Origin of the sequence: Caulobacter sp., assembly GCF_017744445.1 — a bacterium.
Taxonomy (GTDB): Bacteria; Pseudomonadota; Alphaproteobacteria; order Caulobacterales; family Caulobacteraceae; genus Caulobacter.
The window spans coordinates 111,109-168,779 of the sequence record NZ_JAGIBH010000003.1; the positions used below are offsets into that span (position 1 = coordinate 111,109).

General features: G+C 67.2%; 47 protein-coding genes and 3 pseudogenes (2 of these 50 only partly in view). 26 read left to right on the forward strand and 24 right to left on the reverse strand.

The features are described 5' to 3' along the window. Nucleotides 1-1,662 carry the 5' portion of an ABC transporter ATP-binding protein gene (locus J7528_RS05665; RefSeq protein WP_291872166.1) on the reverse strand. 144 nt of this gene lie to the left of the window's left edge, so 1,662 of the gene's 1,806 nt are visible here — the first part of the coding sequence; the start codon lies at nt 1,660-1,662; its stop codon lies off the left edge, out of view. A gap of 144 nt (nt 1,663-1,806) precedes the next feature. Here J7528_RS05665 and J7528_RS05670 point away from each other — a divergent pair, with 144 nt between their 5' ends. Continuing rightward, complete coding sequence (locus J7528_RS05670; protein ID WP_291871968.1) at nt 1,807-2,472, forward strand: tyrosine-protein phosphatase; 666 nt, start codon at nt 1,807-1,809, stop codon at nt 2,470-2,472. A 141-nt stretch (nt 2,473-2,613) separates the two neighbouring features. Here the strand turns inward: J7528_RS05670 and J7528_RS05675 are convergent, their stop codons facing one another. The 9 genes from J7528_RS05675 to obgE form a co-directional block, all read right to left on the reverse strand. Further along, nucleotides 2,614-2,850, reverse strand: a complete 237-nt coding sequence (locus J7528_RS05675) for a DUF4170 domain-containing protein (protein ID WP_291871969.1) — start codon at nt 2,848-2,850, stop codon at nt 2,614-2,616. A gap of 20 nt (nt 2,851-2,870) precedes the next feature. Next, nucleotides 2,871-3,650, reverse strand: coding sequence for a 3'(2'),5'-bisphosphate nucleotidase CysQ (locus tag J7528_RS05680; RefSeq protein WP_291871970.1), 780 nt, complete (start codon nt 3,648-3,650; stop codon nt 2,871-2,873). Then, on the reverse strand, nt 3,647-4,978 hold the full coding sequence (locus J7528_RS05685) for a TldD/PmbA family protein (protein WP_291871971.1): 1,332 nt from the start codon (nt 4,976-4,978) through the stop codon (nt 3,647-3,649). Before J7528_RS05685 ends, J7528_RS05680 begins: the two co-directional genes overlap by 4 nt. 38 nt (nt 4,979-5,016) lie before the next feature. After that, nucleotides 5,017-5,418 (reverse strand): MAPEG family protein, encoded by a 402-nt coding sequence (locus tag J7528_RS05690; RefSeq protein WP_291871972.1) that lies wholly within the window; start codon nt 5,416-5,418, stop codon nt 5,017-5,019. 87 nt (nt 5,419-5,505) lie between these two features. After that, a complete protein-coding gene (locus J7528_RS05695) occupies nt 5,506-7,287 on the reverse strand; it encodes a M14 family metallopeptidase (RefSeq protein WP_291871973.1) in 1,782 nt (593 codons plus the stop codon). Between the two features lie 84 nt (nt 7,288-7,371). Beyond that, on the reverse strand, nt 7,372-7,938 hold the full coding sequence (locus J7528_RS05700) for a hypothetical protein (protein ID WP_291871974.1): 567 nt from the start codon (nt 7,936-7,938) through the stop codon (nt 7,372-7,374). 28 nt (nt 7,939-7,966) lie between these two features. Beyond that, on the reverse strand, nt 7,967-9,496 hold the full coding sequence (locus J7528_RS05705; protein WP_291871975.1) for a UbiD family decarboxylase: 1,530 nt from the start codon (nt 9,494-9,496) through the stop codon (nt 7,967-7,969). Between the two features lie 209 nt (nt 9,497-9,705). Beyond that, the gene (gene proB / locus J7528_RS05710; RefSeq protein WP_291871976.1) at nt 9,706-10,836 is read right to left on the reverse strand and encodes a glutamate 5-kinase; all 1,131 of its coding nucleotides are present in this window, start codon (nt 10,834-10,836) and stop codon (nt 9,706-9,708) included. Continuing rightward, nucleotides 10,833-11,897, reverse strand: coding sequence for a GTPase ObgE (gene obgE, locus J7528_RS05715; RefSeq protein ID WP_291871977.1), 1,065 nt, complete (start codon nt 11,895-11,897; stop codon nt 10,833-10,835). Before obgE ends, proB begins: the two co-directional genes overlap by 4 nt. Before the next feature lie 217 nt (nt 11,898-12,114). Here obgE and J7528_RS05720 point away from each other — a divergent pair, with 217 nt between their 5' ends. Continuing rightward, nucleotides 12,115-13,074: a hypothetical protein gene (locus tag J7528_RS05720; RefSeq protein WP_291871978.1), complete on the forward strand. Its 960-nt coding sequence runs from the start codon at nt 12,115-12,117 to the stop codon at nt 13,072-13,074. 13 nt (nt 13,075-13,087) lie between these two features. Here J7528_RS05720 and J7528_RS05725 read toward each other — a convergent pair whose 3' ends face one another. The 3 genes from J7528_RS05725 to rplU all read right to left on the reverse strand — a co-directional run bounded on the left by J7528_RS05725 (nt 13,088) and on the right by rplU (nt 14,688). After that, nucleotides 13,088-13,621, reverse strand: coding sequence for a GNAT family N-acetyltransferase (locus tag J7528_RS05725; RefSeq protein ID WP_291871979.1), 534 nt, complete (start codon nt 13,619-13,621; stop codon nt 13,088-13,090). Between the two features lie 191 nt (nt 13,622-13,812). Beyond that, nucleotides 13,813-14,082 (reverse strand): 50S ribosomal protein L27, encoded by a 270-nt coding sequence (gene rpmA, locus J7528_RS05730; RefSeq protein WP_291871980.1) that lies wholly within the window; start codon nt 14,080-14,082, stop codon nt 13,813-13,815. A 30-nt stretch (nt 14,083-14,112) separates the two neighbouring features. Further along, complete coding sequence (rplU, locus tag J7528_RS05735) at nt 14,113-14,688, reverse strand: 50S ribosomal protein L21 (RefSeq protein WP_291871981.1); 576 nt, start codon at nt 14,686-14,688, stop codon at nt 14,113-14,115. 204 nt (nt 14,689-14,892) lie between these two features. Between rplU and J7528_RS05740 the strand changes: the two genes are divergently transcribed. Beyond that, on the forward strand, nt 14,893-15,522 hold the full coding sequence (locus tag J7528_RS05740; RefSeq protein WP_291871982.1) for a hypothetical protein: 630 nt from the start codon (nt 14,893-14,895) through the stop codon (nt 15,520-15,522). A 39-nt stretch (nt 15,523-15,561) separates the two neighbouring features. Beyond that, nucleotides 15,562-16,614: a GTP-binding protein gene (locus J7528_RS05745; protein WP_291871983.1), complete on the forward strand. Its 1,053-nt coding sequence runs from the start codon at nt 15,562-15,564 to the stop codon at nt 16,612-16,614. 176 nt (nt 16,615-16,790) lie between these two features. Here the strand turns inward: J7528_RS05745 and J7528_RS05750 are convergent, their stop codons facing one another. Together J7528_RS05750 and J7528_RS05755 are read right to left on the reverse strand one after the other, a co-directional pair. After that, nucleotides 16,791-17,225: a biopolymer transporter ExbD gene (locus tag J7528_RS05750; protein ID WP_291871984.1), complete on the reverse strand. Its 435-nt coding sequence runs from the start codon at nt 17,223-17,225 to the stop codon at nt 16,791-16,793. A gap of 140 nt (nt 17,226-17,365) precedes the next feature. Then, entirely contained in the window at nt 17,366-17,812 is a 447-nt protein-coding gene (locus J7528_RS05755; RefSeq protein ID WP_291871985.1) for a biopolymer transporter ExbD, read from the reverse strand. Between the two features lie 262 nt (nt 17,813-18,074). Here J7528_RS05755 and J7528_RS05760 point away from each other — a divergent pair, with 262 nt between their 5' ends. Further along, nucleotides 18,075-19,106, forward strand: coding sequence for a WD40 repeat domain-containing protein (locus tag J7528_RS05760; RefSeq protein ID WP_291871986.1), 1,032 nt, complete (start codon nt 18,075-18,077; stop codon nt 19,104-19,106). Between the two features lie 146 nt (nt 19,107-19,252). Here J7528_RS05760 and J7528_RS05765 read toward each other — a convergent pair whose 3' ends face one another. Beyond that, nucleotides 19,253-19,915, reverse strand: coding sequence for a nitroreductase (locus tag J7528_RS05765; protein ID WP_291871987.1), 663 nt, complete (start codon nt 19,913-19,915; stop codon nt 19,253-19,255). Nucleotides 19,916-20,022: 107 nt separating this feature from the next. On the opposite strand from J7528_RS05765, the gene mtgA reads away from it, so the two are divergent. Next, nucleotides 20,023-20,700, forward strand: coding sequence for a monofunctional biosynthetic peptidoglycan transglycosylase (mtgA, locus tag J7528_RS05770; RefSeq protein WP_291871988.1), 678 nt, complete (start codon nt 20,023-20,025; stop codon nt 20,698-20,700). Here mtgA and J7528_RS05775 read toward each other — a convergent pair. After that, nucleotides 20,697-21,443: a VOC family protein gene (locus J7528_RS05775; RefSeq protein ID WP_291871989.1), complete on the reverse strand. Its 747-nt coding sequence runs from the start codon at nt 21,441-21,443 to the stop codon at nt 20,697-20,699. The genes mtgA and J7528_RS05775 overlap by 4 nt on opposite strands. A 62-nt stretch (nt 21,444-21,505) precedes the next feature. After that, nucleotides 21,506-22,237, reverse strand: a complete 732-nt coding sequence (locus J7528_RS05780) for a thioredoxin family protein (RefSeq protein WP_291871990.1) — start codon at nt 22,235-22,237, stop codon at nt 21,506-21,508. Between the two features lie 65 nt (nt 22,238-22,302). On the opposite strand from J7528_RS05780, the gene J7528_RS05785 reads away from it, so the two are divergent. Continuing rightward, nucleotides 22,303-22,764, forward strand: coding sequence for a MarR family transcriptional regulator (locus tag J7528_RS05785; RefSeq protein WP_291871991.1), 462 nt, complete (start codon nt 22,303-22,305; stop codon nt 22,762-22,764). A gap of 52 nt (nt 22,765-22,816) precedes the next feature. Here J7528_RS05785 and J7528_RS05790 read toward each other — a convergent pair whose 3' ends face one another. After that, complete coding sequence (locus J7528_RS05790; protein WP_291871992.1) at nt 22,817-24,250, reverse strand: FAD-dependent oxidoreductase; 1,434 nt, start codon at nt 24,248-24,250, stop codon at nt 22,817-22,819. A gap of 100 nt (nt 24,251-24,350) precedes the next feature. On the opposite strand from J7528_RS05790, the gene J7528_RS05795 reads away from it, so the two are divergent. Then, nucleotides 24,351-24,800: a MarR family transcriptional regulator gene (locus J7528_RS05795; protein ID WP_291871993.1), complete on the forward strand. Its 450-nt coding sequence runs from the start codon at nt 24,351-24,353 to the stop codon at nt 24,798-24,800. Here the strand turns inward: J7528_RS05795 and J7528_RS05800 are convergent. After that, nucleotides 24,797-25,573: a TOBE domain-containing protein gene (locus J7528_RS05800; protein ID WP_291871994.1), complete on the reverse strand. Its 777-nt coding sequence runs from the start codon at nt 25,571-25,573 to the stop codon at nt 24,797-24,799. The genes J7528_RS05795 and J7528_RS05800 overlap by 4 nt on opposite strands. Before the next feature lie 39 nt (nt 25,574-25,612). On the opposite strand from J7528_RS05800, the gene modA reads away from it, so the two are divergent. After that, nucleotides 25,613-26,362 carry a molybdate ABC transporter substrate-binding protein gene (modA, locus tag J7528_RS05805; RefSeq protein ID WP_291871995.1) on the forward strand — a complete coding sequence of 250 codons (750 nt, stop codon included), beginning with the start codon at nt 25,613-25,615 and terminating at the stop codon, nt 26,360-26,362. A gap of 2 nt (nt 26,363-26,364) precedes the next feature. Continuing rightward, nucleotides 26,365-27,039 (forward strand): molybdate ABC transporter permease subunit, encoded by a 675-nt coding sequence (gene modB / locus J7528_RS05810; RefSeq protein WP_291871996.1) that lies wholly within the window; start codon nt 26,365-26,367, stop codon nt 27,037-27,039. A gap of 54 nt (nt 27,040-27,093) precedes the next feature. Here modB and J7528_RS05815 read toward each other — a convergent pair whose 3' ends face one another. Together J7528_RS05815 and J7528_RS05820 are read right to left on the reverse strand one after the other, a co-directional pair. Beyond that, nucleotides 27,094-29,520, reverse strand: a complete 2,427-nt coding sequence (locus J7528_RS05815) for a TonB-dependent receptor (RefSeq protein ID WP_291871997.1) — start codon at nt 29,518-29,520, stop codon at nt 27,094-27,096. Nucleotides 29,521-29,627: 107 nt separating this feature from the next. After that, nucleotides 29,628-30,812, reverse strand: coding sequence for an acyl-CoA dehydrogenase family protein (locus J7528_RS05820; RefSeq protein ID WP_291871998.1), 1,185 nt, complete (start codon nt 30,810-30,812; stop codon nt 29,628-29,630). Nucleotides 30,813-30,903: 91 nt separating this feature from the next. Between J7528_RS05820 and J7528_RS05825 the strand changes: the two genes are divergently transcribed. Continuing rightward, nucleotides 30,904-31,650 (forward strand): LuxR family transcriptional regulator, encoded by a 747-nt coding sequence (locus tag J7528_RS05825; protein WP_291871999.1) that lies wholly within the window; start codon nt 30,904-30,906, stop codon nt 31,648-31,650. 150 nt (nt 31,651-31,800) lie between these two features. On the opposite strand, the gene J7528_RS05830 is transcribed toward J7528_RS05825, so the two are convergent. Then, the gene (locus tag J7528_RS05830) at nt 31,801-32,445 is read right to left on the reverse strand and encodes a TetR/AcrR family transcriptional regulator (RefSeq protein WP_291872000.1); all 645 of its coding nucleotides are present in this window, start codon (nt 32,443-32,445) and stop codon (nt 31,801-31,803) included. Between the two features lie 386 nt (nt 32,446-32,831). Here J7528_RS05830 and J7528_RS05835 point away from each other — a divergent pair, with 386 nt between their 5' ends. The 6 genes and pseudogenes from J7528_RS05835 to J7528_RS05860 all read left to right on the forward strand — a co-directional run. Further along, nucleotides 32,832-34,013: an efflux RND transporter periplasmic adaptor subunit gene (locus J7528_RS05835; RefSeq protein ID WP_291872001.1), complete on the forward strand. Its 1,182-nt coding sequence runs from the start codon at nt 32,832-32,834 to the stop codon at nt 34,011-34,013. A gap of 157 nt (nt 34,014-34,170) precedes the next feature. After that, nucleotides 34,171-37,347, forward strand: a pseudogene (locus J7528_RS05840) (efflux RND transporter permease subunit). Then, a complete protein-coding gene (locus tag J7528_RS05845) occupies nt 37,347-38,756 on the forward strand; it encodes an efflux transporter outer membrane subunit (RefSeq protein WP_291872002.1) in 1,410 nt (469 codons plus the stop codon). Before J7528_RS05840 ends, J7528_RS05845 begins: the two are co-directional and overlap by 1 nt. Nucleotides 38,757-38,871: 115 nt before the next feature. Then, nucleotides 38,872-41,025 (forward strand): M10 family metallopeptidase C-terminal domain-containing protein, encoded by a 2,154-nt coding sequence (locus J7528_RS05850; protein WP_291872003.1) that lies wholly within the window; start codon nt 38,872-38,874, stop codon nt 41,023-41,025. Nucleotides 41,026-41,272: 247 nt separating this feature from the next. Continuing rightward, nucleotides 41,273-42,025 (forward strand): annotated as a pseudogene (locus tag J7528_RS05855) (Tar ligand binding domain-containing protein); the annotation flags it as partial. A 393-nt stretch (nt 42,026-42,418) separates the two neighbouring features. Beyond that, a pseudogene (locus J7528_RS05860) lies at nt 42,419-43,045 on the forward strand (methyl-accepting chemotaxis protein); the annotation flags it as partial. A 35-nt stretch (nt 43,046-43,080) separates the two neighbouring features. On the opposite strand, the gene J7528_RS05865 reads toward J7528_RS05860, so the two are convergent. Next, the gene (locus J7528_RS05865) at nt 43,081-43,908 is read right to left on the reverse strand and encodes a LytTR family DNA-binding domain-containing protein (RefSeq protein ID WP_291872004.1); all 828 of its coding nucleotides are present in this window, start codon (nt 43,906-43,908) and stop codon (nt 43,081-43,083) included. Between the two features lie 61 nt (nt 43,909-43,969). On the opposite strand from J7528_RS05865, the gene J7528_RS05870 reads away from it, so the two are divergent. From J7528_RS05870 to J7528_RS05910, 9 genes are all read left to right on the forward strand, one after another. Further along, nucleotides 43,970-44,455: a DUF2306 domain-containing protein gene (locus J7528_RS05870; protein WP_291872005.1), complete on the forward strand. Its 486-nt coding sequence runs from the start codon at nt 43,970-43,972 to the stop codon at nt 44,453-44,455. A gap of 88 nt (nt 44,456-44,543) precedes the next feature. Then, on the forward strand, nt 44,544-45,254 hold the full coding sequence (locus J7528_RS05875) for a TetR/AcrR family transcriptional regulator (protein ID WP_291872006.1): 711 nt from the start codon (nt 44,544-44,546) through the stop codon (nt 45,252-45,254). A gap of 293 nt (nt 45,255-45,547) precedes the next feature. Further along, nucleotides 45,548-47,788 carry a TonB-dependent receptor gene (locus J7528_RS05880; protein ID WP_291872007.1) on the forward strand — a complete coding sequence of 747 codons (2,241 nt, stop codon included), beginning with the start codon at nt 45,548-45,550 and terminating at the stop codon, nt 47,786-47,788. A gap of 87 nt (nt 47,789-47,875) precedes the next feature. Continuing rightward, the gene (locus J7528_RS05885; RefSeq protein ID WP_291872008.1) at nt 47,876-49,198 is read left to right on the forward strand and encodes an MFS transporter; all 1,323 of its coding nucleotides are present in this window, start codon (nt 47,876-47,878) and stop codon (nt 49,196-49,198) included. A gap of 87 nt (nt 49,199-49,285) precedes the next feature. After that, nucleotides 49,286-52,654, forward strand: a complete 3,369-nt coding sequence (locus J7528_RS05890; protein ID WP_291872009.1) for a glycosyltransferase — start codon at nt 49,286-49,288, stop codon at nt 52,652-52,654. Nucleotides 52,655-52,718: 64 nt separating this feature from the next. Then, on the forward strand, nt 52,719-53,432 hold the full coding sequence (locus tag J7528_RS05895) for a hypothetical protein (RefSeq protein ID WP_291872010.1): 714 nt from the start codon (nt 52,719-52,721) through the stop codon (nt 53,430-53,432). Between the two features lie 226 nt (nt 53,433-53,658). Further along, the gene (gene sucC, locus J7528_RS05900; RefSeq protein ID WP_291872011.1) at nt 53,659-54,858 is read left to right on the forward strand and encodes an ADP-forming succinate--CoA ligase subunit beta; all 1,200 of its coding nucleotides are present in this window, start codon (nt 53,659-53,661) and stop codon (nt 54,856-54,858) included. After that, nucleotides 54,858-55,742: a succinate--CoA ligase subunit alpha gene (gene sucD, locus J7528_RS05905; protein ID WP_291872012.1), complete on the forward strand. Its 885-nt coding sequence runs from the start codon at nt 54,858-54,860 to the stop codon at nt 55,740-55,742. The genes sucC and sucD overlap by 1 nt, the downstream gene beginning before the upstream one ends. A 178-nt stretch (nt 55,743-55,920) precedes the next feature. Further along, a protein-coding gene (locus tag J7528_RS05910) for a 2-oxoglutarate dehydrogenase E1 component (protein WP_291872013.1) crosses the window boundary here: on the forward strand, nt 55,921-57,671 show its 5' portion. Its footprint extends 1,213 nt past the window's final position; the window shows 1,751 of its 2,964 coding nt (coding positions 1-1,751); its start codon is at nt 55,921-55,923; its stop codon lies off the right edge, out of view.

Here is a 57,671-nt window from a genome sequence, read left to right on the forward strand (position 1 = left end):
CACGGTCGACAGGCGGTGGGCGATCAGGATCGTCGTCCGGCCGGCCATCAGCCGCTCCAGGGCCGCCTGGACCTGGGCCTCGCTCTCGGTGTCCAGGGCGCTGGTGGCCTCGTCCAGCAGCAGGATCGGGGCGTCCTTGAGGAAGGCGCGGGCGATGGCGATGCGCTGGCGTTGGCCGCCAGACAGGCGCGCGCCGGCCTCGCCGACGGGGGTGTCGTAGCCCTCGGGCAGGTCCAGGATGAAGTCGTGGGCGGCGGCCTGGCGGGCGGCGGCCTCGATCTCCAGCTGGCTGGCGCCGGGGCGGGCATAGGCGATGTTGGCGCGGATGCTGTCGTCGAACAGGAACGGCTCCTGGGTGACCAGGGCGATGCGGTCGCGCAAGCTGGCCAGGGTCACCGACCGCACGTCGTGGCCGTCGATGGTCACCGCCCCGCCATTCACGTCATAGAAGCGCGGGATCAGGTTCAGGATCGAGCTCTTGCCGCCGCCCGACGGGCCGACCAGGGCGACGGTCTCGCCCTTGCGGGCGGTCAGCGAGACGTCCGACAGGGCCGGGATCGCGGTCCCGTACGAGAAGGTGACGTTGGTGAGGGCGATGGCGCTGTCGCCGGCCGGCAGGGCCTTGGCGTCGGCGGGATCGACAATGGCGGGGGCGACGTCCAGGGCCTCGAACAGGCGGCGGGCGGCGGTCAGACCCTCGGCGAAGACGGTCTGCAGGTTGGCGACCTGGCGCAGGGACTGGGCGGCGATGCCCAGCAGGATCACGAACTTCAGGAAACCGCCGGAGGTGATCGGCGGCAGGGTCAGCGGGCCGACGACCAGCGTCCCGGTAATCGCCCGCCAGCCCGCATAGGCGAACACGGCGGCGATCACGAGCTGCGAGAAGAGTTCGGTGGCCGGGGCGGCCATGGCGCGGGCGTTGCTGCCCTTGATCAAGTGGCGCTGGCGGCGCTCGACCACGGCGGCCACGCGGCCTTCCTCATAGGCCTCGCGGTTCTCCATCTTGACGATCTTGACCCCGTCCAGGCTCTCCATGATCGCCGTCGAGAGGTTGGAGGTCTCGCCCATGGCACCCTTGGCGGCCTTGGTCGTGCGCTTGGAGAAGTGGCGGATCACGCCATTGACGCCCGGCACGATGACCAGCACGCCGGCCGCCAGGATCGGATCGCTGGTCAGCAGAGCCCACAGGGTGATGACGACCGTCAGGCCCTCGCGGACATAGTTGATCACGCCGGTGGTCGCCGCTTCGCGGATCAGGCCGGCGTCGTAGAGCACCGAGGCCACGTAGGAGCCCGAGTGGGCGCCGCGCAGGCGGGCGAGATCCGCGCGGATCAGGCGGCCGAACAGGCGGGTCTGCATGTCGCCGACGACGCCGTTGCCGATGCGGTTGATCAGGCTGGCCTGGGTGACCTGGAAGACGCTCCGCGCTACGGCCAGGGCGGCAATGGTCAGGGGGACCCAGATCAGCGCGCCGGGCTGGGGATGGGCGATCAGCTTGTCGACGGCCGGCTCGACATATTCGCCCAGCATCACCGTCAGGCGGGCGACGATCACCGCGCTGATCATCGAGACCAGGAAGCCCTTCCAGCGGGGCTTCAGGAACTCGCGCCACATCCGGGCCATCAGGGCGCGGTTCGAGGGCTGGCTGTCCGGCGAGGTCATGCGGGAGGGGTCGGATTTCAACACGGTGCTGTCAAGGACGTGGCGGACGCACTCGCCCGTAAAAGCGACGCCATGAGGGCGGGTTTTGCCTTTCGGGGCGCTTGCCCCTACTTAGTCGCGGAATTTCCGAAGGATCGCGTCCTCTTGGCCAAGTTCGACCTCGTCACGCCCTGGGGCCGGTTCAAGACCTATCTCCACTATCTGTGGAACGACCACGCCTATCTGCGGCTGGGCTTTTCGAACGCCCACTGGATCAGCCCCGAGATGGTCCGCGCCAACCAGCCCTGGCCGTTCCAGCTGGCCTGGTGGAAGAAGCGCGGCATCAAGACGATCGTGAACCTGCGCGGCGGCTTCGATGGCAGCTTCTACGCGCTGGAGAAGGACGCCTGCGAGCGTCTGGGCCTGAACTTCGTCGACTTCACCATCACCTCGCGCGAGGTCCCGATCCGCGAGCGGGTGCGGGGGGCCAAGGAGCTGTTCGAGACGATCGAATATCCAGCCCTGATGCACTGCAAGTCGGGCGCGGACCGGGCGGGGATCATGAGTGTGTTCTACGCCCACTACCGTCTGGGCCTGCCGATCCGCGAGGCGGTGGAGCAGCTGTCGCCGCGCTACCTGCACATCAAGCACGGCAACACCGGCGTGCTGGACTACGTGTTCGAGCAATATCTGGAAGTCGGCGAACCCAAGGGGCTGACGTTCAGCGAGTGGGTCGAAAGCGACGACTACAATCCCGTCGAGATGAAGAAGACCTTCCGGGCGAACATGCTGGGGAAGGTGCTGACGGATAAGATTTTGAGAAGAGAGTAAGGAGGGACTTGCCCCCTCCGCGCTTCGCGCTCCTCCCCCGGAGGGGGAAGAAGGATCGTGGCGCACCTTCCGCCCCCTCCGGGGGCGGACGACCTGCGCAGCAGGTCAGGTGGGGGCCAGTGACCCGGCCCCCTTCAACCCTTAGCCCTCGCTCGACGGATCCAGCAGCTTGTGCGCGTGGATGATGAAATACCGCGCGTGCGCGTTGTCCACCGTCGCCTGGGCCTTGGCCTTCCAGGCCTTGTGGGCGTCTTCGTAGCTGGGATAGGCGCCGACGAACTCGACCTTGCTCAGGTCGCGGAATTCAATGCCGGCGACATCCTTCAGTTCGCCACCGACCACGATATGAAGAAGCTGCTTATCGACCATTTGGAGCATGTTCCTGCGAGGAATTATGTTTATGGCAGCTCGATATGCCCGACGCGTGACAGGATCAATGGGGCCAGCGCCTTATTGGCGCAAACCAGGCTCGGAACCAGCGGAACGGGGCGATTATAGGCGAAATCGCGGCCTTTGTGGTCGCTGAGCCAGGCGCCGGCGCGGCGGCAGATCAGGTCGGCGGCGGCCAGGTCCCACTCGCTTTTGGGCGACAGGGCGATAGCGGCGTCGAAGGTCCCGGCCGCGACCAGGCACATGCGATAGGCGATGGAGTTGCGGCTCTCGATGCGCATCTCGGGCCAGGGCTCGCGCCAGGCCGGGTGGGCGAACATCTTGGCGTCGCCCAGCATGGCCGCGCCGAAAAGCTCGGCCGTGGCGCTGGGTGCGATCGGCTGGCCGTTCAGCGTGGCCGGACCGTCGACCGTGGCGGCGTAGGTCTCGTTGAGCGCCGGGGCATGGACGACGCCGGCGATCGGCTGGCCGTTCTCGACCACGGCGATCGAGACCGCGAACCACGGCTTGTTCTTCATGAAGGCCACGGTGCCGTCGATCGGGTCGACCACGAACTGGCGGCGCGTGGTCAGGCGGGCCGGATCGTCGGCGGTCTCTTCCGAAAGCCAACCATAGTCGGGACGCTCGGCGGTCAGCTGCGTCTTCAGCAGGGTGTCGACGGCCAGGTCGGCGTCGGTGACCGGCGAGCCGCCCTCTTTGGACCAGATCTTCAAACCTTCTTCGCGCGCAGCGAGCGCCAGCTCGCCGGCTTCCTGGGCGGCTTGAAGGATCAGGTCCAGGTCGTTCATTTGCCCGCGATCGCCAGGGCGTCGACCAGGATCGACGGACTGTTGCTGGCGCCCCGGAATTCGAGGTCAGAGCCGGGGACCAGGCGGGCGTAGATGTCGATCAGGTTGCCGGCCACGGTGATCTCGGTGACCGGGCCGGTGCTCTCGCCATTCTCGAACCAGACGCCCGAGCAGCCCACCGACCAGTCGCCGGTATTGCCGTTCAGCGAGGGGCCGAACATCGAGGTGACCAAGAGGCCCGTGCCGGCGTCCTTCATCAGGCCCGCTAGGTCCTGGGCGCCCGGCTGGAGCGTCAGGTTGTGGGTCGAGACGCCCGAGGGACCCGCCAGGCCGCGCGAGGCGTGGCCGGTGGTCACCAGGCCCAGCTGCTTGGCCGAGCTGGTGTTCAAGAGCCAGGTGGTCAGCACGCCATCGTCGATCAGGCTGCGCACGTGGGTGGCCACGCCCTCGTCGTCGAACGGCGCCGAGCCCAGGCCGCGTACGCGATGCGGGTCCTCGGTCAGGTTGACGCCCTTGGCGAAGATCTGCTGGCCCAGCTTGTCCTTCAGGAACGAGGTGCCGCGCGCGATCGACGGGCCCGAGATCGCGCCCAGCAGCGGGCCGATCAGGCTCATGGCCAGGCGGTTCTCGAAGATCACCGGGGCGGTGGTCGAGGCGATCTTGCGCGGGTTCAGGCGCGCCACCGCCTGGCGGCCGGCCTCCATGCCGATGTCGCCGGCGGCCGGCAGATCGCCGAAGTGGCGGGTCGAGCGGCCTTCGCCGCCGCGTTCCATGCCCGCGCCCTCGCCGGCGATGGCCGAGGCCGAGATCGAGTGGCCGGTGGCCGCGTGTGTGCCGTGGAAGCCGGCGGTGGTGACCAGCGCCCACTTCGACGAGGACCAGGTGGCCGAGCCGCCGTCGGAATTGGTCACGCCCTGGACCTCGCGGGCGTGCGCCTCGGCGATCCGGGCCTGGGTCTCCAGCGTCTCGGCGTTCGGCTCGTAGGCGTCGATCAGGTCGAGCTCGGGATAGGGGCCCTTGGCCAGGCGGTCGTGCTGGGCCAGGCTGGCGTAAGGATCTTCCGGGGCCAGGCGGGCCATGGCCACGGCGCGCTCGATCAGCTTGGCGCGGGCCTCGGCCGAGATGTCGGAGCCGGAGACGGTGGCGCTGCGCTGACCGATGAAGACGCGCAGGCCCAGATCGCGGGCCTCCTCGCGCTCGACTTCTTCCAGCTCGCCCAGGCGAACCGAGACGGAAAGGGATTGGCGCTCGGCGAAGACAGCCTCGGCGGCGTCCGCCCCGGCCTTGCGCGCGGCGGCGACCACGTCATGCAGCAGATTATCGTCCATGCCGTCTTATGGACGACGCTCCCCCGCAGGGGCAAGCGCTACCCGATGGCCGAGAGCAGCAGCGCCACGCCCGCGAAGATGTAGGCGAGCCAGGTGGCGACCATGCCGATGGAGCGCCCGATCGACGCGCCGCCGTTGGTGGACAGGCCAAACGCATGGATGGCGCGGCCGGCGAACAGCACGAAGCCGACGACATGGACGGTCAGCGGCGAGGCGCCGGCCACAGCCAGTACGGCCAGCGACGCCACGCCCGTCGGGACATATTCGGTGGCGTTGCCGAAGGCGCGGATGGCGCGGGCCAGCTCCGGGATGCCTTCGTCACCCAGCGCCACCTTGTGCTTCTGGCGCAGGCGCACGACCAGCAGCGACAGGATCAGCAGCAGGAAAAGGTGCAGGCCGGCCCAAAGCGCGGCCGCGTGACCCGAAGCAATCGTATCCATCAAACTCAAACCCTAGCACGCCGCCCGCCCCCGAGCGTGGCCGCTATATGAGACTTTCCGGGGACGGTCGGCAAGCCGACCCGCCTTTCAGGCGACTTCGCGGGCGATCGGGTACAGCAGATAGTGGTCGTCGTAGAAGGGCGTGCGTTCGTAGAACCAGGCCAGGCGGGCGTCGGGATCGGCGGCGAAAGCGGGCTCGGCGGCCAGCTTGGCCTCGAATTCGGCCTTCAGCGCAGGATCGGCCGCCATCATCTTCTCGGCCAGCGGGGCGATGCAGTAGGGTTCGATATATTCGACCCGGCTGAGCACCTCGGGGACCATGCCCCAGGCAAAGACGCTCTCGCTGGATTGCGGCTCCAGCAGCAGCACGACCAGGTCGCCCAGCGGCTGGTCGGTCGGGACGCGGACCGAACCCTTGGGGAAGGTCCAGGCGCGGGTCTCGGTGGTGACCGTCTCGACGCTGATCTGCACGTGGCCCTCGTTGGCGCGGTCGGCCAGCTTGGGATCGACCAGGCGGATCATCTCGACCTCGACGGTCTGGTCGGCCTTCAGGGTCTCCAGCTGCACGCCGTGCAGCTTCAGCCGCTCGATCAGGTCGGCCCGGTAGCTTGGGACGTAGTAGGCGACAGGGCGCTTCAGGCTCAGCGACGGCTTGGAGCCGTAGAACGGGACTTGCCACAGCTCCGGATCGGCCTCGCCCAACCAGCGCACCTCCTGCCGGCCCGAGGCGGGGCTGTCATAGTACTCGTAGCGGATGCCCTTGAAGGCGCGGGTATAGGCCGGCGTCGGGTCGCTGACGAAGTTGGCCAGCACCTCGGTCGGGCGCAGGGCGTTGTCGGCGGCGATGGCGGTCCGCAGGTCGCCACCCTTGTCGGCCAGCAGCTTCAGGGCCGTCTCGATGAAGACATAGGTCCCCAGCACGCGCTGGACGTGCGGCTTGAGGCTATGGTTCTCGATCAGGATGGTCGGGACATGGGCCGCCGCGCCCCAACCGTTCGAGAAGCGCTCCCCTAAGCCGCCGTCATTGAAGCCGGCCTTGGGGTTCTGGTCGTCGATGCCGAACACCAGCTCGCCCGGAATGTGGCCCTCGGCCTCCAGGCTGGCGTTCATGGCCGGCTTCAGCACCTCGTCCAGCCACTTGGCGATGGCGGGGGAGCGACACCAGACGCCGTTCTCGCCATTGAAGCCGTAGGTGACGTCGTACTGGTAGTCGAGGCCGTCGGTGACGTGGACGTCAACATAGAGATCGGCCTTGTACTTGGCCTGCAGGCGCTTCAGGGCCTGCATCTCCGGCTGGTCCAGTTTCATGAAGTCGCGATTGAGGTTCTGGTTGGTCGCGGTGTTGCGCCAGCCCTGGATGCGCGGCCCGCGCTGGTTGGGACGGGAGTAGGGACCCGAGCGCTCGTGGCCATCGACCGACAGGATCGGCAGCAGGACCAGGTTGACCTTGTCCAGCAGCCCGTCCTTGCCGTGAAACGCCATGTCCCGCAGCAGCATCATCCCGGCGTCCTTGCCGTCGATCTCGCCGGGGTGGATGCCGCACTGGACCAGCAGCAGGGGCTTTTTCGGGTCCAGCGTCTCGCCGTCTTTCGACGCGATCACCGCGAAGATCTCGCGGCCCTGGGGCGAGACCCCGAAGTCCTCGACGCGGACCAGCTTGGACGCCGCCTCCAGCCGGTCGAACCAGGCGCGGGTATCGACATAGGTCGGCGAGAAGTCGTGCTCGGGGTCGGCCTCGAACGGCGTGACCCACGGATCGGACGTGTCGCGGATTAGGGCCTGGCTGGCGCCCTGCCAGTGCGGGGCTGGCGGCAGGAAGGCTTCGTCCCATGGCCCCTTGGAAGAGGGGGCTTTAGTGGTCTGCGACATGGCGGGAGCTCCCAGGGCAAGCAGGGCGAAGGCGACGTGCCGCCGCTGTCGTCGCGCCTCGCGACGCCCCTGGCAAGGGGGCGCCTAGAAGGTCAGCATCACCACCAGGAAGATCGCGTTCAACACCGACAGCATGACGAGATTGGCAATGCGGTTCCGGACGACCAGCAGCGCGACCATCAGCAGGTAGAAGGCTAGAAACAACGCGACGTGCAGGCCCATCCAGCGCGTGTGAAGGGTCTCGGTGAAGCCCTTGACTAGCACGCTGTTGACTTCGAAACCCAGGAGGCTGCCAGCCAGCAGGCCGCCGATCAGGACGCGCTTGTGCTTGTCGTAGTAGGCGTTGAGATCGGGCCACGTAGCGAAATCGTCCGGGGCCGCCATGGCCGCGATGATGAAGTAAAGCCCCGCTGCGGACATGCCGACGGTCACCAGCGCCAGGTTGAGGTCGGCCAGTCCCATCAGGCGTGAGGCGCTGTTTATTAGGCTGCACAGGTCCAATAGGATCAACAGCATCAGCAGCGGCGTTAGCAGACCCACGCGCACCGCCGAGCGGTTCCGGATGATCCGTACGACGGACGACATCAGCGTCGCGACAGCCAACGCCAACAACGCGCCATAGGCGCCGAAGTAGATCTCGATCGCGTCCATAAGCCCCCCAGCTCCGACTCAGAGGACGCTACTTCCAGATCGGCGTTCCGTCTCCCGGCAAACCCAGGCGGGCCCACTTTTCGGTGACGGCTTCGACCACCGATTGATCCATGCGGATCTCCTCGCCCCATTCGCGCTTGGTTTCGGGCGGCCACTTGTCGGTGGCGTCGAGGCCGATCTTGGAGCCCAGGCCGCTCTCGGGGCTGGCGAAATCCAGATAGTCGATCGGGGTGTGCTCGATCACCGTGATGTCCCGGGCGGGATCCATCTTGGTGCTGATCGCCCACATCACGTCCTTCCAGTCGCGGGCGTTGATGTCGTGGTCCACGACGATCACCCACTTGGTGTACATGAACTGGCGCAGATAGCTCCACACGCCCAGCATCACGCGCTTGGCGTGGCCGGGATAGGCCTTCTTCATCGAGACCACGGCGATGCGGTAGCTGCAGCCCTCGGGCGGCAGCCAGAAGTCGACGATCTCGGGGAACTGCTGGCGGATCAGCGGGATGAACACCTCGTTCAGCGCCTCGCCCAGCACCGAGGGCTCGTCCGGCGGACGGCCGGTGAAGGTGGTCAGATAGATCGGGTCCTTGCGCATGGTGATCGCCGTCACCTGGAAGACCGGGAACTTCTCGACGCTGTTGTAGTAGCCGGTGTGGTCGCCGTAGGGGCCTTCATCGGCATGCTCGTCCAGCAGGACGTGGCCCTCGATGACGATCTCGGCATGGGCCGGGACCATCAGCGGCACGGTCTTGGCGGGGACGAGATCGACCTTGGCGCCGCGCAGCAGGCCGGCGAACTGGTATTCCGACAGAGTGTCCGGAACCGGCGTCACGGCGGCCAGGATGGTGCCGGGGTCCGCGCCCAGCACGGCGCAGGCGGGCAGGGGATCCTTATTGCCGGCCTTCTTGTGGCGGGCGTAGTGCTGCGCGCCGCCGCGATGGGCCAGCCAGCGCATGATGCACTTGTCCTTGGACAGCACCTGCATGCGGTAGATGCCGAGGTTGAAGTCGTCCTCGCGGTCCTTGCCCGGACCCTTGGTCACGACGAGGGGCCAGGTGATCAGCGGCGCGGGCTCGCCCGGCCAGCAGGTCTGGACCGGCAGTTTGGAGAGATCGATCTGGTCGCCGGTCAGGACGACCTCCTGCACGGGGGCCTTCTTCACCGTGCCGGGGCGCATGCTCATGACCGTCTTGGCCAGGGGCAGCATGTCGATGGCGTCCTTCAGGCCCTTCGGCGGCTGGGGTTGGCGCAGGAAGGCCAGCAGTTCGCCGACCTCACGCAACTCACCCGCCGTCTCGCGCGGCTCGCCGCCCAGGGTCACGCCCATGGCCATGCGCTTGACCGTGCCGAACAGATTGGCGAGCGCCGGCATCTCCGAACGCGAGCCGTCCGGCAGCAGCACATGCTCGAACAGCACCGCCGGGCCGCCGGTGGCCAAGAGGCGCGTCTGGATCTCGGTCATTTCCAGCACGCTGGAGACCGGTTCCTTGACCCGGACCAGCTCGCCCTTGGCCTCCAGGACGTCGATGAATTCGCGCAAGGATCGGTAGGCCATGGGGACTCCTGAGAACGCGCGGAACCTAGACCGGGCCGGGAGAGAACTGAATCGGTTTTTGCCCACTCCACCTCCGTTTCCCGGCGAAAGCCGGGGCCCAGATTCATCCGGAGAGGCTGGGGTGTTCGCGCCGAAGCGCCCTGTCAGGATCGCAGGCGCTCGTGGGTTCGATCTGGGCCCCGGCTTTCTCCGGGGAGACGGGGTTTGGGTTAAGCCGAAACCGCAAGATCATCCGCGTGGATCATCGGGCCTTCAGTGAAGCCCAGCTCGGCCTCGATGGCGTCGGAGCGCAGGCCGGCGATGCGCTGGGCGTCGGCGCTGTCGTAGCGGACGAGACCCCGGGCGACTTCGGCGCCGGTCTCGTCGCGGACCCGGACGGCGTCGCCCTTCTCGAACGGCCCCTCGATGGCGCGAACGCCGGCCGACAGCAGGCTCTTGCCGGAAGCGAGGGCCTTGGCGGCGCCGGCGTCGACGGTCACCCAGCCTTGCGGGGCCAGCGAGCCGGCGATCCAGGCCTTGTAGGCGGCGGCAGGCGAGGCGCCGGCTTCGATCAGGGTCGCCTTCTCGCCGTCGGCGATGGCGGCCAGCGGACGCGGGCGCGAGCCCAGGGTGATCAGGGTGGCGCAACCGGCGGCGCGGGCGATGCGGGCGGCGGCGATCTTGGTGGCCATGCCGCCGGTGCCGACGCCGGCGGCGGCATTGGCGCCCTCGGCCATGCCGGCGATCTCGGGCGTGATCTCGCTAACCAGCGGGATGTGCGCGGCGTTCGGGTTCTTGCGCGGGTCGGCGGTGTAGAGGCCGTCGATGTCCGACAGCAGCACCAGCAGGTCGGCGCCGGCCATCTGGGCCACGCGGGCGGCCAGGCGGTCGTTGTCGCCGTAGCGGATCTCTTCGGTGACGACGGTGTCGTTCTCGTTGACCACCGGCACCACGCCCAGGCCCATCAGGGTCTCGGTCGTAGCGCGGGCGTTCAGCCAGCGGCGGCGCATCTCGGTGTCGTCGCGGGTCAGCAGGATCTGGGCGACGCCGACGCCGTGCGGTTCGAAGGCTTCTTCCCAGGCGTGCATGAGCAGGCTCTGGCCAGCGGCCGCGGCGGCCTGCTTTTCCGGCAGGGTCGTCTTGCGGCCGACCAGGCCCAGGCGACGCCGTCCAAGCGCGACGGCGCCCGACGAGACCACCAGCACCTGCTTGCCGGCGTCGCGCAGGGCGGCGGCGTCGGCGCAGAAGGCTTCCAGCCAGGCCCGGTTGGCGCGGCCCGTCTCGGCGTCGACCAGCAGGGCCGAACCGACCTTGAAGACGATGCGACGGGCGTTACCAAACGCCCCGGCAGCGTGGCTCACGGCGTCCAGCCCCCGGGGGTTTCGTCGATGTGATCTTCGTCCTCGTCGATCTCGTCCTCGAGGTCGCCACGACGGATGCGCACCTGGCGGTAGGCCGCGCGCAGCAGTTCGGTGACGCCCTGGCCCGAGACGCCAGACACCAGGCGCGGCTTGACGCCGGCCACGGCTTCCAGCTCGGCGATCTTCTCGGCGAGGGTTTCCTCGTCGAGAGCGTCGATCTTGTTCAGCGCCAGGATCTCGGACTTGTCGGCCAGCTCGTCGCCATAGGCTTCCAGCTCGCCGCGGATCGTGGTCCAGGCGCCGGCGATGTCGTCCTGGGTGGCGTCGACCAGGTGGATCAGCACCGCCGAGCGTTCGACGTGGCCCAGGAAACGGGTGCCAAGCCCTGCGCCTTCCGACGCGCCCTCGATCAGGCCGGGAATGTCGGCCAGCACGAAACGCTCGCTGCTGGACAGGTCCACGACGCCCAGGTTCGGGGTCAGGGTGGTGAAGGGATAGTCGGCGATCTTGGGCTTGGCGGCGCTGGCGGCGGCCAGGAAGGTCGACTTGCCCGCATTGGGCAGGCCGACCAGGCCGACGTCGGCGATCAGCTTCAGCCGCATCCAGATCCAGCGCTCTTCGCCTTCCTGGCCAGGATTGGCGTATTTCGGGGCCTGGTTCACCGGGCCCTTGAAGTGCAGGTTGCCCCAGCCGCCGTTGCCGCCCTTGGCCAGCAACAGGCGCGCGCCCGCGTGGTCCAGGTCGGCGATCAGGGTTTCCTTGTCTTCTTCAAGGATCTCGGTGCCCACCGGAACCTTCAGCAGCACGTCCTCGCCAGCGGCGCCGTGGCGCGCGCGACCCATGCCGTGCACGCCCGTGCCGGCCTTGAAGTGCTGCTGGTAGCGGTAGTCGATCAGAGTGTTAAGGCCTTCGACGGCCTCGATCCACACGTCGCCGCCGCGGCCGCCGTCGCCGCCGTCCGGGCCGCCGTACTCGATGTACTTCTCGCGGCGGAACGACACCGACCCGCCGCCGCCGTTACCCGAGCGGATGTAGATCTTGCATTGGTCCAAGAATTTCATGGCGCTCTTTAGTCCCAAGGCATCCCGCGCGTCGAGCCAAAACGGCCTCACATCCTTACGTTACGGCAAGCAGACCGGTCCTTCGAACTGTGACGCTTGGCCGCGAGGAAAAGCGTGACTGCTGTTCGTCGTCGTGACGAAATGTTAAAACACGCAATGCGACAAAGTGTCTTGGCAGCGTAACCGTCGTTTCTCTCGGCGGAGTGGGAGGCTGACCTTGTCTACGGCAGAAGACAGCAAGGCGATACTGACGGGGGATCTGCGCGATTTGTCGACGCAGGAGCTTCACCGTAAGTATAGCGCCGAGGCGTCCGTCCATCGCAACATGTTGATTGCGCGGGGAACCGGCATCGCGCCGCAATGGCGGGACTTCAAGACGTTCATCGCCGAGGTCGGCGTCAAGCCGTCCACCGAACACACCCTTGTGCTGCTGAATCGCTACGAGCGCACCTACGGTCCGGGCCGGGCCCGCTGGATGACCGCCGAAGAGCAGGCCGCTCACGAAGCCGAATTCGACCGCCTGCGCGCGGAAAAGCAGCGTGAAGAACAGCTGCTGATGCACCAGGCCGCCGCCCAGAAGCGCGCCAGCGCCCCGAACGCCCCGTCATTTGGCCAGTTCACGCCGATGGCCGGCAAGCACGTGGCCTATACCGACGTCGCCAAGAAGTTGGCTATTCCGGTCGCGGCCCTGTCCAAGACCATGCCGGCCGGCACCAGCGCTGACGAGCTCGTCAAGCGTTCGGCCGTCGTCAACGAGCTGATCAACGACCAGGCCACCTGGCTGCCGCCGGATCCGGCCAAGAAGGCGGGCTTCTTCGAGGCCTACCGCATCTGGCACCTGCAGGTGCAGCCGCAGTTCGGCCGCGCCGCGACCCCGACCTTCCTGTTCCTCTACATCGCCCTGCCGGTCATGAAGCAGTGCCGCGATGAGCTGATGGACCTGGACCTGTGGAATCCGCTGGGTCAGCGGGCCATGGCCGCCCGCGACAATCACGTGTCTTGGAAGAAGTACACGGAGTTCATGCCGCGGGCCCAGGTCGCGCTGATGGAGATCCCCATCTACGCCACCTACTCGCTGCTGAGCGACCTGGACGCCCTGTGCGAGCGGATCATCGTCGCCGAAAAGCGCTTCCGCGAAGGTCCGCAGAAGGTGATCCACACGCACCGGGCGGCTTAAGCGCTCTAGAGCGTCAGGCCAGCCACACCATCATTCGCGTCGCCGCCGGTTCGCCGCGCGCGATCGACGGCTTGTGCTCCACGACGCCCGTGTACAGGAACCCGGCCTTGACCAGCACCCGGCCCGAGGCGTCGTTGTCGGCGAAGTGGCCGGCGGTGACGTAGCGCTTCTTCCAGCGCCCCCGCGCCCAGTCCAGCGCGCCCCGGGTCGCCTCGGTGGCGTAGCCGCGACCCCAGTAGGGGCGGCCGATCCAGTAGCCCAGCTCGACCTGGCCGTCGGCGGTCGTGAACATCCCGATCACGCCGATCAGGCCTTCGCCCGCCAGCTCGATGGCGAAGGTGTTGTCGCGCGCGCGGTCCTGCGTGCCACAGCGGGCGACGAAGTCCTCGGCGTGATCGCGAGTATAGGGCGAGGGCATGCGCGTGGTCATGCGCGCGATGTCATGGTCGACGCAGAAGGCCGCCACGCGTTCGACATCGGCCTGGGCCGGAACACGCAGCGTCAGCCGCTGGGTGTCGATGACGGGTCTTTCTTCGATGACGCACATCGGCGCCTCCCAGAGTTCTCGGCCCCTCGTTTGATGGGGAACCGTGACGCCGCCATGGCGAAGCTCGTTTCATTTGGCGGCGAGACAAAACAAAAGCGGGGAGCCCGGCGTTCCGGACTCCCCGCTAGAGATCGTCTGTCCGGATCGTCTTCTTGGTAAGAAGCACGATCCGAATGAACTCTGGTTCGTGCTTACTCGGCCGGTTGAGCGGCCGGAGTCACCGTCACGTACGTGCGGTTATGCTTCTTGGTCACGAAGCCCACGGCGCCTTGGACGAGCGCGAACAGGGTGTGGTCCTTGCCGATGCCGACATTGGCGCCCGGATAGAACTTCGTGCCGCGCTGACGCACGAGGATGTTGCCGGCGAGAACCTTCTCGCCGCCGAACTTCTTCACGCCAAGGCGCTTCGATTCTGAGTCGCGACCGTTGCTCGACGAGCCGCCAGATTTCTTGTGAGCCATTGTGCTCTCCTACCTTAGAAGGCGTCGCCCTTAGGCTTCGCCTTCCTCCGTCTTGGCGGCAGCCTTCTTAGGGGCGGCCTTCTTCTTCGGGGCTTCGGCGACCGGGTCGGCGTGCTCGACGACGGCGGCTTCAACCTTCGGGCTGGCCTTCGAAGCCTTCTTCACGACCGGGGTCGCTTCGACGGCGGCCGGAACCGAGAACGGCACGGCGGCGTCGCCGAGGCCGCGAGCGCGGGCGTCCAGGATGACCTTCGGGGTCAGGTCGATCGAACCTTCCCACTTGGCTTCCTTGCCGCCACCGGCGACCGACGTGACGCGCACGACGGTTTCCAACTGACGGTGACCGCGGGTGCGGCGGTAGCCCTGACGGCGGATCTTCTTGAAGATCTTCACCTTCTCACCCTTGCGGGTTTCGATCAGGGTGCCGGAGACGACAGCGCCGTCCACGGTGGGGGCGCCGACCGTCACGGCCTCGCCTTCGCCAAGCATCAGGACTTCACCAAAGGCCACGGCAGCGCCGGGTTCACCTTCGAGCTTTTCGACAACCAGCAGGTCGCCGGCTTGAACCCGGTACTGCTTGCCGCCGGTTTTGATCACCGCGTACATAGGTTTAGCGCCTTAAAAACGTGCGTTCGCAAAATAGGGATCGCCCGCTCGGGAACCCGGCGGGCGAAGAGGGCGCGACTTATACAGCCGCAGGCCCGAGAGTCAACGCCGTCCCCGAGGATTCCACGGCCGTTGCGAAGGAAACACGACAAGATCGTCGGAACCCCCTGGGTTGTTACTTTATAACGCGCTATATGCCGTGACGTGAACTCGACCTTCTTCACCTCTATTGCCGTCACGGGCTTCGCCGTGGCCTTCCTGCACGCGGCCCTGCCCACGCACTGGCTGCCGTTCGTGCTGGTCGGTCGCGCCCAGAAGTGGTCCACGGGCCGCACTCTGGGCGTCACCCTGCTGGCGGGCCTGGGCCATGTGGGCCTGACGATCGCCCTGGGCCTGGCCTTGGTCGTCGCGGGCCTGGCGCTGGAGCCCAAGCTGGGCGGGCTGTTCCACTGGGTGGTCGGCGGCTTGATGGTCGCCGTCGGTCTCTTCTATATAGCGCGCGGCCGCCACAACCACGCTGTGCCGGAGGCGGGCCGCCGGGCCTATGCCTCGGACCGCGCCGCGATCATCGCCCTGGTCACCCTGCTGACGCTGTCGCCCTGCGAGGCGTTCCTGCCCTATTATCTGGCCGGCATGCAGCACGGCTGGCAGGCCTTCCTGGTGCTGAGCGGGGTGCTGATGGCCGCCACCTCGGCCGGCATGCTGATCTTCACCAGCCTGTCGCTGGCCGGCTTCAAGCGCCTGGGCCTGCAATGGGTCGAGCGCTACGAGGAGACCATCCTGGGCGTCGCCCTGATCGTGGTCGGCCTGGCCGTCGCTTTCTTCAAAACGTAGACGCTTTCGCTCCGCGTCCTGGCCTCCTAAATAGCGGCCATGACCCAAGCTTCCTCGAAGATCCCCGTCACCGTCCTCACCGGCTATCTCGGCGCCGGCAAGACCACGCTGCTCAACCGCATCCTCACCGAGGAGCACGGCAAGCGCTACGCCGTGATCGTCAACGAGTTCGGCGAGGTCGGCATCGACAACGACCTGGTGGTCGGCGCGGACGAGGAAGTGTTCGAGATGAACAACGGCTGCGTCTGCTGCACGGTGCGCGGCGACCTGATCCGCGTCCTGCAAGGCCTGATGAAGCGCAAGGGCGGCTTCGACGCCATCATCGTCGAAACCACGGGCCTGGCCGATCCGGGCCCGGTGGCCCAGACCTTCTTCGTCGATGATGACGTCAAGGCCCGTACGGCGCTGGATTCGGTCACCGCCGTGGTCGACGCCAAGCACATCATGCTGCGCCTGTCCGACAGCAAGGAAGCCGTCGAGCAGATCGCCTTCGCCGACCAGATCGTGCTGAACAAGACCGACCTGGTCTCGGAAGACGACCTGCGCCACGTCGAGTCGCGCATCCGCCGCATCAATCCGCTGGCGCCAATCCACCGCGCCCAGCGTTCGAACGTTCCGCTGGACGCCATCCTGGGCAAGCACAGCTTCGACCTGGAGCGGATCACCGAGCTGGAGCCGTCGTTCCTGAACCCGGCCCACGGCGAGGCCGGTCACGTGCACGACGAGCACTGCGTTCATGACCATCACCACCACGGTCACGGGCATGACCACGGCCACGCCAGCGCGATCCACGACGACGGCGTGAAGGGCATCTCCCTGACGCTGGACAAGCCCGTCGACGGCCAGAAGATCACCGCCTGGCTCAATGACCTGCTGGCCAAGCGCGGTCCCGACATCCTGCGCGCCAAGGGCATCATCGACGTGAAGGGCGAGAACAAGCGCCTCGTCTTCCAGGCCGTCCACATGATCCTGGAAGGCGACTTCCAGCGCGAGTGGACCGACAAGGACAAGCGCTACAGCCGCATGGTCTTCATCGGCCGCGACCTGGACGAGGCCGAGCTGAAGGCCGGCTTCGAGGCGACGGCGGCTTAGTGGGCGCCCGTTTCCCTCTCCCCTTGCGGGAGAGGGTGGCTCGCGTAGCGGGTCGGGTTAGGGGTTGAAAACAGAAGCCGCCGCGACCGGCCTTCCGGCTAGTCGCGGCGGTTCGTTTGTGCGACCCCTCATCCGTCGGCTTCGCCGACACCTTCTCCCGCAAGGGGAGAAGAGGGCTAGTGCAGGTCTTCGTTGACGATGCCGACCTTGGTCCAGCCGTTGCGATGGACCACGTTGATGACGCCCATCAGGGCCTCATAGGGCACGTCGGCCTGGGCGCTGATCATCACCCGCTGGTCGCCGCGCGCGCCGGCCTGGCCGTTGGCCTTGAAGCTGGCGCTAAGATCGCTGGCCAAGGTGTCCAGCCGGGTCGCCTGGCCCGACAGGAACAGCGCGCCGGAGTTCTGAATCGCGATGGCCACGGGCTTGAGCGGCGTCGCCTGGCTGGAGGCTTGCGGCAGGTCCAGCTTGATCGAGGTCACAGCCGTCGGCACGGCGACCATGAAGATCACCAGCAGCACCATCAGGATGTCCACGAAGGGCGTGACGTTGATGTCCGCGTTCTGGCGGATCGCATAGCGCCCGCCGCCGCCCGAAAGTTTCGCCGCCATGTGCTTCCCTTCCCATGATGAAGTTACAGATGTAGATTGCGCTTGTTTCTACAATTGTAAAGTCCGGAAATCGGGGCACGAAAAAGGGGCCGGACGTTTCCGCCCGGCCCCCTGATTTTCTTGGCGATCGCCGAAGCTGCTTAGTGCAGGTCTTCGTTGATCAGGCCGACCTTGAACCAGCCAGCGGTCTGCAGTTGGTTCAGCACGCCCATGAAGTCGGCGTACAGCACGTCGGCGTCGGCGCGGATCATGACGCGCTGATCGTCCTTCGGGCCGGCTTGGCCGGTCGCGGCGAACTTGGCGTTCAGGTCAGCTTCCAGGCCGTCGAGGCTGGTTTGCTTGTCGGCGATGAAGATCGCGCCCGACTTCTGGATCGAGATGAAGACCGGTTCCTTCGGCTTCTCGTTCGTTTGGTTCGGGACCGCCGGCGGCAGGTCGATCTTGATCGAGGTCACGGCCATCGGCACGGCGACCATGAAGATGATCAGCAGAACCAGCAGAATGTCCACGAAGGGCGTGACGTTGATTTCGGAATTCTGGCCCAGCGAATAACGGCCACCGCCGCCGCCAGCAAGTTTAGCCGCCATAGCCTGACTGTCTCCCAGAAGGCCGCGCCGCACAGGGCGCGCCTGAAATGTCGTTACCTCGCCACGTCTGGCGCAGACGGGCGCGGAAGTAAAGCCCGACGACGCATCGCAATAGCAACCCCCTTTTGACTCTTTTTGGTCGAACGCTGTTCGAACGTGCAGCTTTCTGGGGGCGGCTTCGCTCGAGACGCGAATTGCGCCCGTTCGAGCGCCTTTATGAAAGAGTCTGGTCGTCAGGCGGTCGGCGCCTTATCTCGCGCGCATGATCTTTTCTTTCGACGCCTTCGTCACCGACGCCCTGTTCGACCGCTCCGGCCGCGCCATGTTCGCCCTGGGCGACGGCACCGTCCGCCTCCAGACGCAGGAGGGATTCGTCACGGTCGAGGCCCATGGCGGCCCGATGGGCGGCGCCGTGCTGGCCTCGGCTGTCCATCCCAGCGGCAATGGCGTCATCACCGGCGGCGACGACGGCAAGGTGGTCTGGAGCCGAATCGAGGGCGGTGAGGTCGTCGCCTCGCTGATCGCCGAGGTGAAGAACAAGTGGATCGAGCACGTGGCGACCAGCGCCGCCTCGGGCCTGATCGCCTTCACCGCCGGCAAGGAGGTCCATGTCCGCGACGCCGCCGACCCGGCCTTCACCCGGACCTTTACACACGAGAAGACGGTGTCGGGCCTGGCCTTCGAGCCGAAGGGCCGTCGCCTGGCCAGCGCCACCTATGGCGGGGCCTATCTGTGGTACGCCCGCATCGCCGACCAGAAGCCCAGCTTGCTCAAGTGGGCCGGCAGCCACATCGCCGTGGAATTCAGCCCGGACGGCAAGTTTCTGATCTCGTCGATGCAGGAAAACCAGCTGCACGGCTGGCGGCTGTCGGACAGCAAGGACATGCGGATGGGCGGCTACCCGTCCAAGATCAAGAGCGTGGCCTTCTTCGACAAGGGCAACCTGCTGGCCACGGCCGGCGCCTCGGGCGCGGTCATCTGGCCGTTCGCCGGCGCCAACGGCCCGATGGGCAAGGAAGCCGCCGAGATCGGCTTCTCGCGTGATTCGATGGTCGTCCGCGTGGCGGGGGTCGACGTCCAACCGGTCTGCATCGCCGCCCAGGACAACGGCAAGATCTGGATCGCGCACATGCGCAACGGCCGCATCGAGACGGTGAAGGCCGAAAAGGGCGCGTCGATCAGCGCCCTGTCGACCAGCGCCGACGGCAAGTGGCTGGCCTGGGGCGACGAAAGCGGCGAAGCCGGCGTCGTCGCGATCCCGGACATCAGCGGGCCGCGCGAGTTCGCGGGGTAATCCACCAAATCCGTTCTTCCCGGCGAAAGCCGGGACCTAGATGGAAAGGCGCCGGGGTGTCCGCCAAGGACGCTGCGCTCCTCCCATCATCCCCAGCGCTCTGGGATCTGGGCCCCGGCTTTCGCCGGGGAAACGGAAGTGGGGGATCAGAACCCCTTCAGCTCGGCCCATTCCTCGAACGGGGCGCGCTGGGAGCGGAAGTTGTTCACCGGCGCGGCCTCGTCGCGATAGCCCAGGGCCATGCCGGAGAACAGCATATGGCCCTCGGGCAGGCCGACATGGTCGTCGACGATCTTGTTGTAGTGCGACCAGAACTCCTGCGGGCAGGTGTCCAGGCCCCGCTCGATGGCCAGCAGCATGAAGGTCTGCATCAGCATGCCGACGTCGCTCCACTGCGGCGGGCCGCAACGACGGTCGATCGAGAAGAACAGCTGCACTGGCGCCCCGAAGCCCTGGCCGTTGGTCGAGAACCACTGCAGGCGTTGCAGCTTGTCCTCGCGCGGGATGCCCAGAGCGCCGTACATGTCCTCGCCGACCTGGAAGCGGCGGCTGCGCAGCGGCTCCCACAGGTTGGCCGGATAGACGTCGTACTCGGTGGGGTCGGGCGCGGCGACGCGGGCCAGCATGGTCGCCTTCAGCTTTTCCAGAGGCTCGCCGGCGATGGCTTGCACCCGCCAAGGCTGAAGATTGCCGCCGGACGGGGCGCGGGACGCGGCCTCCAACAGCTCGCGGACCAGCGCGCCGTCGACCGGATCGGGCTTGAAGGCGCGCACCGACATGCGGCGGCTGACGGCGTCGATCACGTCCATCGAAGGCTCCCTTAATCCCGTGTATCTATCTATCGCGACAGCGACGGTTCCTCTGGCTAGCATCCGTCCGTCGGGTAAAGACAAGTAGGACTTCGGGGACTTCATACGTGCGTCGGCTTTTGCGGAACATCGCGCTGGCTCTGTTCATCGTGCTGGTGGCCGGGCCGGTGGTGACGGTCATCCTGTATCGCTTCATTCCGCCGCCGGTGACGCCGCTGATGGTGATCCGGGCGGTCGAGGGGCGCGGGCTGGACCATCGCTGGCGCTCGATCGACAAGGTCGCCCCGGCCCTGCCACGCGCGCTGATCGCGGCCGAGGACTCCCGGTTCTGCGAGCACCACGGCTTCGACTTCAACGCCCTGCAGAAGGCCTATGCCAATAACGAGGCCGGCAAGAAGATCCGTGGCGGCTCCACGATCAGCCAGCAGACGGCCAAGAACGTCTTTCTGTGGCCGGGCCGCAGCTACATCCGCAAGGGCCTGGAGGCCTGGTTCACGGTGCTGATCGAGGTGCTGTGGGGCAAGGAGCGGATCATGGAGGTCTATCTGAACTCCATCGAGTTCGGCTCGGGCATCTATGGCGCCCAGGCCGCCGCCCAGCGCTATTTCGGCGTCGACGCCGACCAGCTGACCCAGGCCCAGGCCTCGCGCCTGGCGGCCATCCTGCCCAGCCCTCTGAAGTGGAAGGTGATCAAGCCCGGCAAGTACGTGGCCCGTCGCACCCAGAAGATCGGCAAGGCCTCGGGCGCGGTGCGCCGCACCGGCCTGGCCGAGTGCGTGGGCTAACCACGCATCCCCAAGAAAGCGAAGTAGCCGCCCTGCGGGTCCTTGGCGTTGACAACAAACGCGCCGCCTGGGACCTCCATCGGGCCCATCAGGATCTCGCCGCCGTTGGCCTTTACCCGCTCGACCGCGGAATCCACGCCGTCGACGCCGAAATAATAGAGCCAGTAGGGGCCGTTCGGCAGGTCGGGATTGGTGAACAGGCCGGCGAAGGCCTGGTCCAGGCCGACGGTCTGGTAGGTCCCCATCTCGCCCATGTCGACGGCGTCGTGCTTCTTCCAGCCGAACTGGCCGGCATAGAACGCGAAGGCCGTCTCCCAGTCGGTCGCGTGCAGCTCGGCCCAGGCCAGGGAGCCTGGCGACATCGGTTCGGGGCGCGGCGGCGGCATGGTCGAGGTGTCCTTGAACAGCACGAACATCGCGCCCTGCGGATCGGCCACGACCGCGAAGCGGCCGACGTCGGGGATGTCCTGCGGGGCTTTGTGGACCTGGCCGCCGGCGGCCTCGACCTTGTCCGCGAAGGCGTCGACGTCATCAACGGCGATGTAGCCTATCCAGCCAGGCGGCATGCCCTGCATCTCCAGCATGCCGCCGACATGGATATCGCCCGGGGCCTTGAAGATCGTGTAGGGGCCGGCCGGTCCCGACGACATCTCGGACGTCCAGCCGATCACGGCCTTGTAGAAGTCGCCGGCCGCCTTGGTGTCGGTGGTGACCAGCTCGAACCAGCAGAAATCGTTGGCCATTGGAGGCTCCTTCAACGGCGGGGAGGGCAGCGCCTCGACGAGGGCGCTTCAGGATCGGATCATCAGGCGGCGCCGCAGCAGCTCGATTTGGGCGCGGCTTCGTACTCGTCGTGGCGACGGATGAAATCCATGTCGCCTTCCTCGTTGCGGCCCAGCGGGGCGCGGTCGAGGATCATCATCGTGCCCAGCAGGTCCTCGGCCCCGCGGGCATAGGTCGAATAGGTGTGGAACACCTGGCCGGCCTCGTCGCGATAGAAGGCCGACAGGCCCGGCAGCTCGTCATGGGCCTGGGCGACGGGGATATCGACATAGCCGTAGTTCACCGTCTCGCCGGCCAACTCCTGGGCCGTGAACGAGACGCGGAAGTCGTGATTGAAGTCGCTATCGGCCGCCGACGCCCACGGAAAATGCCAGCCCATGCGGCGCTTATAGGCGGTGATCTTGTCAAGCGGCGCGCGTGAGGCGGCGATCAGGGTGACGTCGTGGTTGTTGAGGTGCGGCAGCGTGCCGTCCAGGTGATCGGCCAGGAACGAGCAGCCGGGGCAACCCGCCTCCCACTCCGGTCCGAACATGAAGTGATAGACCATCAGCTGGCTGCGGCCGTCGAACAGCTGGGCCAGAGTCTTCGGCCCGACGTCGGTGTCGAACACATAGTCCTTGGTCAGCTTGACCCAGGGCAGGGCCAGGCGCTCGAGGTTCAGGGCGTCCAGCGCGCGGGTGTGGGCCTTTTCCTTGATCAGCAGGGCGCGGCGTGCTTCCAGCCACTCCTCTTGAGACACCACGGCGTGCGACATCGCGTCCTCCGTAAGCTGAACGGTTTTGGCTTGACTGATAAGGTTGATATCAACATAAATTTGGCATGTCAAAGCCGGCCGTGATTCCCGTCGACACGAGCGTCCCGTACGCGACGACGATCCATGTCCGCGACACCTGCCTGTGCCTGCATGTCCAGCGCGCCGCCCGCGCCCTGGCTCGCCGCTTCGATGAGGCGCTGCGGCCGGTGGGGCTGACCAATGGGCAGTTCTCGCTGCTGATGTCGCTGAACCGGCCCGAGCCGGCGGGGATGGGCGGGGTGGCCAACCTCTTGGCCATGGACCGCACCACTCTGACGGCGGCGCTGAAGCCGCTGCTGCGGCGGGGGCTGCTGCTGATCGAACCCGACCCCAAGGACCGGCGTGGTCGTGTGCTGAGCCTGACCGACGCCGGGCGAGCCGTGCTGGCCCGGGCCGTGCCGATCTGGACGCGCGAGCACGGGGATCTGGATGTTGAACTGGATGGGGGCAGCGATGCCTTGCGGACCGGTTTGAGAAAGCTGGCCTAATCCTTTTCGTCATCCCGGATCGGCCTGCGGCCGTACGGGATAACGAGAAGAGTTAGAGCCCAACTTGCTTGAGATAGGCCTCGACCTTGGCCTTATCGGCCGCTTGGCCCACCGTGGCGATGTAGCCGTCCGGACGCACCAGGACGAAACCGTCCGCCGGCAGGCCGTAGGCGTCAGCGAACCAGCCATCCGTATCCGTCAGATCCGCGACGACGAGGCCGGGGCGCGGGGCGATCGGGCTCTCGCCCAGCAGGGTCCAGTGCGGGCCGGCCAGGACTTCGAATACGCGCTGGCCGCCGCACGGCGCGTCCGGCGCGCGGTCGCCCGGCGCGACCTTGGCCTCGACGCCCAGGTCCAGCGACAGGGTCGAGCCCTCGTAGCCGAGATCCAGCTGCCGGGCCTCGCGACCGCGCTTCATGCCTTGCTTGGTCATGGCCTTGGCCAGGAGGTCGGTGGACAGGCCCAGCACCCCGGCGGCGATCGGGCGACGCTCGGCCTCATAGGTGTCGATCAGGCTCTCGGGCGCACCGGCCAGGACGGCGGCCAGCTTCCAGCCCAGATTGTAGGCGTCCTGGATGCTGGTGTTCAGGCCCTGGCCTCCGGTGGGTGGGTGGATATGCGCGGCGTCGCCGGCCAGCAGCACGCGGCCGACCCGATAACGATCGGCGAGGCGGGCGTTGAGGCCATAGACCGAGGCCCAGAACACTTCGTGGACGACGATGTCGTCGTGACCCGTCCGTTCACGGATCACGGCGTTGAGGCCTTCAATGGTCAGGCCGGCCTCGCCGTCCGCCGGAGCGTGACCCTGGATCTGGAAGAGGTCTGTCCCGGCCAGCGGGCAGAACGACACCTGGGCCGTCTCGCGCGTCCCGAACACATGCCAGGCGTCGCGGGAGAGGCCGGTCAGCTTGGTGTCGGCGACCATGGCCAGGCCCGGCATGGTCTTGCCGGGGAAGCCGATGTCCAGGGCATGGCGCACGAAGCTGCGGCCGCCGTCGGCGCCGACCAGCCAGCGGGCGCGCAGCGTGCGGCCGTCGGCCAGGGTCGCGATGACGCCCTCGGCGTCCTGGTCGATCCCGGTCAGCTCGGCGCCGTACTCCGGCGTGTGGCCAAGGTCCGCCAGGCGCTGGCGCAGGATGGTCTCGGTCAGGAACTGCGGCAGCATCAGCGGCGCGGCATAGGGCTCGGCCGGGGAGGGCGTCGCGCCCTCGCCGATCGCCGTCTCCTCGAAGCCGCCGTCGGGGGCGTAGTTGCGCACCGGCGGATACGGGCCGCCCGTCGCCAGCATCGGCGCCAGGACGCCCAGGTCCTCGAACACCTCCAGGCTGCGGGGCTGGATGCCCTTGCCGCGCGAGCCCTGGAAAGGACGCTCCGCCTTATCGATCAGGCGGAAGGCGACGCCCCGGCGGGCCAGGTCGATGGCCAGGGTCAGGCCGGCCGGACCGGCGCCGGCGATCAGGACGTCAGTGGTGAAAGCTTGGGTCATCCGCGTCTCCTTTCGTGTGCGTTATGCACATATATCGTGTGCAAAAGGCACATAAATCCGAGACTGGACGACGTCAATCAAAAATGTGCAAAATGCACGTATGAAATCCGAACTCCGCGATATTCACTCGGCGATGATGGACCTGGCCGGCTTCCTCAACCGGCCCCAGGCCGACGACCTGCTGTTGCGCGAGGCCGGCGTGTCGCTGGACCGGGCGCTGTTTCCCCTGCTCGGGCGGATCGGGAAGAAGGGGCCGATCGGCGTGGTCGAGCTGGCGGATCTGGCCGGCCGCGACCACTCGGTGGTCAGTCGCCAGGTCGCCAAGCTGGAAAGCCTGGGCCTGGTCGAGCGTCGGCCCGGCGCGACCGACAAGCGGGTGCGCGAGGCGGCGGTGACGGAGAAGGGCGCTGAGCTGGTCGACCGGCTGGACGCCGCGCGTCAGCGGCTGGTCGGTCCGATGATGGCCGAGTGGAGCGACCAGGAGCTCAAGGACCTGGGCCGACTGCTGCGCAAGTTCGTCGACGGCGCGAACGCGGCGCTGAAGAGTTAGTCGACCGCCAGGATGATGTCGGCGGGGGCGATGCGGGCCTCGACCTTCGCGCCGATCTGAAGCCCCCATGCCGCATCGTCCGACTTCAGCGTCGCCGTCAGCGTCTTGCCGGCCGCCAGGGCGATGGTGATTTCGGCCGAAGCCTCGCCAGCCTCGCGGTCGACGATCTCGCCGGTGAGGCGGTTGTCGCCGTCGCCCTCGTTGATCCGCACGAAGCTGGATTTGATCAGGGCGATGGCCGGTCGGCCTGGCGTGAGGTCCAGATCCTCGACGCTGCGGCGGGTGATCGAGGAGCGGAGCGAGAGGCCCTCGCCCAGCGACAGGGTCACGGTCGCGGTGACCCCGTCGCCCTCGACGCCGGTGACCACGCCACGCAGGGCGTTGCGGGCGCTGGTGCGCAGGCCCAGGCTCCATAGCATCTCGCCGTCGCCTTCGAGCCTGGCGAACACCGCCCCCACCTCGCGCTCGGCGGCGCGGAAGGCGCGGATCACGGCTTGCCCACGCGGCGTCACCTCAGCCATCCCGCCGCTCTTACCGCCTGGCGCGGCGGCGACCAGCGGTGTGTCGAACAGGTTGTTCAGCGCCTGCACCCCGTCCCAGGCGCCCTTGTACGAGAGGCCGACCTGCTTGGCGGCGGCGCTGATCGAGCCCAGGGCGGCGACGGCTTCCAAGAGGGCGATGCGCTCCAGCCCCACGCGAGCCAGGCCGCCGCGCTTGAGGATCAGGGAGGCGCTGAAATCGTCTTCGCGAGCCACTGTTTCACCGTTATGCATGGGAGCTACATAACCGCAGCGCCCCCATAGGATTATCAGATGATCGCCCGCCGTCCGATGCTGATCGCCGCATTGCTGTCGTTGACGCTGAGCGGAACCGCCTTCGCGGGCGAGACCAAGGTCGCCGTGGCCGCCAACTTCACCGAGGCCGCCAAGGAGATCGCCGCCAAGTTCAAGGCCAAGACCGGCCATGACGCGACCTTGAGCTTCGGCTCGTCGGGCCAGTTCTACACCCAGATCACCAATGGCGCGCCGTTCGAGGTCTTCCTGTCGGCCGATGTCGAGCGGCCGCAGAAGGCCGAGCAGGAGGGTCTGTCGGTCCCCGGCTCGCGCTTCACCTACGCTACGGGCCGGCTGGTGCTCTACAGCAAGACGCCGGGCCTGGTGGACGGGAAGGGCGCGGTGCTGAAGTCCGGCAAGTTCGAGAAGCTGTCGATCGCCGACCCCAAGGCCGCGCCCTATGGCCAGGCGGCGGTCGAGACCCTGACCAAGCTGAAGCTATATGACGCCCTGAAGTCCAAGATCGTGCAGGGCTCGTCGATCACCCAGGCCTTCCAGTACGTCCAGACCGGCGCGGCCGAGCTGGGCTTCGTGGCGCTGTCGCAGGTGGTTACCGAGCAGGGCGGTTCGCGCTGGGTGGTCCCGGCGTCCAACCACACCCCGATCGAGCAGCAGGCCGTGCTGCTGAAGACCGGCGCTAACAGCGAGGCGGCCAAGGCCTTCGTGGCCTTCCTGAAGAGCGGCGAGGCCAAGGCGATCATCAAGCGCTACGGCTACGAGGTCCGCTGATCGTGACTGAGGTTCTGTGGCTGACGGGCAAGCTGGCGGGGATCACCACGATCCTGCTGCTGCTGGCCGCCACGCCGCTGTCCTGGTGGCTGGCGCGCGGGCGCTCGGCCCTGCGCACGCCGGTGACGGCCCTGGTCGCCCTGCCGATCGTGCTGCCGCCGACGGTGCTGGGCTTCTATTTGCTGATCGCGCTCGGGCCGAAGAGCCCGCTGATGGTGCTGCTGCAGCCGTTCGGTATCCGGACATTGGCCTTCACCTTCGAGGGTCTGGTGATCGGTTCGCTGATCTACTCCCTGCCGTTCGCCGTGCAGCCGCTGCGCAACGCCTTCCTGGCCATCGGCGACGAGCCGCTGGAAGCCGCCGCCTGCCTGGGCGCCTCGCCGTGGCAGCGCTTCTGGCGGGTGGCCCTGCCGTTGGCGATCCCCGGCTATGTCGCCGCCGCCATCCTGGTCTTCGCCCATACGGTCGGCGAGTTCGGGGTGGTGATGATGCTGGGCGGCAATATCCCCGGCGAGACCACGGTGCTGTCGACCGAGATCTACCGCCTGGTCGAGGCGCTGGAGTGGGGCGAGGCGCATCGCCTGTCGCTGATCCTGCTGCTCTTCGCCTTCGTCGTGCTGTTCACGCTGCTGGCGCTGGAAGCCCGCTCGAAGATCCTGCTGCGCACGCGGACATAAAAGAGGAGCGCAGCGTCGCCGCCGCGCTCCAAGGGACCGAGATCGGGAAGGTGCTCAGAACTTCCAGGTGAGCGACGCGCCATAGGTCGTGGGCTTGCCCGGGAAGCGGACGACCACGTTGGCGTTGCTGCTGACGGCGCTCCAATAATATTCGTTGGTGATGTTGCGGCCCCAGACGGTCAGGTCCCAGCCCTTCTCGGGCGAGCCGATGCCGACGCTGGCGTTCAGCATGCCGTAGCTGTCGATGACGAACAGCGGATTGCCCTCCAGGTCGGCATAGGACTTGTCCTGCCAGCGGCCGTTCAGAGCCGCGTTCAGCTCCAGGCCGTCGCCGACCGGCTGCTTGAACAGCGCCGTCAGACCGCCCTGGAACTTGGGGCTGTACAGGAACGGCCGGCCGTCGAAGCTTTGGCTCTGACCGGCGGCGTTGATGCCGGTGTAGCCCTTCACCTCGGTATGCAGCACGGTGGCCGAGGCGATGAAGGTCAGGGCCCGGCTGGCGCGCCAGGTGATGTCGCCATCGACGCCATAGGCCTCGCCGTTGGGCACGTTGGCCAGGCGCGACAGGGCCGTATAGATCGGGTCGGCGAAGTACACCGACAGCTGCTTGTCGGTGTAGTCGTAATAGAAGGCCGACAGGTTGGCCTGCACCCGCCGATCCAGCAGCCCGGCCTTCACCCCCACCTCGTAGGCGGTCAGCATTTCCTGGGTGGCGGGGGCGTTCTGGGTCGAGATGTTGGCGGCGTTGATCGGGGTCGCGCCCGCCTTGGCCCCACGCGAGATCGAGCCATAGACCAGCACGTCCTCGGCCGCCTGCCAGTCCAGGGCCGCGCGCCAGGCGATGTTGTCCTCGTCCAGCTTGGACTGCACGAAGCCGAAGCTCTTCTTGGCTGGATCGAAGGTGTTGCAGCCGCCCTGGGTGATCGGCGCGACTAGGCCATAGGCGGCGGCGAACAGGGCTCGGTTGACGACATTGACGTTCACCAGCATCGAGCCGCCGACGTCGCGCGAGCAGCCGACATAGTCCTGTTTGTCCTGGCTGTAGCGGATGCCCAGGGTCAGCTTCAGATTGTCGGCCAGGCGGTGGTCGGCATTGGCGAACAGGCTCCAGGTCTTGGTCTCGATATTGCCGACGTCCTCATAGGTGCGGAACGCCTGGCTCATCTGCAGGGCGGTGTAGCCGAAGCTGTTGAACGGCGTGGCCAAGAGGGTCGAGCCGACATAGCGGATCGTGCCGACATTGGCGTTCTGGCCCAGCAGGGTGCGGTTGCTGTCATAGATCTTGTCGCGGGCGATGTAGCCGCCGACCAGCCACGAGCCCTTGTCGGTGACGCCCTCCAGGTGCAGTTCCTCGGCGAACGACTTGATGTCGCCGTGGGCCTTCTGGATCAGCACCTCGTAGGGCGCGCCGCTCCAGTCGAAGACGGCCTTGCGCTCCAAGCGGTTGAAGCTGGTCAGCGAAACGAGGCGGGCCTTGTCGGCGACATCCCACGAGACCTTCAGCTTGCCGGCGTGGAACTGGTCGTTCTCGCGCAGCGGATCCTTGATGCCGAGACCGACCCCGATGTCGGCGCCGCGCACGGCCAGCGGGGCCCAGTCGGCCTGCGTCGCCTTGGTCGGCTTGTTGGCGGCGATGTAGCTGACGATGCCCGGCGCGTTGAACGGACTGGCGGCGGTGGCCGGCGTGAAGCCGATGCCCTGGGCGGCCACGGTGTCGGACTTGTTGCGCCAGCCGGAGTAGCTGGCCTCGACCTCGACCTTGTCGGTCGGCTGCATGGCCAGGGACAGGCGCCAGCCGTCGCGGTTCACCTTGCCCAGGCGCTCGCCGCGGCTGTTGCTGACCTGCCAGCCCTTGTCGCTGGTCTCGCTGCGGAACGCCGCCCGGCCCTGGACGCGCGGGCCGAACGCGCCGCTGACATAGCCCTCGAGGTTATAGGTCTTGTAGTTGCCGGCCTCGGCGGTCAGCGAACCCTCGAACGCTTCTGTGGGCTTAGCGGTCACGAAATCGATCAGGCCGGCGGTGGTGTTGCGGCCGTAGAGCGTGCCTTGCGGGCCTTTCAGCACCTCGACCCGTTCCAGGTCGAAGACCGGGCCGGTGTTCATGAACGGATAGGCGTAGGCGACCTCGTCCCAGTAGGTGCCGACGGTCGAGGTGGCCGACAGGTTGATGGTGTTGAAGCCGATGCCGCGCAGCGTATAGGTCGGCACGCCTTGATAGCTCTGGCTGACGGTGAAGCTGGGGGCGACGGTGGTCAGGTCCTTGGGGTCGGTGACCCGCAGCTGCTGCAGGGCCTCGCCGCTGAACGCCTGGATCGGCATGCCGACGCTATTGGCGGTCTCCTCGCGGCGCTGGGCGGTGACGACCAGGGTGTCGATCGTCAGGCTTTCTTCCTGCTTGGGCTGGGTTTGCGCCATGGCGGGCGCCGCCATCAGCAGGGCGAGCGCCGACACGCTCATGGTCAGGCGCGTAGGTCCTGGCATCCGTCTTACCTCCCTCTGGCCACGCCTGCTTTGGGCCTGGCTTTGATCGGAGCGTGCGGTTCGCCAACTCGCGTAACAAGCTATCGGAATCGATAGGTGAGGCGCGATTACAACCCGAGCACCAGCTTGGCGATGATGTCGCGCTGGATCTCGTTGGAGCCGCCATAGATGGATGCGGCGCGGTTGTTGAGATAGCGGGCCATGGTCGTCAGGCCATGCTCGGGACCGACGGGGGTCTCGTTGGAGCCGGCCTCGCGGGCCTTGGGCTGGTGCGGGGCGGTGTAGGTCGCCAAGGCGTCGACACCCAGTTCGTCCAGGCGCTGGAGTTGTTCGGAGCCCTGAAGTTTCAGGATGGAGGAGGCCGGGCCGGGCTTGCCGCCGGTGGCGAGCGCGCTGAGCACGCGGCGTTCGGTCATGTCGATGGCTAGCGCCCCGATCTCGGCTTCGGCCAGGCGGCGGCGATAGTGGGGATCGTCCAAAACGTCTTCGGTCTGCGCCATCGCCCGCAGCCGTTCGAGGCCCGCGTGCAGGCCAGCCGCATAGCCGCCGCCGCGCTCGAATTCCAGCAGATGCTTGGCGACGGTCCAGCCCTGGTTCTCCGCGCCAAGCCGGTCGGCTTGCGGCGTGCGGACGTCGTCGAAGAACACCTGGTTGACCTCGTGCTCGCCGGCCAGGGTGACGATCGGGTCGACCCGGATACCCGGGCGGTCCATCTCGATCAGCAGGAAGGTGATGCCGGCCTGCGGCTTGCCCTTGTTCGAGGTGCGGACCAGGCAGAACATGTGGCTCGCCCAGTGGGCGTGGGTGGTCCAGATCTTCGAGCCGTTGAGAACGTAATCGTCGCCGTCAGCGACCGCGCTCATCCGCAGAGATGCGAGATCCGAGCCAGAGCCTGGCTCTGAATAGCCCTGGCACCAGTAGTCCTCGCCCGAGAGAATGCGGGGCAGGTAGCGGGCCTTCTGCTCGGGGCTGCCGAACGCCATGATCGCCGGCGCCACCATCCGCAGGCCCATCGGCGCCAGGTTCGGGGCGCCGGCGCGGGCGCATTCGGCGTGGAAGACGTGGCGCTGGATCTCGCTCCAGCCGGGGCCGCCGTATTCGACCGGCCAGCTGGGCGCGACCCAGCCCCGGGCGTGCAGGATCTTCTGCCAGGCCAGGCTGTGGACCTTGTCGCAGAAGACGCTGGTCATCCGCTGGCCGGCCTCGCGCAGCTCTGGCGTCAGGTTCGCGTCGAGAAAGGCGCGGACCTCGTCGCGGAAGGCCAGGTCGTCAGGCGACAGCTCCAGATCCACCCGAAAATCCTCCCGTCCGCGTCGTCGGGGAAACTTGCGAATTGGCGGGGGCGGCGCGCAAGCTATCGGAACCGATAGGGAAGGCGGCTCCATGTTGACCAAGGTCGATGACGGCGAGCGCCTGGCGCGGGTCACGCTCCTGGCTGAGCGGGTGTCAGCCCTGGGGCGCGAGATCGGTCTGCCTTACGTGGCCGCCAGCGCCGACATCTCCAGCCCCGAGCCGATGCTGGGCCAGGACGGCAGGCCGCTGGCCGAGACGACCTTCGAGTGGCTGGACAACGCCGTGCGCTACTGGCGCGACCGGGCCTTCGCCCTGCGGGCGCCGTTCATCCTGGCGGCGCGCTATTCGGCGGAACCGTTCTTCTATCATGAAGGCCGGTTCGCCAGCTGGCGCCCTCTGGCGCGTCTGGAGGCGATCGAGGTGCGGGAAGCGGCCGAGGCCTTCGGCATCCAGGCCGCCGTCATCGCGCCGACCTATCTGACGGGCGGGGTGATCGGAGCGGTGGTGTGGGCGGCTTCGGAGCCCGTGGCCGACCTGCCGGCGCTCTATGCGGCGCGGGCCGACGAGCTGCACGGCGCGGCCCTACGCCTGGTCTGCGCCTATCGCGACGGCCAGGACGACGACGCCCCGCCGGTGCGGCTGACCAAGCGCGAGGTCCAGTGCCTGAAGTGGGCGGCGGCCGGCAAGACCGACGCCGACATCGCCCAGATCATCGGCATCTCAGGCCCGACCGTGCGCTTCCACGTCCAGAACGCGGCCTTGAAGCTGCGGGTGGCGGGCCGGGCCCAGGCGATCCACCGGGCGGCGGGGCTCGGGTATATCGGGGCGAGTCTCTAACCCTAAACACCGTCTTCCCGGCGAAAGCCGGGACCCAGCTTCATCCTGAGCGTCTTGGGATGATCCGAGATGGGCCTCTTCAGCCCGTCAAACATTTGTGGGCTCGATCTGGGCCCCGGCTTTCGCCGGGGAGATCGGTAGGAGGGATGCTCAGCAGCCGTCTAGATGCATCCTGATCAGCACCCGCGCCGAGCGTGACACGGCCCGCACCGGGCCGCCCTTGCCCAGGGTGACGCGCGAGATGTAGGCGCCTTCCATCAGCAGCATCAGGGCGTCGGCCAGGTCGTCGTCGGTAGCGCCGGCGCCGCGGGCCAGTTCGACCAGGCGGCGGTGCAGCTCTTTCTTGTAGTTGACCGAGACCACCTGGGCCGGGTGGTTTTCCTCGTGCAGCTCGATGGCGGCGTTCGACAGCGGGCAGCCGTGGATGTCGGCGTCGCAGGCCTTGGTCTCGAACGCGTCGAAGATCGCTTCCAGCTGCTTGCGCGGATCGGTGCAGCAGCAGGCCGTCACCTCTTCCCACCATGCCCAGTATTCGCGCTCCTGCTCGCGCAGGACCTCGGCGACCAGCTCGTCCTTGGATGGAAAGTTCCGATACAGCGTCATCTTGGTGGCTTCGGCCTCGGACGCGATGGTCTCGACGCCGACAGCGCGGATGCCGTGTTGATAGAACAGCTCACGGGCGGTTTCGAAGATCCGGTCGCGCGCAGGTCGCTTGGACACGGCTCCGCCGGGACCAGTCCCCGCCACCGTTTCCGTGTCGCCCCCGACAACGTCCCCAGAATTTCTTGTCGCCATTTCGGCCGTGCTCTCCTTGACGTGGGAGTTACCGGTCAGTATCTCTCCGCCGTGGAGATGATACCGAACGGTCTCGTCACATCCTAAATCGTCCTTCCAGTCGCCCGGGTCAAGTAACAGCCGCTGCGACATTTCCTCTCTTAAACCCCAAAAAAGGAGCGCGCGCCAATGCCACCGCAAACAAACGTTTACGACGCCGCCGCCCAAGCCAAGCAGAGCAAGGGTTTGATGGGGTTTTTCAAATCCCAGGCCGAGCCCGCCAAGGGCTGGTCCACGGTTCGGACCCTCGGCCACAGCACCAAACGCGCCGCCCGGCGGCCCGTCTGGGAATGACAACAAAAGCTACGACCTCCTCCCCGCTTCACCGTCCGACAGGGCTTTTCCCCATGCGTATTCAACCCGTCATCACGTCCTTCGCCGGCCTGGCCGCCGTGGCCGTGCTGGCCGCTTGCTCGGCCCAGGCCAAGCAGGAGGCCGCCGCCCCGCCGCCGGTGCAGGTCACCGTCGCCGACGTCGCCTTCAAGTCCCTGCGCCAGTGGGACGACTTCACCGGCCGCCTCCAGCCGGTCGACACCGTCGAGATCCGTCCGCGCGTCTCGGGCTATATCGACGGCGCCCAGTTCGCCGAGGGCGCGCGCGTCTCCAAGGGCCAGGTGCTCTTCCAGATCGACCCGCGCCCGTACCAGGCCGAAGCCAACCGCGCCCAGGCCGAGGTGGCCCGCGCCAAGGCCCAGCTGGACCTGGCCGTTGTCAACCGCGAGCGCGGCCGTCGCCTGATCGAGCAGAACGCCCTGGCCCAGAGCGAGTTCGACCGCCTGTCGGCTGAAGAGAAGGCCGCCCAGGCCAACCTCTCGGCCGCGCAAGCCGCCTACCAGACCGCCCGCCTGAACCTGGAATGGACCCGCGTGACCTCGCCGATCGACGGCCGGGTCTCCAAGACCATCATCACGCGCGGCAACCTGGTGACCCAAGCCTCGCTGCTGACGACTGTGGTGTCCGACACCCCGATCTACGCCGAGTTCAACGCCGACGAGCAGACCTTCCTGAAGTATGCGGCCGCCGAGCGCGGCAAGAACGGCCCGGTCTATATGGGTCTGATGACCGAGGACGGCTATCCGCACGTCGGCAAGCTGTCCTTCATCGACAACGCCCTGGACGCCAAGAGCGGCACGATCAACGGCCGGGCGATCTTCGCCAATGCCGACGGTCGCTTCACGCCGGGCCTGTTCGCCCGCATCCGCCTGGTCAGCGCCGAGACGCAAGAGGTCGCTCTCGCGCCCGACCGCGCCATCGCGACGGACCTGGGCAAGCGCTACGTCGTCGTCATCAACAACGCCAACAAGGCGGAGTACCGCCCGGTCGAGATCGGTCCGCTGGCTGGCAACCTGCGCATCATCCGCACCGGCCTGAAGCCGGGCGACCGGGTGGTGGTCGGCGGCCTGCAGAAGGTCAAGCCGGGCGACACCGTCGCGCCGGTCAAGGTCAAGACCGACCTGGCCGACTTGTCGCAACTGGAGGTCGGCGGTCGTCCGGTCGTCCAGCCGGTCCGGTCCTCGGGCCAGAACTAACTGAAGCGTGCGCCCGGCTCGCGTGTCTGAGCCGGGCGTCTTTTTCGGGTTTCGAGCAGCTCCTGTCGCCCGCCATTTGGCGGGGGAGGGGCCGCTTGCACCCGAAGCGTACGCGTATCCGCTCCTCCCCAAGTTCGCCCGCTGAAGGCGCTCCGCCATGAATTTCTCGAAGTTCTTCGTGAACCGACCGCGCTTCGCGGCCGTGCTCTCCATCATCATCTTCATCGCCGGCCTGGTCTCGCTGCCGAACCTGCCGATCAGCGAATATCCGGAAGTCGTGCCGCCCACCGTCGTGGTGCGCGCGGCCTATCCCGGCGCCAACCCGAACGTCATCGGCGAGACGGTGGCCGCCCCCCTCGAACAGGCCATCAACGGCGTCGAGGGGATGATCTACCAGTCGTCCCAGTCGGCCTCCGACGGGGCGATGATCCTGACCGTCACCTTCGCGCTCGGCACCGACCTGGATAAGGCCCAGGTGCAGGTGCAGAACCGGGTGGCCCAGGCGCTGCCCAAGCTGCCGCAGGAGGTCCAGCGCATCGGCGTGACGACCAACAAGGCCTCGCCCGACCTGACCCTGGTCGTGCACATGATCTCGCCGAACAACCGCTACGACATGCTGTATCTCAGCAACTACGCGCAGCTGAACGTTCGCGACCGCCTCAAGCGGATCGATGGCGTGGGCGACGTGCAGATCTTCGGCGCGGGCGCTTACTCGATGCGCGTGTGGCTGGATCCGGAAAAGCTGGCCGCCCTGTCGATGACCGCCGGCGATGTCGTGCGGGCCCTGCGCGAGCAGAACGTCCAGGTCGCCGCCGGCCAGCTGGGCGCCCCGCCCAACGCCGGTTCGGGCGCCGAATTCCAGCTGTCGGTCAACGCTCCCGGGCGTCTGACGGACGAAGAGCAGTTCCGCCAGGTCATCGTCCGCTCGGGCGAGGACGGCCAGATCACCCGCCTGGGCGACGTGGCCCGCGTGGAGCTGGGCGCCGACAACTACGCCCTGCGCTCTCTGCTCGACAACAAGTCCGCCGTCGCCATGCCGGTGTTCCAGCGCCCGGGCTCCAACGCCCTGGAGATGGCCGCCGAGGTCAAGAAGACCATGAAGGAGCTCAAGAAGGAGTTCCCCGAAGGCGTCGACTACGAGATCATCTACGACACCACGGCCTTCGTGCAGGAAAGCATCGACTCGGTGGTCCACACCCTGATCGAAGCCATCATCCTGGTCGTGCTGGTGGTGGTGCTGTTCCTGCAGGGCTGGCGCGCCTCGATCATTCCGCTGATCGCCGTGCCCGTCTCGCTGGTCGGCACCTTCGCGCTGCTGCTGATGCTGGGCTTTGGCCTCAACGCCCTGACGCTGTTTGGCCTGGTGCTGGCCATCGGCATCGTCGTCGACGACGCCATCGTCGTGGTCGAGAACGTCGAGCGGAATATCACCGATGGGCTCGAGCCCGCCGCGGCGACGCGCAAGGCCATGACCGAGGTGACCGGACCGATCATCTCCACGGCCCTGGTGCTGTGCGCGGTGTTCATCCCGACCGCCTTCATCAGCGGCCTGTCGGGCCAGTTCTATCGTCAGTTCGCCCTGACCATCGCCATCTCGACGGTGATCTCGGCCATCAACTCGCTGACCCTGTCGCCGGCCCTGGCCGCGGTGCTCCTGAAGTCGCATGACGCGCCCAAGGACCGCTTCCAGAAGCTGATCGACGCGGCCCTCGGCTGGCTGTTCAACCCGTTCAACCGCTTCTTCGCCAGGGCCTCGAACGGCTATGTCGCCGGCGTCGCCAAGACCCTGGGTCGCTCGTCGGCCGCCCTGGCCCTGTACGGCGGCCTGCTGATCCTGACGATCTTCGCCTTCTCCAAGACCCCTGGCGGCTTCGTGCCCCAGCAGGACAAGGCCTATGTCGTGGCCGTGGTCCAGCTGCCCGACGCGGCCTCGCTGGATCGCACCGAGGCGGTCATCCGCCAGATGGGCGACATCGCCATGAAGACCCCGGGCATCAAGCACTCGGTGGCCTTCCCCGGCCTGTCGGCCAACGGCTTCATCAACAGCCCCAACTCCGGCGCGGTGTTCTTCCCGCTGGACGACTTCAAGAACCGCAAGGGTCATGAACTGTCGGCCAACGCCATCGTGGGCGAGCTGAACCAGAAGTTCGCCGGTATTCCCGACGCCCAGATCGCGGTCTTCCCGCCGCCGTCCGTGCAGGGCTTGGGCACCATCGGCGGCTTCCGGATGCAGATCGTCGACAAGGCGGGCCTGGGGTCGCAGGAGCTGTACAACGCCACCCAGAACATCATCGCCAAGGCCCAGAAGGACCCGGCCCTGGCGGGCGTCTTCTCCAGCTACCAGGTCAGCGTGCCGAAGGTGCAGGCCGACATCGATCGTGAAAAGGCCCGGGCCCAGGGCGTGTCCCTGACCGACCTGTTCGAGACGATGCAGGTCTATCTGGGCTCGCTGTACGTCAACGACTTAAACCGCTTCGGCCACACCTACCAAGTCAACGTCCAGGCCGATCAGAGCTTCCGCCTGCAACCCGAGCAGATGCTGCGCCTGCAGACCCGCAACGGCCAAGGCCAGATGATCCCGCTGGGCGCCTTCGTCTCCTTCAAGGAAACGACCGGTCCCGACCGCGAGAGCCACTACAACGGCTACCTGACCGCCGAGATCAACGGCGGCCCGGCGCCCGGCTACTCGACCGGCCAAGCCCAGAAGGCCCTCGAGGACATCATCAAGTCCGAGCTGCCCAACGGCATGGGTTCGGAGTGGACCGAGCTGACCTACCAGCAGATCCTGGCGGGCAACACGGCGATCTTCATCTTCCCGCTGTGCGTGCTGCTGGCCTTCCTCGTGCTGGTCGCCCAGTACGAAAGCTGGAGCCTGCCTCTGGTCGTGATCCTGATCGTTCCGATGACCCTGCTGTCGGCCCTGGCCGGCGTGTGGATCAGCAAGGGCGACAACAACATCTTCACCCAGATCGGCCTGATCGTGCTGGTGGGGCTGGCGTGTAAGAACGCCATCCTGATCGTGGAGTTCGCCAAGGAGCGCGAGTAGCACGGCGACAGCCCGCTCCAGGCGGTCCTGGAGGCCTGCCGCCTGCGCCTGCGTCCGATCCTGATGACCTCGATCGCCTTCATCATGGGGGTCTATCCCCTGGTGGTGTCGCACGGGGCCGGGGCCGAGATGCGCAAGGCCATGGGCGTTGCGGTGTTCTCGGGGATGCTGGGCGTGACCCTGTTCGGCCTGATCCTGACGCCTGTCTTCTACTACGTCATCCGCCGCTTCACGGCCCGCAAGGCCGCCAAGAAGACGGAGCTGACCTCGCCCGTGGAGGCGCACTGATGTCCTTCGTTAAACTCACCCTGCGCGCCGCGCTGATCGCCGGCGTCTCCCTGACGGCCGCCGCCTGCGCGGTGGGCCCCAACTACAAGGCGCCGGCGACCCCGCCGGCGGCCTTCCAGAACGCCGACCCGGCCGTCTTCACCGCCGCCAATCCGGAAGCCGACTGGTGGAAGGCCTTCGGCGACCCGGTGCTGGACCAGCTGGTCGGCCAGGCCCTGGGCGGCAATCTCGACCTGAAGATCGCCGTCGCCCGCGTTGGCGAGGCCCGGGCCCTGTTCACCGAACAGAAGCTCGACCTCCTGCCGCACGTCACGGCCGACGGGACCTATGCCAAGAGCAAGCAACAGCAGCCGGGCTTCACCACCGACCGCGTCGAGAACCAGAGCTACCAGGCCGGCTTCGACGCCGGCTGGGAGATCGACCTCTTCGGCCGCGTCCGTCGTGGCGTCGAGGCGGCAGGGGCGGAAGCCGGCGCGGCCCAGGCCGAGCTGCGCGACGCCCAGGTGACGGTCGCGGCCGAGGTGGCCCGCAACTACCTGGAACTGCGCGGCGCCCAGGCCCGCCTGAAGGTCGCCAACCGCAACCTCGAGACCCAGCGCGAGACCGTGCGCCTGACCAAGGTGCGGTTCGACGCCGGGGCGGGCAGCCCGATCGACGTCGCCAGCGCTCAGGCCCGCCTGAACGCCACCGAGGCGGCGATCCCGGGCCTGATCACGGCCGAGAAGCGCGCCAACCATCGCCTGGCCGTTCTGACGGGCCAACGCCCCGGCGCGCTGGACGCCCTGCTGGTTCCGCAGACCGAGGACGTCCGTCCGCTGGTCGCGGCGCTGCCGATCGGCCAGGCCGGCGACCTGCTGCGTCGCCGTCCGGACGTGCAGGCGGCCGAGCGTCGCCTGGCGGCCTCGACCGCTCGAGTGGGGGTGGCCACGGCCGACCTCTTCCCGCGCGTGTCGGTGACCGGCTTCGTCGGCTTCCTGTCGGGGACCTCGGCGGGCTTTGGCAACAGCGCCAGCCAGGCCTGGTCGGTGGCCCCTAGCGTCAGCTGGCCGGCCCTGGACCTGGGCAGCGCCCACGCCCGCCTGCGGGCGGCCAAGGCGCGTGACGAGGCGGCCTTGGCTAACTACGACCAGACGGTGCTGCGGGCGCTTGAGGATCTGGAGAACGCCCTGGTCTCCTACCGCCAGCAGCAGGCCCAGCTAAAGAGCCTGACCGACCAGGCGGCAGCCTCGCGCCGCGCGGCCGAGCTGGCCCGCGTGCAGTACAAGGAAGGCGGCATCGACTTCCTCGTCCTGCTGGACGCCGAGCGCACCCTGCTGGCCGCCGAGGACGCTCTCACGGTCGCCGAGACCGGCGTCAACACCGACGTCGTGGCCATCTACAAGGCCCTGGGCGGCGGCTGGAAGGCTTAAGGCGCCGTGTGATCCCGGCCGCTCCGGCGGCCGGGACTCATTAAATTTTAAGGCCAAGCTTGCGTTGTACAGCAAAATCCATACTCATGACGGCAGCAATGCCGGAGGTTGAGTTATGGCCACGCTTCAAGTTCTGGAGACCGCCTACAGCGATGTCTCCCGCATCAAGTTCTCGAACATTCCGACGGCGGATCTCGCCAAGCTGCAGACCCTGGCCAGCCAGGTCGACGCCGCGACCCTGAGCCTGGCCGACGCGCAGGCCGAGATCGGCAAGATGGTCGCGACCACCACTTCGGTGGCCACGCTCTCCTACGCCTTCTTCGCCGGCTATACGCCCAAGATGAGCGGGATCGACTATCTGGTCTCGCCGACCGGCGGCAACGCCAACAACCTCAACGCGGCGTACTACCAGAGCTTCAATTCCGACAACCGCTACATCAACTTCGCGGTCAATCTGGGCAAGAATGGCGAGGGCGCGGCCCGGTTCTCGGCGGCCTATGGCGGGCTCAGCATGGCCGACGCCACGGCCAAGGCCTATGCCGAGATCTTCGGCTTCACGCCCAGCGCGGCCAAGGTCGACGAGCTGCTGAACAGCCAGGTGCCCAACGGCCTGGGCGGGACCTACACCCGCGCCGAATACTTCGCCGCCTACGGGGGTGATGGCGCCGGCGGCATCGGCGCCAAGGCCGCCATGGTCGGCTGGCTGCTCTCGGCGGCCGCCAAGGAAGACATCGGCTCGTACGCCAAGGCCAATGACGCGTTCCTGGCCGATCTCGCCAATGACGGCCAGGCGGTGTTCTTCACCGACCTCCTGGGAACCTATGGCCAGCAGCCGACCTATGCGGCCGGGGCGACGATCGCGGTCACGGCCAACCAGAGCGTGGCCCCGGACGCGACCGACTCGACCCTGCGTTCGACGGCCAACAACGACACCGTGACCGGCGCGGACCTGAACGGTTCGGTCGTTGTCGCGGGCGGCCACGACACCGTCACCTTTAGCGGAGCGGTCAGCGGCTATATCGACGGCGGCGACGGCAACGACACCATCACCGTCGCTCAGCTGAACGCCGCGGTCGATGTCCTGGGCGGCGCGCCGAACGGCAAGATCAGCGGCGGCGCGGGCAATGACGTGATCACCGTGACCCGGATGATCAACGGCGCGATCGTCGATGGCGGCGCGGGCGACGATACGCTGGTGATGGGGTCCACCGATACCGCTGTCGACAAGATCAAGGTGACCAATGTCGAGCACCTGGTGCTCGAGAGCTTCAAGCCGTCGTACACGGTGCCCGCCGGCACGTTCACGCCGCCGCTGGTCGTCTCCGGCTATACCGGCCTGCAGGACATCACCCTGCGCGCGTCGACGACTTCGACGCGGCTGGACAACATCAACTGGGGCGTGGCGCTGAAGATGGACGGCGTCAGTGGCGGGACCCTGACGGCCAACTACAATACCGATCTGGTGTTCACTGGCTCGTCCTCGCGGAGCGTCGGCGCGCCGGTTGTCCACGCCTATCTGAACGGCGTCACCAGCAGCAACGCCTCGCCGACCAACCTGTACGTCACGAACAACGACGGGGCGCTGATCCTGCACGTGCAGAGCGACAGCGTGCTCGGGGCCGTCACGTCGCAGAACACCAACTTCGTGGCTGGCGCGATCGTGGTCACCGGGACGGGCCGTCTGACCGCCGCTTTCAACAGCCATATTGTCGGCAGCTCGGCCGTCCTGACGGCCAACCTGGACGCCTCTGCCTCGGCGGGGATCGATGTCACCGAATTCGGCGGGTCCAATGTGAGCACCGCGGTGCTGTCGGGCTACAACGACAGCATAGCTGTCGACCTGCGGTTCCAGACGACGTCGAGCATCACGCTCGGCGGCGGCTCCGACACCTTCAAGCTGTACCAGGACGGCATCGCTGCGCCGCGCTTCTCGAACCTGCGGATCGAGGACAGCAAGGTGACGGCCTATGCCACGATCACCGACTTCGCCAAGGGCGTGGACCATATCGACCTGACCTCGGCGGTCCCCTCGGTGGTCACCGGTCTGGCCGTCGGTTCGGCGACGACCCTGGAGCAGGCGCTCATCAACGTCTCGACCCTGGTGGCGCCCAACGCCACGGGCGTGTTCGAGTACAATGGCGACACCTACATCTATCACCAGGACGGCACGCTGGGGGCCAACAGCGGCGACGGCCTGATCCGCCTGATCGGGGTGACGGGCCTGACGGTCGGCACGGCTGCGGCCAATGTCGACATCCACTACGGCTAAGCCGCGACGTTCTGTCGCATAGTGGGGAGGTATCGCCGTTCGGCGGTGATATTTCCCCTCGCCGTGGCGACAGGCCGACAATTCGTCGCCCGGCCGGCGGTGTCGCGACCGGTTCATTCCTTAAGCTCCGCTCAAACTTCAGACGCCGGCCAGACACGCCAAAATACGCGCAGCCTACGCCCGGTTGCGGCGAAGGTTTTGGTTAACGATCGGAGGCTTTCCTCGCGCTCAAAGCGGGGAACTTCCGATGACCTGGACCATCAAGACGAGACTGCTGGGCTGCCTGGCCGCGCTGGGCGTGGGCATGGCGGCGATGGGGCTTTCGGGCTTCGTCGCCAACGGCGTCGCCAATCAGCGCATGCAGTCGGTGATCGCCGACCGTGTCGAGCCGATGCAGCAGCTCAAGGCCGTCAGCGACATGTATGCGGTCAACATCGTCGACAGCGCTCACAAGGCGCGGTCGGGCGAGCTGTCGATGGCCAAGGCCGCCGAGAATGTCGCCGCCGCCAAGTCGACGATCAGCCAGAACTGGCAGGCCTATGCCGCCACCGAGATGACCGACGAGGAAAAGGTGCTGGCCGACAAGGTCACCGCCGCCCTGCCGGCCGCCGACAGTACGGTCGAGACCCTGCAAGGCTTGCTGAAGGCCAATGACACCGCCGGTCTCCAGGCCTTCGTCGACGGCAGGCTCTATCCCGCGATCGATCCCGTCACCGCCAATGTCGGCGCCCTGGTGGATCTGCAGACCCGCGTCGCCCACGACGATGGCGTCGCCGCCAAGACGGCGGGCAATATCGCCACCGGGATCATGGCCGTCATCGCTCTGGTCGCGGCGGGCCTGATGGCCTTCGCCACCCATGTCGTGACCGGCAAGGTCAGCAATCCGCTGCAAGCCATGACCGCCGCCATGCGTCGCCTGGCCGACGGCGACAACGGCATCACGGTGCCGGCCGTGGGCCAGAAGGACGAGCTGGGCCAGATGGCCGGCGCGGTCCAGGTGTTCAAGGAAAACGCCATCGCCAAGCTGCGCGCCGACGCCGAAGTCGCGGCCGCCAAGGAACGCTCGGAAGCCGAACGCCAGGCCGCCGCCGCCAAGGCCATCGCCGAACAGCAGCAGCTGGTGGTCGAGTCGTTCGGGGTCGGCCTGTCGCACCTGGCCAAGGGCGACCTGACCTATCGCGTCAACGACGCCCTGCCAGTCGAGTACGAGAAGCTGCGGGCCGACTTCAACGGCGCGGCGGGCAAGCTGCAGGACGCCATGACGGTGATCGTCGGCAATGCCGACGGCATCCGCGCCGGCAGCCGCGAGATCACCAACGCCTCCGACGACATGGCCCGCCGCACCGAGCAGCAGGCCGCCAGCCTGGAAGAGACCGCCGCGGCGCTGGAAGAGATCACCTCGACCGTCAAGCGCACCGCCGAAGGCGCCAAGGAGGCCCGTCGCGTGGTCGGGGCCGCCAAGTCCGACGCCGAGACCGGCGGCCAGGTCGTGGCCGACGCTGTCGAGGCCATGGGCGAGATCGAGAAGTCCTCGGCCCAGATCGGCAACATCATCGGCGTCATCGACGAGATTGCCTTCCAGACCAACCTGCTGGCCCTGAACGCCGGCGTCGAAGCCGCGCGGGCGGGCGAGGCTGGTCGCGGTTTCGCCGTCGTCGCCCAAGAGGTGCGGGCCTTGGCCCAGCGTTCGGCCGACGCGGCCAAGGAGATCAAGGCGCTGATCAATGCTTCGACCGAGCAGGTCGACGCCGGCGTCCAGCTGGTCGGCAAGACCGGCGAGGCCCTGCAGCGGATCGTCGCCCAGGTCGCCCAGATCAACGGCGTGGTCGCCGAGATCGCCGCCTCGGCCCAGGAGCAGGCTACCGGCCTGGAGCAGGTCAACAGCGCCGTCGGCCAGATGGACCAGGCCACCCAGCAGAACGCCGCCATGGTCGAGGAGAGCACGGCCGCCAGCCACGCCCTGTCGCGCGAGGCCGATAACCTGACCCAGCTGATGGGCCAGTTCAGCGTCGGCCAGTCCAATGGCTGCCGCAGCCGTCCGGGCGCGCGAGCCGCCTAGTACCAGCCGGCTTCGCGCAGGGCCTTGGAATAGGCGCGGCTGACGGGGGCTTCGACGCCGCCTTTCAGCTGCAAGGTGGCCCGGCCGTCGCCGCGCTTGGCGCCGTCGACGGCCGCCTTGGCCACCCACCATGAGCGGTGGGTCTGGGCGCCTTCGATGCCTTCCAGCTCGGCCACGGCGTCGGACAGCCGCATCAGGATCAGGTCCTGGCCGCGCGAGGTATGCAGGCGCAGATAGTGATCTTCCGCCTCGACGGCCCACAGCTCGCCGCCGCGCAGCTTGGGCGGCAGGCGGTCCAGGAAACGCGGCGGCGGCGTCCCGGCCGGCGCCGCGTGGGTCTGCGGCGGGGTGCGCTGGACCAGGAAGTTCAGGCCCGTCATCGCCACCGTGACGATGAACACCGGCAGCAGGTAGCCCAGGAAGCCGCCCGCCTTCAGCTGGCCGTAGAAGGTCAGGTCGCTGACCAGCCAGACCACCAGGGTGAAGGGCAGGGTGACGCCGATCACGGTCAGGGTCGCATAGAGCCAGGGCTTCTCGTCGGCCCGGCCGTCGCCGCCGATCAGGTGGCTGACCGTGGTGCCGACGATGGCGCCGGCAAAGCACAGCCCCGCCCAGTAGGCGACCCGGATTCCGAACGGCACGGCGTCGGTGCCGAACGCGCCCAGCAGCGCCAGGAACACGCCGGCCGCCGCCGAGACCGCGAAGCCTCGCAGGCTCTCCTTGGCGGTCACCGCCGTTCGCGAAGCGTGAACGGCGCCGGCCAGCCATTGGCGAAACGAAGCCGGCGACTGGCGCAACGTCGATTGAGGCACGGACCCGCCCACTCCACTCAGGTTCCCAACGGCGAGGCGTTTCCCGCCCCGCCACGATCTGGAGTGAAGGCAGATGGCCGCGTACGGCAAGTCAATTTCGCAAGCCGCGATGGGTGTGGGCGCCGCTGTCGCCATCGCCGCCGTGATCGCGCTGAAGCCGCACGCGCCGAACGTCTCGCTCATCGCCGCCGCGCCGACCGTGGTGCAGGTCCATCTGACCGCCGCCCTGATGGCCCTGGCCATCGGCATCGTGCTGATGATGCGGGTGAAGGGTACGACCCTGCACAAGGTCCTGGGCTGGACCTGGGTGGTCGCCATGGGGATCACGGCGGTCAGCTCGCTGTTCATCCGCGGCATGAACCACGGCCACTTCAGCTTCATCCACCTGCTGTCGGGTTGGACGATCGTAGCCCTGCCCGGCGCGGTCTACGCCATCCGGCGCGGCAAGGTCTCGGCGCACCGCCGCGCCATGACCGCGATGTTCGTCGGCGGGCTGTTGCTGGCGGGCCTGTTCACCTTCATCCCGGGCCGTCTGATGTGGTCGGTCTTTCTGGGCTGACTTTGGGGTTGGGAAAACGCCGGTCTTGCCAGCCCCGCCGGGTTGCGCCTATCCGAGGACGGAGCGCAATCACGGCGGACCCCACTTCATGACCGCAGCCAAGCCCTCACCCAAGGCCGGCGCCCGCGCCGGCGGGCGGGGCCGACCGTCCAAGGCCAAGGGCCTGGACCTGAAGGAAACCATCCTCGACGCGGCCGAGGGCCTGTTCGCGCGGCACGGCTTCCACGGCGTGACCACCCGCCAGGTGGCGTCCGAGGCCGGCGTCGATACGGCGCTGATCCACTACTATTTCGGGGCCAAGCGCGAGCTGTTCGACGCGGTGTTCCTGCGTCGCGCCGAGATCCTGAACCAGGCCCGCGAGGCGTCGATGAACGCCTATGTCGCGGCGCATGATCCGGCGACCATGACCGTCGAGGGCGTGATCGAGGCCTTCATCGAGCCGCTGCTGCGCATCAGCCAGGACGGCGGCGCGGGCTGGAAGAGCTACTTCGCCCTTGTCGCCCAGGTGAACAACACGCCGGCCTGGGGCGGCGAGACCATGGCCCGGTTCTTTGATCCCGTGGTCCACCAGCTGGTCGAGACCCTGAAGACCCTGCGTCCCCAGGCCGAGTACCGTGACCTCTACTGGTGCTATCAGTTCCTGACCGGATCGATGATGCTGTCCTTGTCCGAGACCGGACGGATCGACAGCCTGTCGGAGGGCGAGTGCCACTCCAGCGACCTGGAAGCGGTCCGCCAGCGCCTGTTCTCGTACTGCGCCGCCGGCTTTGAAGCCGTGATCGCCAAGGGCGGAAAGTAGATCCTCCCCCGCGATGCGGGGGAGGTGGCCCAGAGGGCCGGAGGGGGCTAACGCGGCCGACGTCCAGCTGGCCTCCTCAGTCGGCTCCGCCGACAGCTCCCCCGCACCGCGGGGGAGCATCATCCGTCCCCGCCCCTTTTTCATCACTTGGTGAAAAATAGCTGGCGCTCGCCGCCGGTTCGGGTGATGGTGCTTGCAATTCGCTGTTCGATGAATTGGCGAGGGTCCCGCGCACGCCTCCGCACAAGACGGATCCGGCTCGGGAAGGGCGGAACGTAAGGGAGGGGAAACCCATGACTTCGATGTGGAAGGCCGCGCTGCTGGCTGGCGCGGCGTGGAGCACGATCGCGGGCGTCGCGGCGGCTCAGGAAGCGCCTGCCGGCGACAACACCGCGAGCGTCGAGGAGGTGGTCGTCACCGCCCGTCGTCGCGAGGAAAGCCTCAAGGACGTCCCGGTCGCCGTCTCGGCCTTCTCGGCCGAGAAGCTGGAGCGCACGGGCGGCACGGACATCACCGTCCTGTCCCAGACGACCCCGAACATCACGGTGCAGACCGCCCGTGGCTCGAACTCGACCCTGATCAGCTACATCCGCGGCGTGGGCCAGCAGGATCCGCTGTGGGGCTACGAGCCCGGCGTCGGCCTGTATGTCGACGACGTCTACATCTATCGCCCGCAAGGCGCGGTGCTGGACATCTTCGACATCGAGCGCATCGAAGTGCTGCGCGGCCCGCAAGGCACCCTCTATGGCCGCAACACCATCGGCGGCGCCATCAAGTACGTGACCAAGAAGCTGGGCGACGAAGCCGGCGCCAAGATCCGCGGCACGTACGGCAGCTATAACCAGACCGACCTGCTGGTTTCGGGCCAGACGCCGGTCGGCGGCGGCCTGTCGGTGGGCGGCTCGTACGCCCTCTACAAGCGCGACGGCTACGGCAAGAACCTGACCACCGGCGCCGAGCACTACGACAAGGACGTCGAGGCCTATCGCCTGAGCGCCGAGTGGAAGCCGACGCAGGACCTGTTCTTCCGCCTGGCCTACGACCACGTGTCGGACGACTCCAACCCGCGACACGGCCACCGCGAGACCCTGCCGACGGCGGGCAATTATCCGATCCTCGACATCTATGACACCCAGGCCGGCCTGGGCGACAAGAACCACGTGATGACCAAGGGCCTGTCGCTGACGGGCGAGTACAACGTCACCGACGCGATCACGCTGAAGTCGATCACCGCCAGCCGCAAGGGCCACACCCAGACCCTGATCGACTTCGACGGCACGCCGCTGCCGACGCTGGACGTGCCGGCCACCTATGACGACAGCTCGTTCTCGCAGGAACTGCAGGCGGTATATTCGGACGACAACGTCCAGGGCGTCTTTGGCCTGTACTACATGAACAGCCAGGCCTCGGGCGAGTTCGACACCATCGCCGGCAATCTGGGCGTCTCGATCGCCGACGGCGGCAAGGTCAACACCCAGAGCTTCGCGGCGTTCTTCGACTTCAGCGCCAACCTGACCGACCGCTTCAAGGTCTCGCTGGGCGCCCGCGCCACGCGCGACGCCAAGCGCGCCAACGTGTTCCGCTTCTTCTATCTGGGCGCCACGCCGTCGCCGTATCAGGGCGGCGTCAATCGTCCGATTCTGCAGGTGCGGACCAACTACGACGCTCACAAGACCTTCTCGCAGTTCACCCCGCGTATCTCGGCCTCGTACGAGCTGAACGACGATCTGACGACCTACGCATCGTTCTCGAAGGGCTACAAGTCGGGCGGCTGGGACATGCGCGGCGACGCCTTCATCACCCCGCAGACCACGAACGGCTACAAGCCGGAAGTCGTGAAGACCTATGAGGCGGGCCTGAAGGGCTTCGCCCTGGACCGTAAGGTCTCGTTCTCGTCGGCGATCTTCCTGTCGAAGTATACCGACCAGCAGGTCACGACCCAGGTCGTGGTGCCGTCGGGCATCGCCAGCTCGGTCGACAACGCCGGTTCGTCCACCCTGTACGGCGCCGAGTTCGAGGCCAACGCCCGCCTGAGCCAGAGCTTCTCGGCCAATGTCGCCCTGGGCTACATCCACGCCAAGTACGACACCTTCAGCCGCTTCGTGCCGGCCGGCGCGCCCAACCCGCTGAACCCGAGCCAGACCCTGGCGACCGGCCAGGTGATCAACGTCGCCGACCTGTACGGCTTCCAGAACACGCCGGAATGGACGGGCAATGTCAGCCTGACCTGGCGCGGCGAACTGGCGGGCGGCGACTTGGCGATCACCCCGATGGTCAGCTATCGCGACGCCTACCAGCAGTTCGAGCAGCCGCTGCCGGCCCTGGACCAGAAGGCCTTCACCCTGGTGGACGCCACCGCGATCTGGACCGCCCCGGGCGGCAAGTACAAGCTGGCCCTGACCGGCAAGAACCTGACGAACGAGAAGTACCGCACCGGCGGCTACAACTTCGCCGGGGCCACCTACAACAACTCGGTGATCGGCTTCTACGGCCCGCCGCGGACGGTGGCCGCCTCGGTCGAGGTGGCGTTCTAAAAATCTAGGCGAAACGTCTAGGGCGGGGCTTGCTGCAACAGGCCCCGCCCTTTCTTTATGTAGCTGTAGCGTAAACGGGGGCAGGTGATGAGCGAACAGCAGGCGACGGCGAAGGGGCAGGGCTCCGGCTATCGTTACGTGGTCCTGGCCATGCTGATCCTGGCCTACACCTTCAATTTCCTGGACCGGCAGATCCTCGGCATCCTGGCCAAGCCGATCAAGGAGGAGTTCGACCTCACCGACGCGCAGTTCGGCCTGATGGGCGGCCTGGCGTTCGCGCTGCTGTACACGACCCTGGCCATTCCGATCGCCTGGCTGGCCGACCGCTTCAGCCGCGTCTGGATCATGACTGCGGCGCTGACGCTGTGGAGCGGTTTCACCGCCCTGTGCGGTTTCGTCGGCAGCTTCAGCCACCTGTTCCTGGCCCGCATGGGCGTCGGCATCGGCGAGGCGGGCGGCGTCGCCCCGGCCTATTCCCTGATCTCTGACTATTTCCCCAGGCGCCAGCGCGCCCGGGCGCTGGCGGCCTACGCCTTCGGCATTCCACTGGGGACGGCGGCGGGCACGCTGGTCGGCGGCCTGCTGGCCGTCCACTACGGCTGGCGCATGGCCTTCATCGTGGTCGGCCTGCTGGGCGTGCTGCTCGCGCCGCTTTTCCGGCTGGTGGTGCGTGATCCGCCGCGCGGCGGCGCCGACCGCACACCCGACGCGCCGCCGGCCGCGCCCGCGCCGGCCGCGCCTCTCGGGCAGGTAGTCAGGCTGCTGGCCGCCAAGCCCAGCTTCTGGCTGCTGGCCCTGGGCGCGGCCTCCTCGTCGGTCTGCGGCTATGGCGTCGCCGCCTGGCTGCCGTCGTTCTTCATGCGCAGCCTGGGCCTGACCCTGGCCCAGACGGCCTGGTACTATTCCGGCATCGCCTTCCTGGGCGGCGTGATCGGCATCTGGATGGGCGGCGTGATGGCCGACCGTCTGGGCGCGAAGTCCAAGGCCGGCTATCCGCTGACCCCGGCGGTGGCCTTCCTGATCTCGGTGCCGTGTTTCCTGCTGGCCATGAACAGCGGGACGCTGGTCGGCGGGCTCGGCGGGCAAGCCTCGCTGGCCCTGGCCTTCGTGATTTTCCTGATCCCCACCGGGTTGAACCTGGCCTGGCTGGGGCCCATCACCGCGGCCGTGCAGCACCTGGCGCCAGCGCCGATGCGCACCACGACCTCAGCGCTGTTCCTGCTGATCAACAACCTGCTGGGCATCGCCGTCGGCGTCTACTATTTCGGCGCTGTTTCGGACCTGCTGAAGCCGACCTTCGGCGCGGAGTCGCTGCGCTGGGCCATCTATACCGGCATGGGCTTCTACCTGCTGGCGGCGCTGCTGTTCTTCCTGGCCTCGCGACGGCTGGAACGCGACTGGGTCGAATAGCGAGCGACGGAACGTCGCAGGCTTTCCACGGCCACGGTTCGGTCAATTTCGGGTATCAAAGGGCGCGCAGAACGCGAGCGCCCACCAATGACTCCAGACGACCGTCACATCTTTCACGATCCCACGGGCAAGCGTGAGCGGCGGGCCAAGCTGATCCTGGGCATTGTCGCCTCGGCCATCGCCGCGGTGGTGGCCGGCTTTGTGGCGACCCTGGCCTTCGCCCCGCATCTGCCTGATGCGCCGCTGAAGGATCCGCACATCCTGACGTCGCTGCACCAGGAGACGGCGCACAAGCTCAAGGCCTCGGCCAAGACCTGGCGCCGGGTGCCCCGTCCCAAGGGCGGAGCCGCCAACGACGCGGCGGCGCGGCCGCTCTCGGTCGGCTTCTATGTCTCGTGGGACGAGGACAGCCGCGAGTCCCTGCGCCGCAACATCGACAAGCTGGATGTGGTCTCGCCGCAGTGGGTGGCGATCAACGGCTCGCGCGGCGACATCGACGTCACCGACGACCCGGAAGGCAGCGCCCGCATCGCCGCCGCCGCGAACAAGCCGGCCGTGCTGCCGCTGGTCCACAACTCGGCCAACGCCGCGTTCGACGGGCCGATGGCCGACGCCCTGCTGGCCAACCCGCTGGCCCGCGGCAAGCTGATCAGCAACCTGGTCACCCTGGCCGCCCAGCGCGGCTATGGCGGCTATGTCTTCGACTTCGAGTCGCTGTCGGCCAAGGGCCTGGCCGCCTATCCGAAGTTCCTGGACGAGGCCCGCGCGGCCCTGAAGGACGCCGGCCGCGAAGTCTGGGTCACCGCCCCGTTCGACGAGGAGGGCTGGCCGCTCAAGCGTCTGCAGGCGTCGTCCGACACCCTGGTGCTGATGGCCTATGACCAGCACTACGCCCTGGGCGATCCGGGCCCCAACGCCGGTCAGGACTGGTACGAGAGCGAACTGGAAAAGCGCTTCGCGCACCTGGACCCCAGCCGCACCGTGCTGGCGCTCGGCGCCTACGGCTACGATTGGACGTTGAATAAGGACGGCAGCCGCGCCTCGGGCGCCCCCGCCACCTTCCACGAGGCCATGCGCAACGCCCAGGATTCCGGGGCGACCATCCGCATGGACGACGACGCGCTGAACCCGACCTACACCTATACGGACGACAATGGCGACGACCACGTCGTCTGGTTCATGGACGCGGTCACGCTGTTCAATGAGGTCAAGGTCTCCGACCCCTGGAAGCCGCGCGGCTATGGCCTGTGGCGGATGGGCATGGAGGATCCGGGCGTCTGGTCGGTGCTGGGCAAGCCCTATGGCCAGGCCTCGGCGGCGGGGCTGACGACGCTGTCGAACGGGCAGGGCGTCGACTTCGACGGCGGCGGCGAGGTGCTGCGTATCGCGGCCCTGCCGACGCCCGGCAAGCGCTCTCTGGAGTTTGACCCCGACACGGGACTGGTCTCGGGCCAAACCTACGACGTCATTCCGTCCAGCTATGTCATCGAGCGCTATGGCCAGAAGAAGGGGCTGGTGGCCCTGACCTTCGACGACGGCCCCGACGGCCGCTGGACGCCGAAGATCCTGGACATCCTCAAGCAGAAGAAGGCTCCGGCCACCTTCTTCGTCATCGGCCAGAACATGCAACGCCGCCCCGACCTGGTGCAGCGCGAGGTGGACGAGGGCCACGACGTGGGCGGTCACAGCTGGACCCACCCCAACATCGCCGAGACGCCGCTGCCCCAGGTGCAGGTCGAGCTGAACGCCACCCAGCGTCTGTTCGAGGTGATCACCGGCCGCTCGATGCGCCTGTTCCGCCCGCCGTTCTTCGGCGACGCCGAGCCGTCGACCCCGCATGAGGTGGCGCCGCTCGTGATCGCCCAGACCCTGGGCTACATGACCGTGGGCCTGCGCATCGACCCCGACGACTGGCAGAAGCCGACCAAGCAGCAGATCATCGACCGCGTCCTGGACCGACTGGATAACCCCGGGAACAACCCCGGCCAGGTGGTGCTGCTGCACGACGCCGGCGGCGATCGCAGCCGCACCGTGGCGGCCTTGCCCGAGCTGATCGACCAGATCCGCGCGCGCGGCTATCGCCTGGTCACGGTCGGCGAGCTGGCTGGCATGACGCCGCAACAGGTCATGCCGCCGACTTCGCGCACGGGCCTGGACCTGGCTGTCGACCGGCTGGGCTTCGACTTCTTCCGCTGGACGCAGGCGGTCATGACCTTCCTGTTCCTGTCGGCCATCTTCCTGGGCGTCGCGCGGCTGGTGTTCCTGGCCAGCCTGGCTCTGGTCCACCGCTTCTGGACGCATGAAGAGCCGGCCGATCTGGACAGTGACAACGGTCCGCTGGTCTCGGTGCTGATCCCCTGCTTCAACGAAGAGAAGGTGATCGCCGCCTCGATCGCGCGGATCCTGGAAAGCGACTGGAAGAACCTGGAAGTGCTGGTCCTGGACGACGGCTCCAAGGACCGCACGGCCGACGAGGTTCGCGACCACTTCGCCAATGATCCGCGCGTGACGCTGCTGAGCTTCGAAAACGGCGGCAAGGCGCGGGCGGTCAATCGCGGTCTGGCCGTCGCCAAGGGCGAGTTCGTGGTGGCCCTGGACGCCGACACCCTGTTCCCGCCCTCGACCATCGGCCGCCTGGCGCGCTGGTTCCAGGATCCGGACGTCGGGGCCGTGGCCGGCAACGCCATCGTCGGCAATCGCCTGAACATCGTCACCCGCTGGCAGGCGCTGGAATACGTCACCGCTCAGAACCTGGAACGCCGGGCGCTGTCGGCCCTGGGCGCGGTGACCGTGGTGCCGGGCGCGGTCGGGGCCTGGCGCAAGAGCGTGCTGGACGACCTGGGCGGCTATCCGGCCGACACCCTGGCCGAGGACCAGGACCTGACCATCGCCTGCCAGCGCGCCGGCTGGAAGGTCGCCTTCGACCCCGAGGCCCGTGCCTATACCGAGGCCCCGGACACGGTCGGCGGCCTGCTCAAGCAGCGCTTCCGCTGGTCGTTCGGCACGTTGCAATGCGTGTGGAAGCACCGCAAGGCGATGTTCAACAGCAAGACTCCGGTGCTGGGCTTCGTGGCCCTGCCGCAGATCTGGCTGTTCCAGATCATCCTGGCCGTGGCCGCGCCGCTGGTCGACCTGGCGGTGGTCTGGAGCCTGGTCAGCGGCCTATACGCCGCCATCGCCCACCCGGTGGAGTGGCGTCCCGACGACATGCTGCTGGGCCTGACCTACTGGGCGATCTTCATCGCCGTGGACCTGTCGGCCGGCGCCCTGGGCATGGCCCTGGAGAAGCGCGCGCCGTGGGCGGACCTGCCGTTCTTGCCGGTGCAGCGGTTCGGCTACCGCCAGCTGATGTACTATGTGGTGGTCAAGTCGGTGGTCACCGCCATCCGCGGCGGCCGGGTCGGCTGGGGCAAGCTGGAGCGGCGAGCCTCGGCGTCGGTTTCGCCAAAGGGTTGAGATAACGCCGATCTGTGGCAAGCTCCGCCGCGTCGACCAGCCGACGCTCGGGGGGGAGCTTGTCATGAAGACCGTCGCCATTGGCCTTGCCGCCGCCATCAGCCTGACTTTGGCCGCGCCAGCCTTCGCGGATGCGCCGATCACCAAGACGACCGAGAAGGTCAAGGTGGGCATGAAGAAAGGCAAGAGCCTCTTCAAGCCCATCGTCACGCTCGCCGAGTACGAAGCCGCCAGAGGCATCGCCAAGCGCAGCAGCAACAGCATCACCGGCTTTGGCGGCAGCACCAAGTCGAGCATCAAGTTCGAGTTCACCGGCCCGAGCCTGGGGCCCGTCGCGGTCTCGTGCGGCGGCGGCCAGGGCAAGAAGAAGATTCTCGGCATCACCTACAAGACCGAGAAGCTGCAATATGTCTGCACCCTCTCGGGACCCGGGGCGGGCGACGACGCCGACTTCACCCTGGTGTTCGCCCAGGGCGGCTCGCTGTTGAAGGCCCTCCAGCAGCCGCAGCGCACCGGCGAATTGCGGTTCGGCGGCGTCACTCTGCGGGCGCGCACCGAGCAGGTCGGCAACGTGCCGATCGGCGGCGGCAAGGTGCTGGGCTATATCTACAGCCAGGATGGCGTGGATGTGGGCGCCCTGGACCTGTCGGGCGACGGCATCACCCTGACGGCCCCCAGCGTGGCGTATCTTCCGGCGAAAGGCGCGAAGACTCGCGACGCCGCCGCGATGCTGTCGTTCATCCTGTTCTTGTTCGACGATCCCGGTCATCAGTTCTGACACCGGTGGACAGCCGTTCACGGACAAAAATGGTGTGACCGGTAACAGTTCCGCCGGGTCAAGGGTTTCCCTTGCCGGGCGCGCCTAAACGCGTGGCGCCCCTGTCCTTTCGGACAATATAAGCACGCAAGCCTTCACCTTATCGTCGTCACGCGGTTGCGCCTGCGAAATAGCGCTCCTATAACCCGGCCACATTTCAGAAAGCCGTCGTCGAGACCGGGCCCTCATGAACATCCACGAACATCAAGCCAAAGCCGTACTCGCCGAGTTCGGCGCCCCCGTGCCGCGCGGCTTCGCCGCCTTCACGCCGGACGAAGCCGCCGCCGCCGCTGAAAAGCTGGGCACGCCGGTCTTCGTCGTGAAGAGCCAGATCCACGCCGGTGGCCGTGGCAAGGGCAAGTTCGAGGGCCTGGGCCCCGACGCCAAGGGCGGCGTCCGCGTCGTCAAGTCGGTCGAAGAGGTCCGCCTCAACGCCGAGGAAATGCTCGGCCGCGTGCTGGTGACCCACCAGACCGGCCCCAAGGGCAAGCAGGTCAACCGCCTCTACATCGAAGAAGGCGCGGCGATCGCCAAGGAATTCTACCTGTCGCTGCTGGTTGACCGCGCTTCGAGCAAGGTCTCGGTGGTCGCTTCGACCGAAGGCGGCATGGATATCGAAGACGTCGCGCACTCGACGCCCGAGAAGATCCATACCTTCACCATCGACCCGGCGACCGGCGTGTGGCCGACCCACACCCGCGCCCTGGCCAAGGCTCTGGGCCTGACCGGCGCCCTGGCCAAGGAAGCCGCCTCGCTGCTGAACCAGCTGTATACGGCGTTCATGGCCAAGGACATGGCCATGCTCGAGATCAACCCGCTGATCGTCACCGCTGACGATCACCTGCGCGTCCTCGACGCCAAGCTGTCGTTCGATGGCAACAGCTTGTTCCGTCACCCGGACATCAAGGCGCTGCGCGACGAGAGCGAAGAAGACCCCAAGGAAATCGAAGCCTCGAAGTACGACCTGGCCTACATCGCCCTGGACGGCGAAATCGGCTGCATGGTCAACGGCGCTGGCCTGGCCATGGCCACCATGGACATCATCAAGCTGTACGGCGCCGAGCCGGCCAACTTCCTGGATGTCGGCGGCGGCGCTTCGAAGGAGAAGGTCACCGCGGCCTTCAAGATCATCACCGCCGATCCGGCCGTGAAGGGCATCCTGGTCAACATCTTCGGCGGCATCATGCGCTGCGACATCATCGCGGAAGGCGTCATCGCCGCCGTGAAGGAAGTCGGTCTCCAGGTTCCGCTGGTCGTCCGTCTGGAAGGCACCAACGTCGAACTCGGCAAGAAAATCATCTCGGAAAGCGGCCTGAACGTCATCGCCGCCAACGATCTGTCTGACGGCGCCGAGAAGATCGTCGCCGCTGTGAAGGGCGCCCGTTAATGTCGGTTCTGATCGGTTCGCACACCAAGGTCATCTGCCAGGGCATCACCGGCGCTCAAGGCACCTTCCACACCGAACAAGCCATCGCGTACGGCACGCAGATGGTCGGCGGCGTGACCCCCGGCAAGGGCGGTCAAACCCACATCGGCCTGCCGGTGTTCGACACCGTCGCCGAAGCCAAGGACCGCACCGGCGCCGACGCCTCGGTGATCTACGTCCCGCCGCCCTTCGCGGCCGACTCGATCCTGGAAGCCATCGAAGCCGAGATCCCGCTGATCATCTGCATCACCGAAGGCATCCCGGTGCTGGACATGGTCAAGGTGAAGAAGGCCCTGGCCGGTTCGCGTTCGCGCCTGATCGGCCCGAACTGCCCGGGCGTCCTGACGCCCAACCAGTGCAAGATCGGCATCATGCCGGGCAGCATCTTCTCGGAAGGCTCGGTCGGCGTCGTGTCGCGTTCGGGCACCCTGACCTATGAAGCCGTGTTCCAGACCACTAACGCTGGCCTGGGCCAGACGACGGCTGTCGGCATCGGCGGCGACCCGGTCAAGGGCACCGAGTTCATCGACGTCCTCGAACTGTTCCTGGCCGACGAAGCCACCAAGTCGATCGTCATGATCGGTGAAATTGGCGGCTCGGCCGAAGAAGAAGCGGCTCAGTTCCTGAAGGACGAAGCCAAGCGTGGTCGCAAGAAGCCCATGGTCGGCTTCATCGCCGGCCGCACGGCTCCTCCCGGCCGCCACATGGGCCACGCCGGCGCCATCGTTTCGGGCGGCAAGGGCGGCGCCGAGGACAAGATCGCGGCGATGGAAGAAGCGGGCATCCGCGTCTCGCCTTCGCCGGCCAAGCTGGGTGAAACCCTGCTTGAAGTCCTGAAGGGCTAAAAGAAGATACCGAAACCCCGCCTCGCGCGGGGCCCAGGTTTTTTGCGACCGCCAGTCGACGATCCGAAAAAATCACCTGGGCCCCGCCAACGCGACGGGCGCCCGGGTGATTGAGAGACTATATTTACGGGCTGTGCGGTAGCGCTCCCGTAGAGCACCGGATCGAAGGCATAGAACGATGGCGGACGACGCAGGCATCATCAACCAGGTCTTGACCGAGACCAGCTTCCTCTACGGCGCCAACGCGGCGTTCGTGGAAGACCTCTACGCCCAGTGGGCGGAGAGCCCTGGATCGGTCGATCCCTCGTGGAACGCCTTCTTCGCCAGCCTGCAGGAGCAGGCCGACCAGGTTAAGCGCGCCGCGCAGGACCCGGCCTGGACCCCCAAGAAAGTGCCGTCGGTTCGTCCCGACTGGCTGTCGGCCCTGGACGGCCAGTGGGCCAGCGTCGCCCCCGCCGTCGAAGCCAAGATCGCCAAGGCCGTCGAGGGCAAGGCCCCCGGCGCTTCGGCCGAAGCCGTCCGCGCCGCCACGCTGGACAGCCTGCGCGCCATCATGATGATCCGGGCCTACCGGATGCGCGGTCACCTGGCCGCCAACCTGGACCCGCTGGGTCTGGACCCGGCCAAGGACGCCAGCGAGCTGGATCCGGCGACCTACGGCTTCTCGGAAGCCGACTACGACCGTCCGATCTTCCTCGACTACGTGCTGGGCCTGGAGACCGCTTCGGTCCGCGAGATCCTGGCCATCGTCCGCCGCACCTACTGCGGCAATGTCGGTGTGCAGTACATGCACATCTCGGATCCGACCGAGAAGGCCTGGCTGCAGGAGCGCATCGAGGGCCGCGACAAGGAAATCACCTTCTCTAAGGAAGGCAAGGTCGCGATCCTGAAGAAGCTGATCGAGGCCGAGGGCTTCGAGAAGTTCCTGCACAAGCGCTTCCCCGGCACCAAGCGCTTCGGCCTGGACGGCGGTGAAGCCATGGTCCCGGCCATGGAGCAGATCATCAAGCGCGGCGGCGCGCTGGGCGTGAAGGACATCGTCCTGGGCATGCCGCACCGTGGTCGCCTGAACGTGCTGGCCGCCGTGATGGGCAAGCCCTACCACGTCATCTTCCACGAGTTCCAAGGCGGCTCGTCGGTACCCTCGGACATCGAGGGCTCGGGCGACGTGAAGTACCACATGGGCGCTTCGTCGGACCGTGAGTTCGACGACAACAAGGTCCACCTGTCGCTGACGGCCAACCCGTCGCACCTGGAAATCGTCAACCCGGTCGTGATCGGCAAGGCCCGCGCCAAGCAGGCCTTCGTGCTGCGCGAACAGCCGGACGCCGGCCGCGGCCACGTGCTGCCGCTGCTGCTGCACGGCGACGCCGCCTTCGCTGGTCAAGGCGTGGTGGCCGAGTGCTTCACCCTGTCGGGCCTGAAGGGCTACCGCACGGGCGGCACCATCCACTTCATCGTCAACAACCAGATCGGTTTCACCACCAGTCCGCGCTACTCGCGCTCGTCGCCGTATCCCAGCGACATGGCCTTGATGGTCGAAGCCCCGATCTTCCACGTGAACGGCGACGACCCGGAAGCCGTCGTCTTCGCCGCCAAGGTCGCGACCGAGTACCGCCAGAAGTTCGGCAAGGACGTGGTCATCGACATGGTCTGCTATCGCCGCTTCGGTCACAACGAGGGCGATGATCCGACCATGACGTCGCCGATCATGTACGCCAAGATCAAGGGCCACCCGCCGACCCGCGAGATCTACGCCAACCGCCTGATCGGCGAGGGCGTGATCACCCAGGCCGAGGGCGATGGCTGGGTCAGCGAGTTCGAGACCTTCCTCGACAAGGAATTCGACGCCGGCAAGAGCTACAAGGCCAACAAGGCCGACTGGCTGGACGGCAAGTGGGCCGGCCTGACCCTGCCGGGCGACGAGGA

Bases quoted from the DNA above. Each gene is read 5' to 3' on its own strand.
- J7528_RS05675 (WP_291871969.1), bottom strand. From the start codon at position 2,850: ATGCTCCAAATGGTCGATAAGCAGCTTCTTCATATCGTGGTCGGTGGC.
- J7528_RS05680 (WP_291871970.1), bottom strand. From the start codon at position 3,650: ATGAACGACCTGGACCTGATCCTTCAAGCCGCCCAGGAAGCCGGCGAG.
- J7528_RS05685 (WP_291871971.1), bottom strand. From the start codon at position 4,978: ATGGACGATAATCTGCTGCATGACGTGGTCGCCGCCGCGCGCAAGGCC.
- J7528_RS05690 (WP_291871972.1), bottom strand. From the start codon at position 5,418: ATGGATACGATTGCTTCGGGTCACGCGGCCGCGCTTTGGGCCGGCCTG.
- J7528_RS05695 (WP_291871973.1), bottom strand. From the start codon at position 7,287: ATGTCGCAGACCACTAAAGCCCCCTCTTCCAAGGGGCCATGGGACGAA.
- J7528_RS05700 (WP_291871974.1), bottom strand. From the start codon at position 7,938: ATGGACGCGATCGAGATCTACTTCGGCGCCTATGGCGCGTTGTTGGCG.
- J7528_RS05705 (WP_291871975.1), bottom strand. From the start codon at position 9,496: ATGGCCTACCGATCCTTGCGCGAATTCATCGACGTCCTGGAGGCCAAG.
- obgE (WP_291871977.1), bottom strand. From the start codon at position 11,897: ATGAAATTCTTGGACCAATGCAAGATCTACATCCGCTCGGGTAACGGC.
- J7528_RS05725 (WP_291871979.1), bottom strand. From the start codon at position 13,621: ATGTGCGTCATCGAAGAAAGACCCGTCATCGACACCCAGCGGCTGACG.
- rpmA (WP_291871980.1), bottom strand. From the start codon at position 14,082: ATGGCTCACAAGAAATCTGGCGGCTCGTCGAGCAACGGTCGCGACTCA.
- rplU (WP_291871981.1), bottom strand. From the start codon at position 14,688: ATGTACGCGGTGATCAAAACCGGCGGCAAGCAGTACCGGGTTCAAGCC.
- J7528_RS05745 (WP_291871983.1), top strand. From the start codon at position 15,562: ATGACCCAAGCTTCCTCGAAGATCCCCGTCACCGTCCTCACCGGCTAT.
- J7528_RS05750 (WP_291871984.1), bottom strand. From the start codon at position 17,225: ATGGCGGCGAAACTTTCGGGCGGCGGCGGGCGCTATGCGATCCGCCAG.
- J7528_RS05755 (WP_291871985.1), bottom strand. From the start codon at position 17,812: ATGGCGGCTAAACTTGCTGGCGGCGGCGGTGGCCGTTATTCGCTGGGC.
- J7528_RS05760 (WP_291871986.1), top strand. From the start codon at position 18,075: ATGATCTTTTCTTTCGACGCCTTCGTCACCGACGCCCTGTTCGACCGC.
- J7528_RS05765 (WP_291871987.1), bottom strand. From the start codon at position 19,915: ATGGACGTGATCGACGCCGTCAGCCGCCGCATGTCGGTGCGCGCCTTC.
- J7528_RS05775 (WP_291871989.1), bottom strand. From the start codon at position 21,443: ATGGCCAACGATTTCTGCTGGTTCGAGCTGGTCACCACCGACACCAAG.
- J7528_RS05780 (WP_291871990.1), bottom strand. From the start codon at position 22,237: ATGTCGCACGCCGTGGTGTCTCAAGAGGAGTGGCTGGAAGCACGCCGC.
- J7528_RS05785 (WP_291871991.1), top strand. From the start codon at position 22,303: ATGTCAAAGCCGGCCGTGATTCCCGTCGACACGAGCGTCCCGTACGCG.
- J7528_RS05790 (WP_291871992.1), bottom strand. From the start codon at position 24,250: ATGACCCAAGCTTTCACCACTGACGTCCTGATCGCCGGCGCCGGTCCG.
- J7528_RS05795 (WP_291871993.1), top strand. From the start codon at position 24,351: ATGAAATCCGAACTCCGCGATATTCACTCGGCGATGATGGACCTGGCC.
- J7528_RS05800 (WP_291871994.1), bottom strand. From the start codon at position 25,573: ATGCATAACGGTGAAACAGTGGCTCGCGAAGACGATTTCAGCGCCTCC.
- modA (WP_291871995.1), top strand. From the start codon at position 25,613: ATGATCGCCCGCCGTCCGATGCTGATCGCCGCATTGCTGTCGTTGACG.
- J7528_RS05815 (WP_291871997.1), bottom strand. From the start codon at position 29,520: ATGCCAGGACCTACGCGCCTGACCATGAGCGTGTCGGCGCTCGCCCTG.
- J7528_RS05825 (WP_291871999.1), top strand. From the start codon at position 30,904: ATGTTGACCAAGGTCGATGACGGCGAGCGCCTGGCGCGGGTCACGCTC.
- J7528_RS05830 (WP_291872000.1), bottom strand. From the start codon at position 32,445: ATGGCGACAAGAAATTCTGGGGACGTTGTCGGGGGCGACACGGAAACG.
- J7528_RS05835 (WP_291872001.1), top strand. From the start codon at position 32,832: ATGCGTATTCAACCCGTCATCACGTCCTTCGCCGGCCTGGCCGCCGTG.
- J7528_RS05845 (WP_291872002.1), top strand. From the start codon at position 37,347: ATGTCCTTCGTTAAACTCACCCTGCGCGCCGCGCTGATCGCCGGCGTC.
- J7528_RS05850 (WP_291872003.1), top strand. From the start codon at position 38,872: ATGGCCACGCTTCAAGTTCTGGAGACCGCCTACAGCGATGTCTCCCGC.
- J7528_RS05870 (WP_291872005.1), top strand. From the start codon at position 43,970: ATGGCCGCGTACGGCAAGTCAATTTCGCAAGCCGCGATGGGTGTGGGC.
- J7528_RS05875 (WP_291872006.1), top strand. From the start codon at position 44,544: ATGACCGCAGCCAAGCCCTCACCCAAGGCCGGCGCCCGCGCCGGCGGG.
- J7528_RS05880 (WP_291872007.1), top strand. From the start codon at position 45,548: ATGACTTCGATGTGGAAGGCCGCGCTGCTGGCTGGCGCGGCGTGGAGC.
- J7528_RS05885 (WP_291872008.1), top strand. From the start codon at position 47,876: ATGAGCGAACAGCAGGCGACGGCGAAGGGGCAGGGCTCCGGCTATCGT.
- J7528_RS05890 (WP_291872009.1), top strand. From the start codon at position 49,286: ATGACTCCAGACGACCGTCACATCTTTCACGATCCCACGGGCAAGCGT.
- J7528_RS05895 (WP_291872010.1), top strand. From the start codon at position 52,719: ATGAAGACCGTCGCCATTGGCCTTGCCGCCGCCATCAGCCTGACTTTG.
- sucC (WP_291872011.1), top strand. From the start codon at position 53,659: ATGAACATCCACGAACATCAAGCCAAAGCCGTACTCGCCGAGTTCGGC.
- sucD (WP_291872012.1), top strand. From the start codon at position 54,858: ATGTCGGTTCTGATCGGTTCGCACACCAAGGTCATCTGCCAGGGCATC.